The following is a 57,671-nucleotide window of genomic DNA, read 5'->3' as shown; positions in this document are numbered from 1 at the left end:
TCCACCACCCTACGCCGCCCACAGCGGCGGTCAGGACGATAGAGGCGACAAGAATAGAGCGACGCATAACTGTTCCCTTCGGCCCGCGACGGCTGACAATCCGTCAGGCGCCGTGGCGGTAAAGCGGGTATTCGTGCGACTGCACGACTTCCCAAGCCCCATTGGGCTGGCGGCACAGGAAACCGGTGCTGTGCAGGAACATCTGTTCCAGCACCACGACCGAATGATATTCCCGGCAAGGACGGTTCTGGCCGTCATAGCCGTCACGCAGGATTTTCACCGCGCCGCGCTTGCCAGTCAGCGGGTTAGCCCAGCCGACAACCTGATCAATCGGCTTGGTCTGGGCCTCGCGCAGGGCACCTTGCACAGCAGCCAGATCACCGGCATCCATCACGATGTCGGTGGGCTTGGCCGGCGGCGGCGGAGGCTCCGGCGGCGGTGGGGGGGGCGGTGGCGGTTTGCTGACACAACCCGCAACAGCCAAAATCATGATCAAGGGGAGAAAGCGCCGCATCATCACTCGCCACGTCGTTCCAGCATGGATGCGCTTGTTTGCCAACCAGACGCGTCCAACGCAAGGCCGCTTACGGCCCTGGCCTGATTATCTGCTGGAAATGGTGGCGGAAGCGTGACACGCGGCGGAGTAATGCGGAAGAATACCCCTACCCAATCAGGCAGCCGCCCCCGCCAAGGGCATAGAACAGCCAAAAACCCTGGAATAGGATGGGAACCGGATCAGTCGCCGCCACCGCCCAACACGCGGCGCGGCCCGACGCTGATCTTACGCAGCCGCGCCCCGGATTCGGCGTCCACCTCCTCCATATCCACTTCATAGCCCCAGAGATCGGCCAGATGTTGGATAACCGCCTTGGCCTCCCCCTCCTCCAACAGGACCTGGTTGAGGACACGATGCTCCAGCACCAGCCGCCGGTCACCGATCAGATCCACATCCACGATCTGAATATCCGCTTCGGCCCAGGCAATGTCATATTGCCGGGCCAAGGCCTGACGCACGGCACGATAGCCCCGTTCATCATGAATGGCGGCAACCTTCATCTCCGATTCCCGTGCATCATCAGCAACATGGAACAGGCGGAACTTCCGGATCAGGGACGGCGACAGATATTGCAGGATGAAACTTTCATCCCGGTAATGGGTCCAGGCATCACGTAATGCCCCCATGGCGTCGCCCCGCCCGGCCAGATCGGGGAACCATTCCCGATCCTCAACCGTCGGTTCCGTGGCAATCCGCTCGATATCCTGCATCATGGCAAATCCCAGCGCATAGGGATTGATCCCGCCATAGCGGCGATCATCGAAATCCGGCTGGAACACCACATTGGTGTGGCTGTGCATCGCCTCCATCCAGGCGCCATCGGTCAGTTGCCCGCGTTCGTGCAGTGTCTTCAGGATGCGGTAATGGCAATAGGTGGCGCAGCCCTCATTCATCACCTTGGTCTGGCGCTGCGGGTAGAAATATTGCGCGACATGTCGGACGATGCGCAGCAATTCCCGCTGCCAACCAGCAAGCCTTGGTGCCTTTTTTTCCAGGAAATAGAGGATATTCTCCTCCGGCAGTTCCAGGAGCGCACGACGCCGGTCACGGTCGCTCAGGCCGGCCGCCCCGCCGGCTTTCGTCGGCACGGTGCGCCACAGGTCATTGAAGGTCTGCTCATTATATTCCTGGCGTTCCCGTTCGCGCTTTTCCTCGTTGCGCAGGTCCAGGCCGCGCCGGCGCGGATAGCGGTGAACGCCATGGTTCATCAAGGCATGGGCGGCATCCAGCACCCGCTCCACCAGCACCTGCCCATATCGTTCTTCGCATTTGGCGATATAGGATTTGGCAAAAGACAGGTAATCCAATATCCCGTCGGCATCGGTCCACTGCTTGAACAGATAGTTGTTCTTGAAGAAATGGTTATGGCCGAAGGCCGCATGCGCGATAACAAGCGTCTGCATCGTCATGGTGTTTTCTTCCATGATATAGCTGATGCAGGGGTTTGAATTGATCACGATTTCATAGGCCAGCCCCCGTTGACCGGTGCGGTACAGGGCTTCATCCCGGGCGAAATGCTTGCCGAAGGACCAGTGCTTGTAAAAAAGCGGCATGCCAATGCTGGAATAGGCATCCAGCATCTGCTCCGACGTGATCACCTCAATCTGGTTGGTGTAGATATCGAGCCCCATCTCCCCCAACGCCACCTTCTCGATGGCATCATAGACGCGGCGGACCTTGTCATAATCCCAGTCCGCGCCGGTATAGAGGGGAATGCCGCCATCCAGTGCCGTCACGCTCATGCGCTGGCCTCCGTCTGCTGGCCGGCCCCATCGCGGGCGAAAAGCTCGCGGAAGACCGGATATATTTCACGCCGTTGCGTCACTCGTCGCATCGCCAGTTCAGGATGCCCTTCGGCAATGCTCTTGTAGGTGCGCCAAAGGTCTGTTTCGCGCGCGCCGCCCCCATAGGCGAGGCCGGGGGACACACCATCCTGCCCCACCTCGATATAAGCGTAATATTGGCAGATCGGCAGGATCACCTGATCCATCAACTGCGCCGTTTTGCCATTGTCGGACAAGGCATTGTCGCCATCGCTGGCCTGGGCGGCATAGATATTCCATTCCGCTGGCGGGAACCGTTCGGCCACCACGCGCTGCATCTCCTCCAGCGCGGTGGAAACGACGGTGCCGCCTGTCTCACCGCTATAGAAGAACGTCTCCTCATCCACCTCCTGCGCCTTGTGGGTATGGCGGATGAAGACCACCTCCACATGCTTGTACCGGCGGGTCAGGAACAGGTAGAGCAGCATATAGAACCGCTTCGCCAGATCCTTCATATGCTCCGTCATGCTGCCGGACACATCCATCAGGCAGAACATCACGGCCTGGGCCGCCGGCCGGGGCGTGGCGTTGAAGCGGTTGTAACGGACATCCACCGGGTCGATATAGGGAATGCGCTGGGTCCGGCGCAGCAGCAGCGCCAACTCCTCCCGCGCTTCTGCCAGCCGCACATTATCCCGGCCCGACCGTTCCAACCGGTCGATCTCCTCCCGCAGAACCTTAATCTCTTCGCCCGTCGGACGGTTCAGCGCAATGCGGCGGGCCAGCGAGTTGCGCATGGTGCGCACAAGGTTGAGATTGGCCGGAGAGCCTGACACGGAATAGCCGGCGCGGTGCCAGTCCAGACTGTCCGTCACCGCCAGCTTCCGCTTGGCCAGATCGGGGAGTTCCAGATCTTCCAGGAAAAGGTCGATGAATTCCTCCCGGCTCAGCACGAAGCGGAATTCATCCTGACCATCTCCGTCCTCCGCGCCCTCACTACCCTGGCCGCTGCCGCCGCCCTGAGGGGGACGGCGGATACGGTCACCGGACATGAACTCCTTATTTCCAGGGACCACATAGTCCCGATTGCCGCCGCTGGAAGCACGGCGCAGGGTTGGCTCTTTAATGCCGTCGGGGGAGATGCTGATATCACCCCCCATATCGATATCCTTGATCCCCCGCTTGCCCGAGGCATCGCGCACAGCGCGCATCACCTGATCTTTGGCACGGCGCAGGAACCGCTGGCGGTTGGCCAAGCTTTTACCGGAGGGATTGAGACGTCGGTCAACAATGGTGAACAAGGTTGCACCGTCCTTTCGATGGCGGAGAGAACTGGATGCCGATGGGCTTGGGCATTCCCGTTCTCTCTGTCCGTCACCCCGGCGAAGGCCGGGGCCCAGGATCGTAGTTCTGGCGGCTTGGTGTCTGGACCCCGGCCTTCGCCGGGGTGAGAGTAGAGATGGCGTCAGTGGAGGGGATCATTCCTGACAGCCCCCTCACCCGGCCTGCTTCACCCGCATGTACCATTCCACCAGACGGCGAACCTGACGTTCCGTGTAGCCGCGATCCATCATGCGGTTGACGAACTCGCTGTGCTTCTTCTCCGTATCGCTGTCCTTTTTGGAGCCGAAGCTGATCACCGGCAGCAATTCCTCCACCTGGCTGAACATCCGCTTCTCGATCACCTCACGCAGCTTCTCATAGCTGGTCCAGGATGGGTTGCGCCCACCATTGGCCGCCCGCATGCGCAGGGCAAACTTCACCACCTCGTTGCGGAAATCCTTGGGATTGGCGATGCCGGCCGGCTTCTCGATCTTGGTTAGTTCCTGGTTCAGCAGATCGCGATTCATCAACTGGCCCGTATCCGGGTCTTTGAAGTCCTGATCCTCGATCCAGGCATCAGCATAATCGACATAACGGTCGAACAGGTTCTGCCCATAATCGTGATAGCTCTCCAGATAGGCTTTCTGGATTTCATTCCCGATGAATTCAGCATAGCGGGGCGCCAGCTCCGCCTTGATGAATTCCATATATTTCTTCTCGGTATCGTCGGGAAACTGTTCCCGCTTGATTGCCTGTTCCAGGATATACATCAGGTGGACGGGATCGGCCGCCACCTCGGTGCTGTCATAGTTGAAGGTACTGGCCAGCACCTTGAAGGCAAAGCGGGTGGAGATGCCGTTCATCCCCTCATCCACCCCGGCGGCGTCCTTATATTCCTGAAGGGTTTTGGCCTTGGGGTCCGTCTCTTTCAGGCTTTCACCATCGTAGACGCGCATCTTGGAGAACAGATTGGAATTGCCATGGTCGCGCAGGCGCGACAACACGGTAAAGCGGGCCAGCATCTCCAGCGTGGCCGGCGCACAAGGGGCCGCCGCCAGTTCCGACGTCTTGATCAGTTTCTCATAGATGCGCTGTTCTTCCATCACCCGCAGGCAATAGGGCACCTTGATCACGCAGATACGGTCGATGAAGGCCTCATTATTTTTGTTGTTTTTGAAGCTCTGCCACTCCGCCTCGTTGCTGTGGGCCATGATGACGCCCTGGAAAGGCAGAGCACCGATATTTTCGGTACCGATATAATTGCCTTCCTGCGTCGCGGTCAGCAACGGGTGCAGCATCTTGATGGGGGCCTTGAACATCTCGACAAATTCGAGCATGCCCTGGTTGGCACGGTTCAAACCACCGGAATAGCTGTAAGCATCCGGATCATTCTGGCTGTACAGCTCCAGCTTGCGGATATCGACCTTGCCGACCAGGGAGGAAATGTCCTGGTTATTCTCATCCCCCGGCTCGGTCTTGGCGATGCCGATCTGACGCAGGCGCGAGGGGCGCAGCTTCACCACTTTGAAGCGGCGGATATCGCCACCAAATTCGTCCAGTCGCTTCAAGGCCCAGGGGCTCATCAGCCCGGTTAGGCGGCGGCGGGGAATGCCATATTTTTCCTCCAACACCGCGCCCATCGTGGCTGGATCGAACAGGCCCAGCGGGCTTTCAAAGACCGGGCTGATCTCATCCCCGGCCTTCAGGGCGAAGATCGGCTGATCTTCCATCAGGGCCTTCAACCGTTCCGCCAGGGAGGATTTGCCGCCCCCCACAGGCCCCAGCAGGTAAAGGATCTGCTTGCGCTCCTCCAACCCCTGCGCCGCATGACGGAAGAAGCCGACGATCCGCTCGATCGTCTCCTCCATGCCGAAAAACTCGGCAAAGGCCGGGTAAACTTTTATGGTCCGGTTCATGAAGATACGCGCAAGCCTTGAATCCCGGGCGGTATCGATCACTTCCGGCTCGCCAATGGCTTGCAGCAGGCGCTCCGCAGCGCTGGCATATCGGACGGGTTCATCCCGGCATCCTTCCAGGAAATCCATCAACGACATCTCGACGTCGCGCCGGCTCTCGTAGCTGCTGGCATAGCTGGCGAACAGGTCGGTGACCAAGCTCATGAGCGCTCTCCTTCATGGGCGGCCCTGAACCATCCGCCCTGGCTTGACCAGGGGGACAAAGGCAGGGGCGCAGTTCCGGAACATGGAATGGCGGGTCTGGTGGCGACCGCTCTTCTGGTCGGAAGAAAAGGACCATACGCATGAATGATCGATATCGGGGTGGATGCAACCCGCAGTTCCCTTCCCGGCGTCTTGCGCCGGCCGGGAGAAACTGCCCTGGCCATCCTGTCACCGATCACGGCATGCACCTCATCACGATAGGTGATTGGTACGCTGATTCTCAGCCCTGCTTATTAAATTATTCCTAATCAGCCGAGCTTCATCCCTGACTATTGGAATAGTTTTGCCACTGGGTACGGGAAATGATGCCCTGGAATTTCACGAGCGTCATATAAGCGGGCCCCGTTGTGGGCATCCCGACACCGCAACCCATGGCAAGACGCACCAGCCGACAAGGCCGCACCGGAGCGCATCCTGGGTAGCATGATCCGATAATCCCCACCGGTAAAGAACCTCTGCCGAAACGATCCTCCCGGCGCTGCGATTGCCGGGCTCTTTCATGCTTGGGCCAAGGTTTGGCGATAAAAAGGCAGACTCACAAAAAGGGCGCCCGGAACCGGACCCCTGTTCCGTTCGTCCTTCGAGGCGCGAATCGATAGCGTGCGCATATGGTGAAAGGCCGCCATGTCGCCTTCGCAATTGCAACCAAACAACAGAAAGTTTGTTGTATGGAGGCAAACGCGACCAATACGGATCAATGGCTTCCTAATCCGGCCACAATGATCCGTCATGCTGCATCGCATAGGTAGCTAGCCGGATGGGCCGGCGGCGCCGATGCCATGCAGGTCGCCAGGGTGACAAAATGAGCGCCGATTTCCAGAACAGCTTCGACAGCACCTGCCGTGAACTGGGCCTCGACCCGGAGCAGACCAATATTTTCGCCCTGGAATGCCGCCGTCAGGGCGTCGATCCGGCGAAGACCCGCGCGTTTGACCTGGACAAGAACCCAAGCGACATGTGGGCCAGCTTCAGACGCCTGAAGCGTGCTGGCTGATCCAGCATAATGGATCAAAAAGAAAAGGGGCCATGGCAACATGGCCCCTTTTCTTTGGCCACCCTCAAACGTTTGTGATCAAAGCAAAATTGATCGCCTGCTGATCAGTGGATTGACAACCGCCTGCAATGGTGAGGTGCGCGGATCCTGAAAGAATCCCTTTCCCATGCTGCGCCCAGCACCCCACAAACTCTATCCATTCGATAGTAAACAGGTGTATTTTTTGTACCATCTTTTGCATCATACGTGATGTAGTCATCATTTCCAGCGTACTGCTTTATAACGCTGGAAATGACCCGTGCCGGTTTGGGGAGGGGGCGGGATGCGAATGGGAATGGAACGATCACTGGCAATGCGCCAAGCCGCCTGCGCGGTATTGGCGGCATGCCTGATCGGTCTGCTGCTGACAGTACTGGAATTGGGCTGGGCCACATGGCGGGAGCGCGGGAAGGCGGCTGCCTTGGTGGAACAGATGCTGGATCTGGTGGAAGGAAGTGCTGCCACCGCAGCGTGGAATGCCGATGACGGTCTGGCCGCCCAGATCGGCGCGTCTGCCTTGTCGATTGATGCCATTTCGGGGATCGAGATTGGCATGTCGCCGACCGAGCCGCTCTGGGCCCGCTTCCGTACCGATGCAGGGTGGAGCGACAGCAATCCGGGGACCAGCCAGCCGGGCGCGCTCGGCGCCCTTGTTTTTGGTGATCTGGCGTTGGGGGAGCGGCTTTTATACCGCCCCCTGCCCAATGGCCGGGCGGAACCGGCAATCGGCATCCTGCGGATCCATCTGGATATGCGGCGCATTTCTGCCGATTATATTGCCTTCGTCCTGTCCGCCCTGCTTGGCGGCATGGCGCGCAATCTGTTGCTGGGTCTGGCCCTGACCCTGGTTTTCCATCGCTTCCTGACCAAGCCGCTGCTGGCGCTGGAACAGGCAGTTGAACAGATAGCCCCAGACAACCACGACAAAAAAGCCCGCCTGACTGCGCCCGCCGGTCATGAGCATGACGAGCTGGGGCGCCTCAGCGGACGCATCAACGAGATGCTGGACAGGTTGGACTGTTCACAGCAGATGCTGCGGCAACTGGCGACACGGGACAGCCTGACCGACCTGCCCAATCGCGCCTTGCTGAATGAGCGGCTGGACCATGCTCTTGCCCGCGCCGGACGGGTTCAGCGCGGGGTTGCGGTCCTGTTCATGGACCTGGATCGTTTCAAGCATGTCAATGACAGCTTAGGTCATGAATTGGGTGACCGTCTGTTGCAGGCCGTCGCCCAGCGGCTGCGCCACACGCTGCGCCAATCCGACACCGTTGGCCGGCTGGGCGGCGACGAATTCCTGATCATCGTGGAGGATGTCAGCGACCCGAAAGAAGTTATCCAGGTCGCGGACCGGGTGCTGACCGCCCTGGCCCGCCCCCTGGATCTGGATGGCCATCAGCTACAGCCGAGCGCTTCCATCGGGATCAGCCTCTGGCCCGAGGATGGGGCGGATGGGAGACAGATCCTGCGCTGTGCCGATACGGCGATGTATGCCGCCAAGGCCGCGGGCAGCGGTTGCTGGCGCATGTTCTCCGCCGAAATGACGGGACGTGCCATGGCGCGCCTGGCAACCGAGGCGCGACTGCGCGCCGCAGAAATCCGCCATGAGTTCGAGTTGTTCTATCAACCGACCGTGGACCCGGCAGACCTGTCATTGCGGGGTGCGGAAGCATTGCTGCGCTGGCGACGGGAGGATGGCTATGTCTCCCCCGCTGATTTCATTCATGTGGCAGAGGAAACCGGCCTGATCAACCCGATCGGTGAATGGGTGTTGATGGAAGCCTGCCGGCAGGCCGCGCTCTGGCGGCAGGTCCAGGGTGATTTCACCATGGCGGTGAATGTCTCCCCCCGGCAACTGGCGGATGCCGCCTTTCCCGACAAGGTGCAGCGCGCCCTGTCTGAAAGCGGCCTGCCGCCTGCGCTGCTAACCCTGGAAATCACCGAAACCGTGGCCATGAATCAGGCAGCCGGTGATTTCATCATGCTGCGCCGGCTGCGCGATCTGGGCGTCGGGATTGCCATGGACGATTTTGGCACGGGCTACTCCTCCCTCTCCCATCTGCGACGCATTCCGTTGACGGCGTTGAAGATCGATCGCGGGTTCATCAGCACCGTGCCCGGTGATGTCGCAATCGCCGCTACCGTTCTGGATCTGGCCCAGCGGCTGGGATTGGAAACCGTTGCCGAAGGGGTGGAGAACGAGGCACAGCGGCAATGGCTCCAACATCAGGGTTGTCCCTTGATGCAGGGCTATCTCGTCTCCCGTCCCGTGCCGGCGGATATTTTCAGCCGGCATTTCCTTCAAGGGGTGCCGCTGGCCAGCAGCGGCTGAAAAGGGGTGGGAACAGCAGATCAGCCAATCAGTCCCGCCACCGGACGGATACCCAACGCCGTGGTCAGCATCATCTCCGTCGCCCTATCAAGATCAGCCGGTAACAGACTGCGCTCAACCGCATTCCAGCTTCGCAACAGGGAAGCCCGCATGGTGCCCGGCAATGCACCGTCAGCGACCGGTGGCGTGACCCATTGCCCCTCAATCAAGGCAAAGAAGTTGGAGGCCGTTGCCTCGGCGACATGGCCATTGCCATTCAGCAGCAGCGCATCATCGGCCCCCAGCGCCAAAGCCTCGTTCCGGGCAATGATGCCATCCAGATAGCTGGTCACCTTCAACCGCGAAAAAGGCGATTTTTCATTCCGATAGGTACGGCGGGCGATGATCAGGCGGGCCGGCGGCAATTCCCCCGGCAGGGTGCCGACCGTCAATAACAGGGTTGGGCTGAGACTGGCTGGCCGGGGCAAACCGCGTGCCGCCGGCCCGGCGGTCAGGGTCAGGCGGACCGCAGCATCATGCAGGCCATTGGCGCCGACGATACCCATCACCGCATCAGTCAATCCCTGATCATCCAACGGTACCGGCAAGCCCAGAAAATCCGCCCCTTCCCGCAGACGGCGGCAATGCGCTTCCATCCGCAAGGCCACCCCGGCCTTGACGGCAATCGTCTCAAACAGGCCATCCCCCAGGGTAAAGCCACGATCATTCGCCAGGATCGCCGGGCGGTCGGCGGGAAGAAACTCCCCATTCAGCCAGATCATGGTCATGATGCACCCGTCATTGCGCCGCCATCCAGGCCTCCGCCTCCGCCACACCGGGGGGCCAGGACATGGCGGGGTCCAATGCAGTCAGTATGGCCCGAACCTTGGTCAGGCTCTCCTGATATTCATCTTCCGGGTCGCTATCAGCAACAATGCCACCGCCTGCCTGGACCTGCATCCGTTCGCCATCAATCGCGACCGTGCGGATGATGATGGAACTGTCCATCGCCCCATCCCAGCCGATCCAGGCCACAGACCCGCAATAAGGGCCACGGCGCGCCGGCTCCAGCTCATGAATGATCTCCATGGCGCGGATCTTGGGCGCCCCGGTGATCGACCCACCGGGAAAAGCCGCCCGCAGCAGATCAACCGGCCCCAGGCAAGGCCGCAATCGCGATGTGACCACGGATGTCAGATGATGAACGGTGCGGTAGCTTTCCAACGCCCAAAGGCTGGGCACTGCCACGCTGCCGACCTGCGACACGCGCGACAGGTCATTGCGCAGCAGGTCCACAATCATCAGGTTTTCCGCACGATCCTTGGCACTGGCAAGCAGTTCCGCTGCCAGTGCCGCATCGCGGGCCGGGTCACCCAGGTCACGGGGGCGCGTCCCCTTGATCGGCCGGGTTTCCACCTGCCCCTGCGCATCCAGCGACAGGAACCGTTCCGGGGAGCCCGAGGCAACCGCCCGCCCCCGTCCCAGATTGAGAAAGGCGGAAAAAGGGGCCGCCAGACGCGGACGGATTGCCCGGTAGACATCCCAGGCGCCAACCCCGGCAGCCAGGCGCCCCAAGAAACGCTGGGTCATGTTGGCCTGATAGATATCGCCGGCCCGGATATAGTCCAGGATACGGGCAACCGCCGACCGATAGGCATCGGGCGCCAGTTCCGCCTGCCAGCCTGGTGGCGCCAGCAACCGCTCCGGGGGCAATGTCAGGGGCGATGCCGCCCCCGCCACCAGACGGTCCCGCAGGGCCACCGCACGCTGGGCCGCCAAAACCGGTCGCCGCACGGGATCGGTCTCCCGCTCCCCCCCGCTGATCACCCATCCATGCCCCGCCATCAGGTCGAAGACGGCCACCGTATCATAGAGACCCAGCGCCATATCCGGCAGGTCCAGGCCCCGCGGCCGGGGGGCAGGCAGTCTTTCCAGCCACCCGCCCAACTCATACCCCAGCAGGCCGATGGCCCCCCCCTGGAAAGGCGGCAGACCGGCCACACTCTGCCGCCGGAAAGGGGCGAGTGCTTCTGCCAGGACAGTGAAAGGATCACCGAAGCAGGGCTTGCCATCGCGCAACACCCGGCCATCCGCCACCTCCAGCCAGCCGAACGGATCGGCGGCGATGATGCTGTAGCGGGCCCGTCCGGCATCGGCAGCCCCGCCATCCAGCAGCATGGCGCCATCCTCCCCTGCCATAGCAGCAAAGGCCGCTGCCGGGTCCAATGGCGGCAAAGACAGGATCGTCGGGCAGAGGGAATGGTCTATCTTCATAGGCATGCTGCAAGAGGAAAGGCATATAGCCGAAAGGGCGAAGAAAAATAGCGTATTTCACCTCTGGCAAGCAGCCATCGGCAACGGTTACTCTGTCCGCAATCACACTGCTATCGGAAGTGACGTATGCGTGTCCTCGTAAGGGTATTTGCCATCATTGGCATCCTGACCGTTGTTATAGCAACGGCGGTGATCGGCACCTGGGTCTATTTTGCGCGGAAGGGACCAACCCTGCCAGACCAGATCGTGCTTCAACTCGATCTTGAACAGCCCCTGGCGGAAGGACAACCGACCAGCCCGCTCGCCGGGCTGCTGGGAGACAAGCGCGCCACACTGGACGAAACGATCCTGGCGTTGCACCGCGCCAGCAAGGATCCGCGCGTCAAGGGTATCATTGCCAGGACGGGCAGCCCGGCGCTTTCCTTCGCCCAATCGCAGGAATTGCGCGACGCGATCCAGCGGTTAAGGGATTCCGGCCGCTTCGCCATCGTCCATGCCGAGAGCTTCGGCGAGGTCGGCAATGGCATGCAGCCCTATTACCTTGCCAGCGCATTCGAGCAGGTCTGGCTGCAGCCCATGGGCGATTTGGCGATTACCGGCATGCAGGCGGAACTGCCCTTCCTGCGCGGAACGCTGGACAAGCTGGCGATTGAACCCCAGTTCCGCAAGCGCGAGGAATATAAGACCTTCGCGGAGCAATATACCGAGACCACAGCCTCCCCCGCCAACCGGGAATCGACAGAAGCCCTGGTTGGGGATCTTTATGAGCAATGGGTCACCGGTGTAGCCACCAGCCGGGGTCTGGCCGTGGAGGATGTCCGCAAGGCCGTGGACAATGCCCCGCTGCTGGATAAGGCCGCCCTGGACGCCAAGCTGGTCGACCGGCTGGCCTATTGGGACGAGGCGGTGGACTGGGCCTTGATCAAGGCAGCCGGCGGCACCCCGCCCGAAGCCGGACAGCCGATGGAAAAGCCGGTTGGGGAGAATGAACCGACCCTGATCGATCTCCACGCTTATGCTCAAATTCAGGACCAGCCGGTATCCATTACCGAATCGCCGACCTTGATTGCCGTCATCGTCGGTGAAGGGGCGATCATGCGGGGCGAAAGCGCCGCCGATCCGCTGTCCGGGGCGGAGAGCTTTGGCGCCACCACCGTCGCTGGGGCTTTTGACGAGGCAATTGAGAACCCCGACGTCAAAGCCATCCTGTTCCGCGTGAACAGCCCCGGCGGCAGCGCCGTGGCGTCGGAAGTGGTCCGCCGTAAGGTGCTGCAGGCGAAAGCCGCTGGCAAACCGGTGATCGTATCCATGGGCGCCGTTGCCGCTTCGGGTGGCTATTGGGTCTCCATGGGGGCGGACAAGATCGTCGCGCAGCCGGCGACCATCACCGGTTCCATCGGTGTCATCGCCGGCAAGATGGTGACGACGGGCCTGACCGATATGGTCGGTATCCATATCGACACGGTCAGCCGGGGCGCGAATGCCGGCATGTGGTCTTCCACCGCCCCCTTCACACCCGCCCAGGACGCGAAGCTGAACGCCTTCCTGGATGCCACCTATGCCGCCTTCACCGATGGCGTGGCGGAGGGACGCAACCTGCCGATCGAGCAGGTGCGCACCATCGCCAAGGGCCGGGTCTATACGGGCCGGCAGGCAAAGGATCTGGGTCTGGTGGATGCGCTGGGCGGTTACCATGTCGCCATCGCACTGACCCGGGAAGCCCTGGAACTGGAGGCCGATGCGCCCCTGTCCATTGTCAGCTTCCCGCGTCAGCGCACCCAGTTTGAACTGGTGATGGCATTGCTGAATGGCGATGTGCGGGCCGACATCAGCCGCCATATGGCCAGCGCGGCGCTGGCCGATGTGCGCCCTGCTCTGGCACCGCTCGCCCCGTTCCTGCGCGCGGGCGAGGATATGACGGCCATGATGCCGGCCATGCTGGCGCACGGTTTCTGACCGGTAGCCGGTAGAGGGGAATTGAAAAAGCAAAAGGCGCGGGAAGCTCTCCAGCTTCCCGCGCCTTTTCTTATTATCACCGCAGAGAATGGTGATCAAAACAGTGTCGTCACCCAGAAGGAGGCGGCGGCCACCAGGGCTGCCGCCGGCATCGTGATAATCCAGGCCACCAGGATGCCCTGCGCCAAGCTCCACCGCACAGCCGATGCCCGGCGGGAGGCGCCGACGCCAACAATGGCACCCGTGATCGTGTGCGTGGTCGAAACCGGCACGCCCATCCAGGTTGCGGCGAACAAGGTGATCGCGCCACCCGTCTCCGCACAGAAACCGTGAACGGGCTTCAGATCCGTCAGCCGCGATCCCATGGTGCGCACGATGCGCCAGCCACCGAACAGCGTGCCCAGCCCCATGCAGGCCTGACAGCTCAACACCACCCACAGCGGCACATGGAAACTGTCGCCCAGATAGCCTTGGGAGAAGAGCAGGACGGCGATGATGCCCATGGTCTTCTGCGCGTCATTGCCGCCATGGCCCAGGCTGTAGAGCGAGGCGGAAACGATCTGCATCGTCCGAAATACCTTGTCCACACCGAACGGTGTTCGGTTGCGGAACAGCCAGGACACGATGAGGATGATCAGCAGCGCCAGCAGGAAGCCGATAGTGGGCGATACGAAGATCGCAACGGCCGTCTTGGTCAGGCCGCTGGCAACGATGGCCTCCAGCCCGCTTTGCGCGATACCGGCACCGGCAAGCCCACCCACCAGCGCGTGGCTGGAGCTTGAAGGGATGCCCAGCCACCAGGTGATCACGTTCCAGCCGATGGCCCCGATCAGGGCCGCGAAAATCACCTGTCCGTTGATCACATCGGCATCGACAATACCTTTGCCGATGGTGCTGGCCACATGGGTGCCAAAAAACAGGAAGGCGATGAAATTGAAGAAAGCGGCCATCAGCACCGCCGTGCGCGGCGAGAGCACGCGCGTGGAGACAACCGTAGCAATGGAATTGGCCGCATCATGCAGGCCATTGATGAAATCAAACAGCAGCGCCAGACCGATCAGGCCGATCAGCAGCGGCAGGGCAAGCGTTTCCATGGGGAAGTGTCCCAGCCGTTGGATCAGACGTGATCGACGATGATGCTGTCGATGATGTCGGCAACATCCTCACCGGCATCCAGAACGGATTCCATCAGTTCCATGATCTCGCGCACCAGCGCCTGCCGATAGGTGATGGGCGCATCCAACCCACCGCTTTCCTGCCGCAACCGGGCCTTGCCCGCCCGCAGCAGCCGATCGCTTTCGCTTTCCAGGCGGGAAACCTCGTCCGTCATGCGGGTCAGCGCGGTGACGTTGCGCGGAATATCGTGCAGCAGCGGGATCAGATCATTCAGGACCTTGGCGGCCTGAAGGATGCCATCGGTCATGGCATGCATTTCCGCCGTATATTGCATCGGCCCGGCTTCCGCCAGGTGCCGGGCCACGTCCTGGATCAGATCGACGATATCGTCCATCCGCTTGGCCAGATCCTGGATGTCGGAGCGGTCGAACGGCACGATGAAGCTGCGATGCACCGCCATCTGGATGGCCTTGGTCGCCATATCGGCCCGGCCTTCCACCTCGTGGATCACCTGGAAGCGGCCTTCCAGATCATCGCCGGCGCGCACCATTTCCCGCAGCGCCTCGGCGGCATCAACGATGAAGCCCGCCTGCTCGGCGAACAGGTCGAAGAAACGTTCTTCCTTCGGCATCAAAGCCCTGAACAGGCTCAACATGATCGGTTCCATGTGAATGTGCATGGGCCGACGCTTTGCCGCCTGCCCTTTGCCCACCCTCTACCACCACCTGGGGGACACGCTGTAATGTAATTGTCAAGAAACTGACATGTTTGCGAGGACAAAGGGCCACAGGAACGTTAAATATAATCTTTTGCAAATCGTGACGGCGACGCACGATTGCCCCATACTGATATCCATCAGCGGAACCAAAACCCTGTGGGTGCGTTTACCAGAATCCTCAACCTCTTGCGTATGTCAGCCTCATAGAATGTCCAAGACCATCCAATGCGCGGCTCTCCCTTATCGGCTGATCGACGGTCAGCCGCAGGTCATGCTTGTGACCTCGCGGGAGACCCGGCGATGGATCATTCCCAAAGGCTGGGCCAAAAAGAAATTTGAGCCCTGCGACATGGCTGCCCGCGAAGCGTTCGAGGAAGCCGGTGTCCGTGGCAGCATCGACCCCACACCCATCGGGGAATATCGCTACATGAAGCGGATGGCCGATGGCGACAGCATCGCCTGTGAGGTCACCGTCTTCCTGTTACGGGTGGAAGAAGAGCTGACCGAATGGCCGGAGCGCCGGCAGCGGGAGCGGCAATGGATGGCCCCGCTGGAAGCCGCCCGCCTCGTCAGCGATACTGATCTGGTCCCGATCCTGGAACGCCTGGGCAGCACGGTCCACTGACCGGCCGCTGACCGGTTTTGTGGCCTGCCCTATAGCGGCAGGCGCACCACTGCCCGCAAGCCGCCATGGGGGCTATCGCGCAGAAGAACATCCCCGCCATGGCGCCGGGCCGCGTCCCGGGCGATGGTCAGGCCTAGACCGACACCACCGGTCTGCTGGTTGCGTGACGGTTCCAGCCGATGGAACGGCCGGAACACATTGTCCCGCTGGTCGGCCGGAATGCCAGGGCCATCATCATCGACAATGATTTCCAGCGCCCCATCCCGCATCGCCAATGACAGCCAGATCGTGCGGCCATAGCGGCGCGCATTGCCCACCAGATTGGCAAGGCAGCGGCGCAGGATGTTGGGCCGCAACGGCAATACGACCTCCTCATCCGCTGCGGGGCCCAGATCCAGGGTCAGGGTCGCCCCTTCACGGCGGGCATTGATGGCGATCTCTTCCAGCAGGGCAGCCAGGTCAACCGGCACCGGCGCCTCCTCCCCCGCCCCACGGGCGAAGGAGAGATAGCCATCAATCATCACCTGCATTTCGACCACGTCTGCCTTCAGTTCCTCCACCTCCGGCAGGTCGGGCATCATGGCCAGTTGCAGCTTCATGCGCGTCAAAGGGGTGCGCAAATCATGGCTGACACCGGCCAGCATCTCCGTGCGCTGGCTGATCTGCCGGCGGATACGTTCGCGCATCACCAGGAATGCGTGGGCGGCCTGCCGCACCTCCATCGCCCCTTCCGGCTTGAAATCGCTGATATCACGACCCTTGCCGAACGCATCCGCCGCCACAGCCAGCCGCCGGATGGGCCGGATCTGGTTGCGCATGAAAATGGTCGCGATGGAAAACAGGACCAGCGAACTGCCCAGCATCCAGATGATGAAAAGATAGGATGTGAAGCTGTAAAGGCGCCGTTCCGGTGACAAGACGGACAAGACCCCGTCCGGCAACTGCACCCGGATTTCGATCCATTTATGGGCGATGTTGCTGTTGATGCGCCAGGGCCGCCGCACCCTGTCATCCAAAGCGGTGGCCAGCGTATCCTCCAACCCGCTGCGCAGGCGCGGCGTGTCGTCGGGCAACATCTCTCCCGGATTGAAGGTGATCAGGATATCGGTATTGCGCGCCGTCATGGACAGCGTCTCTTCCCGCGCCGCCATATCGGGGTCGCGTTCCAACTGTTCAATGACCAGGGCGATCTCACCGGCCACGCCAGCCGCCAGCCGCTGGGTCATCGTGTCCCAATGGCGGTCATAAAAAACAAAGGTGGCAATGGCCTGGGCCAGCACCACCGGCGTCATCATGATCAGCAGCGACCGCGCGAACAGGGTAGCGGGCAGGAAACGTTTCGCCAGCCGCCAGGGACGCGGCCGGCGGCGCCACAGCTCTGTCAGCCGGTTCAATCCGGCCTCAACACATAACCCTCGCCGCGCACGGTGAGCAGATAGCGCGGCTCGCGCGGGTCATCTTCCAGCTTGCGGCGCAGACGGGTCACCTGAACATCAATGGTCCGGTCGTTCCCGGCATCCACCGCGGCCTTCTCCACCAGGGCCTCGCGGGAGAAAACCGTGCCCGGTTGCGCGGCCAACACCCGGAGCAGGCCCGACTCCATGCTGGTCAGACGCACCGTCTCCTCACCATCGCGCAGTTCTTCCCGCACCGGGTCGAACTGCCAGCGGCCGATGGTGAGCACAGTGCCCTGCCCCGCCGGACGCGGCAGCCGGCGCAGGATGGATTGAACCCGCAGCACCAGTTCCCGCGGTTCAAATGGTTTGGGCAGATAATCGTCAGCGCCTGCTTCCAGCCCGGCGATCCGGTCCTCCGGTTCACCACGCGCCGTCAGCAGCAATACCGGTGTCGTGCCGGTGCGGCGCAGGTCACGGCAAAGGTCCAGGCCGCTTTCGCCCGGCATCATCACATCCAGCACGATCAGGTCAAATTCCAGCCCGGCCAGCTTCGCCCGCGCGTCCGCCGCATCCTGCGCCGTGGCAACCAGGAAGCCGTTCTGCGTCAGATAACGGCGCAGCGCTTCACGCAGGCGCGTATCATCATCCACGACAAGGATATGGGGCTGTTCAGCGATATCGTTCATGGCCGCTGTCATATCATGGGACGGGCCCCGGGTCATTCGCGCCGCGGGTCTTCAGGGCGCTGCACTTACCTTTTCGGGATAGCGGGTTGGAACCGGGCGCGATCCTCCTGGTCGATGATGCCCAGCATCACGGTGCGGAAGCCCTCCACCGCCGCCGCCCCGGCATTGCGATAGGCCTGGGCGATGCGGGCACGCTGGGCATCGGACAGGTGGCGTTCCAGTTCCAGCCCCTTTTCCGTCAGGGTCAGCAACCTTTGGCGCCGGTCCTTGGTCCCGGTGCGCTGGGCGACATAGCCCTGTTCCACCAGATCGCCCAGCACCCGGCTCAGGCTCTGCTTGGTGATTTGCAGGATGCCCAACAGCTCCGTCACCGTGATGGACGGGTAGCGCCCCACGAAATAGACCACGCGATGGTGAGCCCTGCCCAAGCCGATTTTCGCGAGCATCGCGTCCGGTTCGGCGGTAAAGTCACGATATGCGTAGAACAGCAGTTCGATGCCTTGACGGAGATCCTCCTCACGGAGGAAGAGCGGGTTCGGACCTGATTTTACGTCAGCCATGTTGACTTATTTCTGCAATTCTGTAACCTGGGCAGCGTCCCAGTGGGACATAAAGTAACGAGGAAGCCACCACAATGTCGATAATCCCCTTCCATGACCGCGACGGCCTCATCTGGTTTGATGGCAATCTGGTGCCCTGGCGTGAGGCGAATGTCCACGTACTGACGCACGGCCTGCACTATGGCAGTTGTGTATTCGAGGGGGAACGCATTTACAACGGCTCCGTCTTCAAGCTGCGCGAGCATAGCGAGCGGCTGTTGAAGTCGGCAGAGCTGTTGGGCTTTGAAATCCCCTATACGGTGGAAGAGATCGACGCCGCCACCATCGCCACCTGCAAGGCGGCGAACATGGTGAATGGCTATATCCGCCCGGTTGCCTGGCGCGGCAGCGAGATGATGGGCGTGTCCGCCCAGCACAACAAGATCCACCTTGCCATCGCCTGCTGGGAATGGCCCAGCTATTTCAGCCCGGAAGCCCGGATGAAGGGCATCCACCTGCAGCTTTCCAAGTGGCGCCGCCCGGCCCCGGATACGGCCCCCACCGCCTCCAAGGCTGCCGGCCTCTATATGATCTGCACCCTGTCCAAGCATACGGCGGAAAAGGCCGGTTTCCAGGATGCGCTGATGCTGGATTACCGGGGTCTGGTGGCGGAAGCCACGGGCGCCAACTTCTTCATGGTCAAGGATGGCGTCATTCATACGCCGATCCCGGATTGCTTCCTGGATGGCATCACCCGCCGCACCGTGATCGACCTGGCCAAGCGCCGTGGCTATCAGGTGATCGAACGCCGGATCGAATTGCCGGAAGTCGAACATGCCGACGAAATCTTCCTGACCGGCACCGCCGCGGAAGTGACCCCGGTTGGCCGGATCGACGACTGGACCTTCACCCCCGGTGAAGTGTGCCGCAACCTGATGCTGGATTACGATGCGCTGGTGAATGGCCGTCTGGCCGCCGCTGCTGCTGAATAAATCAGGCACGTTCCAGGAAAAGCCCCGCGGTCCTCACCGGATCGCGGGGCTTTTTTTTGACTGAAGCCACTATGCTGCTTGGTTCTGAAACAGGCCGGCAATGGTGGCGACGGCCTGTTCAGCTTCCGTCCGGTCAGGCGCCAGCCCTTCCTCGCCATAGCCATAATAATCGCTGTCGCCGACCTGCTGGAACACCAGCCCGTCACGGCGCGGCACGAAGGATACCTGATTGTAATAAAGCCCGTAGGTGATATCGGCCTGCGGGATGGCGCGGGCAAGCTGGCCACGGACGGGGATCAGGCTGTCATCCCGCATCAGGCTGCGGGCGCCATAACCGGTACAATTCACCAGGGTCTTCTGCGGCAGCGTGGCGAAGTCGGTCGGGCTGTGGAACTCTCGCACCTGCAGCTTGCCGCCATGGGCCAGGAATTCAGAGAGAAGCTGGTGGGTATAGGCATTGATGTTGAACATCATATTGCTGCTGCGCCGCACCGACCGGTTACCGAAATCATGCTGGCCGGGGGCAAATTCCTGCCGCTGCCCCACCAGCAGTTCCGGCACCAGTTCCCGCTGCAGGTGGGCGAAAGGTGGACGGCTGTCCGTCGCCCGTACCGGGCGGGGCAGATCGTTGATGGAATAGGTCTCGTACCATTGCACCGGGTCCGCCGGCAGGCCTAGCCAGTCCTGGAAGGATGCGAAGGAGCGGCGGCACATGGATGCCCACTGCGCCTTGAAGGCCGGGGTAGCATGTTCTTCCATACAGATTCGCGAATCAGGGGACCAGACCCCGGTCGCGTAGGAGGAGCGCACCTCCGGCGGCATTTCCTTGGCATAGATGGTGACCTGCATCCCCGCCCGTTGCAGCAGGGTGGCCGTGGTCAGGCCGATGGCACCGCAGCCGATAACGGCAATATCCCGCTGCCCCGTCGCCATGACCAGATCAACGGCCACGGCCCCGGATCCCCAGGACAGAGACCAGCCGCTGCCGCCATGGCCGTAATGGTGGATGACGTCCTTATCCCCGATACGCTCACGCTCGATCCGGGGGCCTTGCGGTCGGAAAGGACGGGTGCAAACCGTAATGCGCGTAATATCGGCAATGCCCGTCCGCAGGGGGGACAGCGTCAGCCGGGGGCCCATACTGCCCACCGTCGCGGTTGCTCCCCCCTGGCCCGAGGCGCATCCGCCCAGGGCAATCAGGCCCAGGCCTGCCCCGGCACCGGCCAAAAACCCACGGCGCCCCAGAATATCCCTGTCCATCATTCCCCCGCGCGTCCCAGCGAAACCAAGCAGCCACAATGACTTGGCCATCCCGGTTCAGCAAGCACGCCGCAGGGTGAGATTGAAGCGGAACGGGCCGGTCAACGGATGCTCGCCATCCCGCACCGGCCCGATCCCATGATGGAACAAGCGGGCGGGCCCGCCCCACACCAGGATATCGCCATGGTTCAATCCAATGCGCTGCACCGGATCGGCGCGCCGTGGCCCACCGAACAGGAACATGGCCGGCAAACCCAGAGAGATGGAAACAATGGGCTGAGTGAAATCACGCTCGTCGCGATCCTGATGCAGGCCCATCCGGATGCCCGGCGCGTAACGATTGATCAGGCAGCTATCAGGGGTGAACCCGGCAAATCCCGCCTCCGCCGCAGCGCGACTGGCCACGTCATGGAACAAATGGGGCAGCGATGGCCAGGGGGCGCCCGTTTGCGGATCGGTAGGACTGTAACGGTAGCCTTTGCCATCGGTGACCCAGGACCGGTCGCCGCACCCCGTCATGGCGACGGACATTTGTCCGCCACCAGGCGTGCGCATATGACGGAACGGGGCGGCAGCCGCAATCTCACCGATCAGGCGGAACAGGGCCGGTGCCTGTTCCAGGGCCGCACCGGGCAGCAACCATGCGCCCGGTGCCAGGACCCGGGGAGCTTGGGGCGACGGTACATGATCAAACAAATCCGCCATCGCCCCTTCCTTCACCCCAGCGTTCCCCAGCAATGCTGACAGTACCGGGGCTGCGCTGGCAAACACCGATCAGAAGGAATAACGGGCCGTAACGGCCACGATATCCACCTTGTTGTCGAAGCTGCCGGTCAGACGATTACCGGTCGCCGTCGCGATATCAATCGAACTGTCATCGACAAAGATATGGGTATAGCCGACATCCAGCGCCAGCCTGTCAGACGCCTGCCAGCCCACGCCGGCCGACAGCCAGGTGCGGTCGCCATCGGCGATACGCGGGGTCCGGAACTGGGCCTGAGTCGGCGTTTTGTCAAACGCGATACCGGTACGGAGCTGCCAGGCGGGGTCCAACTGGTAGGTCGCGCCGATGGAATAGAACCAGGTGTCTTTCCAATGCTGCTCATCCACCACATCAGCCTGGGCTGGATTTTCAAAACGGACCCGGATTTCCTCAAAGCTGGACCAGTCAGTCCAGGACACGGTGCCGTGCAGGGCGAAAGCGCCAAATTCCTGTGTCAGACCGAGATCGACGCTTTGCGGCGTGCTGACATTAGCACGGACATCACCCAGCGGCTGGAAGGCCTGCGAACCGACGGCATTGAGGACGGCGCGGACATTGGTCGGAACCTCGAAGCGGCCCGACCCCTCAAGCTTATGCTTGATCTCCGACCGCCAGGTCAGCCCCATGCGGGTGCCATCCACGGGCTCATAGAACAGGCCGAGATTGGCGCCCCAGGCCCAATCATCCCCTTTCACAACCGCAAGCCCATCAGCACCCTGCGGGATAAAGCCCGGCACACCCCGCCCGGCCATAACCGCGCCGAAATCCACGGCATTGGTCAGGCGGGCCTCGGCGCGTTGGGCGGAGATGCCACCCCCCACAGACAGGCCCGGCTGCAGCTCAATGGCGCCGGCGAGGTTGATATTGATCGTCTCCAGACGGGAATTCAGCGCGTGATAGCGGCCGATCCAGCCATCTTCATAATCGGTTTCCAGGCCATAGGGGGCCGTGATCGCCAGCCCGACCCGCCAATTCTGACGTTCCGGCACATAGGCCAGGAAAGCGGCCGGCACCGGAATGCTGTCACCGGTCTTATCCAACTGACCCGATAGCGGTCGGCCAATCGCATCCGAACCACTGCCGCTGAATTTGCTGGAAGGGGTAATCAGGCTGACACCCACTTCCGCGCCAGAGCGCTGAAGCTCCGTCATGGCGGCAGGGTTGTTATAGATGATGGAGAGGTCGCGCACATCCGAAGCGGCACCGGCAAACGCAGTGCCAAGGCCGGCGGCGCTGTTCTCCCTGATCTGGAAACCACCAGCCTGTGCGGCGGTGGCGACTGCCGCCAGGCTGGTGCCGGCGCAAAGAACGAAGAGGAGACGACGCATGGTAACTTCTTTCTGGCGTTTCAGTTAAGCAGGCCGTTGACCGGCACTGGGCATGAATTATGGACGGCCGAGGCCGCTCCTTCCCATTTCGTAAAGGGAAGGACGGACTTCAAGCGAAAAACAATTTTGAAAGCAAGATGTTCCGGCTACGAAATGACGCAAGTACAAAAATGACCATTCCTGACCCGGAACAACCGGATCAGGTTGAGACAACCAGCCCCTGAGGAAAATTCAGCGGTTCAGCCGCGCGCCCGCATCAGGCGGGCTTTATCCCGCTGCCAATCGCGGGCCTTCTCAGTCTCGCGCTTGTCGCCCTTCTTTTTACCCTTGGCGATGCCAATTTCGACCTTGGCCTTACCGCGATCATTGAAATAGATCGACATGGGCACCAGGGTCATGCCTTCGCGCTGGATGGCATTCAGCATCCGCACCAACTCGCGCTTACGCACCAGCAGTTTGCGCGGCCGCTTGGTTTCATGCTGGAAGAACTGACCAGCCTGACCATATTCGGGGATGTAGCAATTAACCAGGAACAGCTCACCATTCTGTTCACCGGCATAGGATTCCACAATGGAAGCCCTGCCCGACCGCAACGATTTCACCTCGGTGCCGAGCAGCATGATGCCAGCCTCGACTGTATCCTCAATGAAATAGTCAAAGCGGGCCCGGCGGTTCTGTGCCGCCATCTTTCGTTCGGGCGCTGTGTTCGCCATCGTGGGTGATTATCCACCTGATAAAGAAAACCGTCCCCCTGTTATGGGGGGACGGCGACAGGACTTCAATAAGCGACCAGCACTGCCGGTCAGATCAAGCCGGCCTTGACCATCGCATCCCGCACGATAATCTGGCTCGGCTCGCTGCACGGAACCAGCGGCAGGCGCACGTCCGGCGTGGACTTGCCCAGCAGCGAGGCCGCATATTTTACCGGTGCCGGGCTGGTTTCCACGAACATGGCATGATGCAGAGGCATCAGCAGATCGCGAATCCGCGCCATTTCTGCGATATTTCCGGCCTCCCATGCGTTATGCATCTGGGCACACAAGGCCGGCGCCACATTGGCGGTGACCGAGATGCAGCCAACACCACCCTGGGCCAGGAAGGCCGTGACGGTGGCATCTTCGCCGGAAAGCTGGCAGAAATCCGGCCCGATTTCCACGCGGGTGCGCAACGGACGGGCCAGATCGGCTGTTGCATCCTTCACGCCGACAATGTTCGGCAGCTTGGCAAGGCGGGCCATGGTGGCCACGCTCATATCGATCACGCTGCGGCCAGGGATATTATAGATGATGATCGGAAGATCGACCGCATCATGGATGGCCTTGTAATGCTGATACAGACCCTCCTGGGACGGCTTATTATAGTAGGGCGTAACCACCAGCGCGGCATCCGCCCCGGCTTCCTTCGCGTGCCGGGTCAGGTGGATCGCTTCTTCGGTGGAATTGGAACCCGTGCCGGCGATAACCGGCACGCGGCCCTTTGCGACCTCCACAGCCATGGAGACGACAAGGCGATGCTCGTCATGGCTGAGCGTCGGCGACTCACCCGTCGTACCCACCGGTACAACGCCGTGCGTGCCCTGCTTTATTTGCCAATCGACAAATTCCTTGAAGGCTTTGCGATCCACCTTCCCGTCGCTAAAAGGTGTGATCAATGCGACGATGGACCCCTTGAACATAGCAGGACACCCCGGTCAAACCTGATGAAACGGCGAACCTTAACCAGCAGCCCTGTCCGAAACAAGGGCCGGGCCCGTGCCGTGGCGGCGATGCTGATCTGCCTTGGCATGGGGCTCAACGGAACCCTGCCCGCCCACGCGCTTTCCGCTGACGATATCGCCACGTATCGTCAGGCCCTTCGGGCCGCCGATAGCGGCAAACTGGACGAGGCGATGCGCATCGCCCGGCGCGCCCGTGATAATTTGCCGGAGAAAGTGATCCGCTGGATGATGCTGGCCAGTCCCACCACCACGGCGGATTGGCAGGAAATCAGCAGCTTTATCACCCAAAATCCAGATTGGCCCAACCTTGTCGCCCTGCGCCGTAATGCGGAAGGGGTGATGCCGGCCAGCCTGCCTTATACCCAGGTTCGCTCCTGGTTTGAGACCTATCCGCCGATCACCCTGTCGGGATTTGGTCGCTATATGGATGCGTTGATGGAAACGGGCGCCAGCGACCGGGCCATTGATCTTGTGCGCAAGCGCTATATCCAAGGCGGCTTTGGCACGGTTGAGGAGCGCGATTTCCGGCAGCGCTATGCCGGACTGCTTCAACCGGGCGACCACACCGCCCGTCTGGATCGCGCCCTGTGGGCCGGCAATTACGATGAAGCAGCCCGCGTGATGCCGCTGGTTGATCCTGGCCGCCGTGCCGTAGCAGAAGCGCGGATCGCACTGGCCCAGATGTCGCCTGGGGTTGATGGCGCCCTGCGGCGGGTCCCTGCAAACCTCGCCAATGATCCCGGCATCACCTATGAGCGGACGCGCTGGCGTCGGCGCAAGGATATGGATGCCGGCACGCTGGAACTGCTCGCCAACCCGCCGGATGAAGCGGCCCATGCCAGCGACTGGTGGGTGGAGCGTCATATCATGGCCCGCCGCCTGATCGACCAGGGGCAATTCGCCAAGGCCTATGCCTTGGTGTCGGGGCATCGCGCGGCAGACGGGCTGGCCTTTGCCCAGGCGGAATTTCTGGCCGGCTGGCTGGCATTGCGCAAGCTGAACAAGCCCGAAGAAGCGCAGAAGCATTTCGAGGCCTTGTTCCGCGGGACCAGTTCCCCCATCAGCAAGTCACGCGGCGCCTATTGGGCCGGCCGGGCAACAGAGGCCCTCGGTAATAAGGAGTTGGCGCATACTTGGTACGATGCGGCCATGACCTATTCCGGTACCTTTTATGGCTTGCTGGCCGCCGATAAGCTGGGGCTGCCGCCTGGCAGCGCCATGCCGGTGGAACCACCGCTGCCGAAAGATTTGGCGAAATCTTTTGAGAAGCTGGATCTTGTCCGGGTGGTGCGTGCCCTGGCCCGGATCGAGGGCAGCGAGAGCGACCGCGTCGGTCTGTTCATCCGTAAAATGACGGTTGATGCCAAAACTCCGGAAAACTACCGGATGATCGGCGAGTTGGCGAAGGATCTCGGCAGGCCCGACCTGGGGGTGATCGTTTCCCGCGCGGCATTGCAGGATGGCTATGTTCTGGTGGAAGCAGGCTTTCCCCTGATCGACCATCGCCTGAAACCGCAGCCTGAGGTCGGACTGGTGCATGGCATCATCCGCCAGGAAAGCAATTTCAACCGTACCGCCATCAGCAGCGCCGGCGCCAGGGGGCTGATGCAGGTGATGCCGGCAACGGCGAAGGCCGTGGCGAAACAGCAGGGTCTTGCCCACACGGAAGCGAAATTGACGGCAGAGCCGCGCCATAATGTGCAGATCGGTTCCGCCTACCTTCAGGAACTGATCGATCGGTTCGGCGGATCCTATGTGCTGGCGATCGCGGCTTATAATGCTGGTCCTGGCCGGGTCAGCGGTTGGTTGCAGACCTATGGCGACCCGCGCAGCATTTCCACCGACGATATCATCGACTGGATGGAAACGATGCCGATCTACGAAACACGCAATTATGTGCAGCGTGTTTTGGAGAATCTGCACGTCTATCGTGCAAGGCTGGGCTTGCCCCCTCTGAGGATGAGTACGGACCTTGCTCGGGGTGGTTCTTCCCAGTAGGCCATGCCCTCTCCTTGCGGGAAGAGGTTTGTTCCTCTTCCCAAACGGGCTACCCCTTATAATCGAGCGATTATTTCAATCCGACAAGTCATTCTGCCCCCGTTGAAATTGGCACCGGGGTGGCTGTCTTCCTAGACTCCCTATCCCAAAGATCAAAGGGGCCGGAGGGAGGTACCTTTACGGCTCATTAATAATAACAGGGGCAGAATGCGCTTATCGCCGCCGGGCAGTGGAGTGGCGGAACGGAAAAGGGGTAAATCAATGCATGGCGCCATCGTAAATGATGAAGTTCGGCACGCCGCTTTTGTCCATGCGCGACTGCTTGATGGCTTCATTCAAGCCACTGAACTGGAGATGGCGCAGCAGGACGATGGTTTCCTGAAAGAAAGCCTGCGTGAATTGCTGGAAGTGTTACGTAAGGAACGCAGGGTATATGGGGCGGCCAGCGGTGTGATCTCCATGATGTTTTCTGAAATCGGCAATGCCGCATAAATTAAGTGCGGTTTCCTTTGCTCTGGATTCGAGCTGTTTCAACGCCATAGGGCAAAAGCCCGTCCCCGACCGTGATAGACCCAGACGGGCTTTTAAGTATCTATGTTAACGGCATATTACCGGTTTTTCTGGACTCCTGGAGAAAAAGCCCTCATTATCCAAGCGAGAGATAGAGAATTTCCCTTTAGGGGTGCGACACCCTGCTGGATACAGCCTGTAAGGGTACATAAAAACAAAAACCATATCTTTAAATTGTAAATTTTCCTTTTCTGGTTAAAATTCGCAGATGGTTTTCCTCCAGTGCCCATCATCGACCGCGTTCTGATAAGTAACTATTGCGCCAAGTTGGCGTAGTGATGCTGGACAGTCGCTTTGAAATGGTGGATATTCGCCTACCATGGTATGTGACTGACGCCAGCCATGGGCACACCAGCCATTGGGATATTCCGATATGCCAAACTGGATGATGAACGTGAGGCTTCGGCACCTGATCCATCGAGTTTGTCTTACCGGCTTTGTATTGCCGGTTTGGAAGCATATGGTTGACTTTAATCGGACAGTTGCAAAACCCGATGATAAGCGACCCCAAGATAGCGCGGGATAAGGGGGCTTAAGAGTTCTATGCCGAGACGCAGCAAAAACGCAGCCGTCGCTGCCCTTGAAACAGTGATCGAGAACCATGTTGCCGGCCGTATTCGGTTGCGTCGTGGACTGTTGGGGATGAGCCAGTCTGATCTGGCCAAGGCTTTAGGCATCACTTTCCAGCAGGTTCAAAAATATGAACGGGGAAGCAATCGCGTCTCCGTTGGAAAGCTGTATCGGCTGGCCGATATTCTGGATGTGCCGTTGACCTTCTTCTTCGACGGTCTCGATGTGCCGGATATGCGTCGCCCGCCGGAAAGTTTCGCTGCGACAGCGGAAGGATCGTCCCCCATCCTATCGCGTCGGGAACTGGACCTGCTGCGGGCCTGGAAGACGGCGCCTGAAGATATCGCCGATGCCGTCGGCTCGCTTCTGCGCGCGATCTCGCCCAATGCCGGCTATGACGAGGAGGCTGCCCAGGCCGCACAAGCCGTCGCCCGAGCCAATGCGGCCAGCAGCGTCGTTGCGGAAGAGCCGGCTTTGGTTGCCACCCCGGTGGAGGAGGCCCCGGCCCCCCGCCGGCGCGGACCAGTTCCGGGAAGCAAGCGCAAGGCAGCAACGCCTGTCACCACCGCTGCCACTGCAGGCCGTCGTCGTCGCGGTGCCGTGTGGGACCCTGCCGATATCAAGGAATATAAGGAAGGCGAAGCGGAGTAATCCGCCTTCGCTCTGATAGAAAGAAGGGCTGGTTACTTACGTAGCCGGCCCTTCTTTTTGCCTGACTTGATCTTCAGGTCAGCAGCGATAGCCAGATATTAATTGTGTCGTGCATGGCCCGCGCCGGAACCACCGCCCCCGCCGTGACCGCAAAGGGGGAGGATGGCAGGAAAAAGCCAGGCTGCCAGCCACTGGCGGGAGCATCAATAAACGGGCTGTTCTCGAACCGGATGCCCTGGCCGAAATCCAGCCACACCCATTGCGCCAGCGCCACACACCGCCCTGTCGTTTCGGCTGTCAGTGTAAAATCAACCCGCTCACCGGACGGAACAGGGCCCGCCGTGAAATCGAAAGAAAGTGGCTCCGCAACATTCGACAGACGGTGCGGCTGGGTTTCCCGCGCGTCGAAACGAACCGACCGGGGATAAAGACGGTTGAAGCCGGAAAGATCGAACCCATTGGTCAGGCCGGTGAACAGATGCTTCTCCAGTACCTCCCCCCCGGCCAAGGCGCAAGCGATACCCCCGCGCGCAGGCAGTATCCGCGCATCGGGCCGCAACAGGCGCGCCTTGGCATCGGCCACGGCCGGCACCACCCGTTCCGACAGGAAATCACTGGCGATGATCTCCGACAACAGGACATCCGCCGGGCGTGGCAAAACATCCCCAACGGTCAGATCGGTGGATAGCTTATTGACCACGGTGATGCGGTCGGAAAGGCCATTGGCGGCAATGATCGCCCGCGCCGTTTCGGCAATCCAGGGCACCGCCTCACAGGTGACAACCTGGGCCCCCGCCCGTGCCGCCATCATCGCCAGCAGGCCCGAGCCGGTACCGATCTCCAGCACCAGATCGCCCGGTTTCACATGAGCCTTGATCGCCGCCTCATAGGCATCATTGCGCGGCTGATCATTCACCATGGGTACATGCCAGACGGGCAGCATGGCGGTACGCAGCTTGGTCTGCAGCAACTGCGCTTCCATGAAATCCGGCGCGATGCGCAAGGCCGCGTCCGCCTGCTCCAATGCCTCCGCCAGACGGCCCTGGTCACGCAGCGCGGCTGCGGCATTGAAGCGGGTGGTCGGATCATCGGGTTCAGCGGCCACCGCTTTCAGGAAGCTGGCCGCCGCATCCGCCATCCGTCCCAGGCGCTGCTGGCACATGCCGATATGGAAATGCAGGCCCCGGAAGGAGGGATCGGCTTTGCCCGCCCGCTTGAAGGCGCTAAGGGCATCTTCCCATTTGCCCTGCGCCTTCAGGACAATGCCCAAATTCCAGCAAACCGGCGCCAATCCCGCGCGGCTCTTGTCGATCTTGCGGTAGAGCGCTTCGGCACCTGCCCAATCTCCCTGGTTCTGGCGGGCAACGGCGTCGGCGAAAACAGCATTCACATCCATGGCTTGCCTGTTCCGGCTGGGTTTCTGCCTCTTTCTACCCGGTGGCACTGTGGGCTGACAAGGCAGGCCTGACGATGTATGCCTGCCAGGGATCTGGGTATCAGCAAGGAAAGCGCACCATGTCAGAAGGCAATGAGGAAAAGGCCCGCCGGGATCGCCGCCGCCGCAGTGCGCTGCTGAACCATTTCATCGCCTTTTTCGGGGTGGCGATACTGCTGGTGCCGCTGAATTTCGTGCTGACACCGGGCAATGTCTGGTTCTTCTATCCAATGGTCGCCTGGGGGGCCCCGCTGGCGCTCCACACCGCCTATGCGATGGGGCTTTTCGACAGCCGTGACGGTACCCGCAGATGACATAAAAAAAGCCGGCATCGGATTTGTCCGATGCCGGCCATGACAGGGCACTGCCGATCCCGTCAGTCGACCCAGCGGAACAGCCGGTCCATCCAGCCGCCACCCGGGCAGATCAACCCTTCGGTCGCCTCACAGCCCTGACGGGCGAAAGCAACCATGGAAACGCGGCCCAGAACCCGCTCCACCGGAATATAGCCAACCTGCGTCAGATACCGGCTGTCCTGGGAATTATCGCGGTTATCCCCCATCATGAACAGATGCCCTTCAGGCACGACATAGACAGGCGTGTCATCCGCGCTGCCATCATCGCGCTGTTCAATGATCAGGTGCTTGCGGCCATTGGGCAGGGTTTCTTCATATTCCGTTACCGAAACGACACTGCCGCCATGGTCGCGATAGGAGTAATCGCGCAGCTTTTCCCGCGGCACGATCTGGTCATTGATGTAAAGGCGGCCGCCGCTGACCTGGATACGGTCACCCGGCATGCCAATGACCCGCTTCACATAATCTTCTTCCGTGCGCGGCACGCGGAAAACGACAATATCGCCGCGCTCCGGCATCAGGTCGGGGAAGCGCCCCTCGCCGAACGGCAGCGGCACGAAGGAGGTGGAGAAGCGGCTATAGCCATAGGCGTATTTGGCCGCATAAAACTGATCACCGACCTTCAGTGTCGGCAGCATGCTTTCCGATGGAACATGGAAGCCGGCGAAGATCAGGGTATTGGTCACTAGGTAGAAGATGGCGACGAAGCCGATCAGCCCCGCCCATTCCCGGATCAACGCGCGCAAAGCGAACACTCCCTTGGCTCTCTGGCGGCGGTAACATGCCCTTCGGGCCACGGCCGGTCAATCTCCAGCCGCGCCCGAAATGATGGCACCAATTATCACCGGATCATTGCTCGGTCCCAACGGCTGACGCGGCAGGCTCGCCATCCGCTTCAGCCGGCTCGGCACTATCGGCGCGACGTTCCAGTACGGCGGCAAAGAAGCCGTCCGTATCATGCTGTGCCGGGGTCAGGCGCAGCATCGGGCTGTCGGTCGGTGCTTTCCCCCATGCCGCCGGCCATGCCTGGGCCACCGGCACCAGGGTGAAATCCGGATGCGCCGCCAGGAACGCCTCCACCTGCCGCTCATTTTCTTCCGGCAGCAGGGAGCAGGTAGCATAGATTACGCGGCCGCCGGGGCGGGCCAGACGCGAGGCGCTTTCCAGGATGCTGGCCTGCAACGGCACCAGATCGGAAAGGCCCGGTCCCAGCGGACGCCAGCGGCTATCCGGATTGCGGCGCCAGGTGCCGGTACCGCTGCACGGCGCGTCAATAATAACGCGGTCGAACTTGCCCTTATGGCGCTTCACCCAGGGGTCACGTTCATTCTTCAGGGCGCGGGTTTCAATATTATGCAGGCCGGCGCGGCGGAAACGTTCCTTCGCGCGGGTCAGGCGGCCTTCCAGCACGTCACTGGCAACAACGCGGCCCTTATTCTCCATCATCGCGGCGATGGCCAGCGTCTTGCCGCCGGCACCGGCGCAGAAATCCACCACCTGCATGCCGGGCTTGGCGTCGGCAATCAGGGCGACAAGCTGGGAGCCTTCGTCCTGGATTTCGATCATCCCGTTCTTATAGGCATCCAGGGCCATGATCGGGGCGCGGCCCGGCAGGCGCAGCCCCACCGGGGACAGGGGCGTAAGCGCGGCATTGATGCCGACCTCTGCCAGGGCGGCCATCGCCTGTTCCCGCGTGGCCTTCACCGGATTAACGCGCAGATCCAGCGGCGCTTCCCCCAGCATGGCCGACAATTCCACCAGGAACCGGTCACCAAACGCGGCGCGCATCGGCTCCACCGCCCAATCGGGCACCTCGGCACGCACCTCGTCGGGCTGGGAGGGATGGTCCAGCGTGTGGCTGTCCAAAGTACGCGCCAGCCGGCGCTCCCGATCGCTCAAGGGAGGCGGGCCGAACTTGGAACCATTGAACAGACCGGCCACCGCATCGGCGTCACGGCCCTGCGCCAGAATGCAATCAGCCAGTATCAGGGCGCGCGGGTCCGGCATATGGTTGCCGCGCTCCAGCCACCAGTGCAGCCGCGCCCAGTGACGCAGCACACGATAAACCTGCCCGGCGATATCGGCGCGGTCCTTTGCCCCAATATAACGGCGGTTGCGGAAGAAGGCGCTGGTGATCGCATCCGCCGGGCGGGGCGTATCCATCACATCCGCAAGCAGGTCGATAGCGGTGGCCAAGCGGGCGGCGGGGGTCATGACTGCGATTTCCCGTAGATACAATTGATGCGGCAAAGCGGCGGACTATACGGGCAGCCGGCCAGTTGCGGAAGTGCAGCGCCGCCATGGCTGCCCCCTGCCCTTCTCCACGGGCGGCTGCGAAAACGAGAGAGGGTGAATTGCCCATTTTACAGGATGCAATTCCACATTATGATAAACCATCAAACGGGAGGGATTGAGAAAAAATGAAAATAGGATTCCGTCACTTATGTGCTGCCGTTCTTACAATGACGGCTCTGGCGGGCCCTGCTTCTGCTGAAGGGCACATCTTCATTGCCAGCGACAGCACGGCAGCCGATTATAAGCCGGACTGGTATCCCCAGATGGGCTGGGGCATGCTGCTGAAATGCAATCTGACTGACGGGGTGAAGGTGGAAAACCGGGCCATCGGTGGCCGATCCACCAAGACCTTCATCAGCGAAGGCCGGTTCGATGCCATCGCCCACGATATTACGCCCGGTGACACGCTGCTGATCCAGTTCGGCCATAACGACACCAACGACAAGAAGCCGGAACGCTTCACCCCGGTCCCGGAATATAAGGTCAATTTGCAGCGCTTCGTGGCCATGGCACGGGACAAGGGTGCCGTGCCGGTCCTGATCACCCCCGTGGCGCTGCGCCGCTTTGACGATAATGGCGCCATTGGCGAAAGCCTGACGCCCTATGTGGAAGCGACGCGCGAAATCGCGCACGCAACCGCTACGCCCTTGATCGACCTGAACTATGACAGCCGGGTCTATTTCCAGCAGGTCGGGGCAGAAGCCTCCAAGGCCTATTACATGAATTTCGACAAGGAAGCCGGCTATGCGCGCTGGCCGGACGGCCTGTCGGACAATGTGCATTTCAGCGAATTGGGCGCCCGCGCCGTTGCGGCCCTGGTGGCCAAGCGCCTGAAGGAACTGAACCTGCCCATCTCAACCCATGTGGCACCGGTGCCGGCGGAAAACCCGCCCCGGCTGGGCAATCCGTCCTGTTCCTGACCCGTGTGACGGGGGCGGGCAACCGCCCCCATCATCCGCGTTACATCCAGTCCACCGGCAGGTGATAGTAAAGGGTCACGATCTCCGCACCGGGATTGTCACGCCCCAACTCGCCATTGCTGATATGGGAAACCGCAACTCCCAGACGGGAGCCGCCGCCAAAGCGCCAAGCCAATTCAAGCCCGCTGCGGAATTCAATGGGATATCCCATGTCTTTGCCGCCGGGATCGGCAAACAGCCCGATCCCGAAACTGGGGGTCAGCACCAGGGGACCGGCGGTAAAATCAACTGCAATGCCGCCAGCGCCATAGAGCCCGCCATCACTGGTCACTTCCAGCCCCACCCATGGCCGCCCCGCCAGCCAATCGCCTGCGGAAAATAACAACGAACCGGTACCGAAGCGATATTCAGCCCGAACATCCGCTGCTTTGTCGCGCGGGATGTTCTCAAAAGCATCGAACTGACCGATGCCTAAGGAGAAAAGCGCCGGCACCGTGGCCGCCCGCGCTGACACACCGGGCAGTGCGACCGATAGCAATGCGGCCAGGGCCGCCACCAATCCGGACAAACGCAAGGCGAAAGGCTCCGTTGATTACAAAGCCCTTATCGCCGGTCTTTTGTTGCAATGCAACATCCCCTCTCACGCCCCCGTATGCGAAGGGGCGTGAGAGGGGATCAGTCCATCAGCCGAAGAAGCCGATCCGTTGCGACACGGCGTTGCCCGTCCGGCGGATCAATTCGTAAAGCTGGGCAATGGGCCGGAAAATATGCTGGTTTTCCTGGCTGTAATCCTGGCTTTCATCGCTGACATATGTCGCGACTTCGCCAAACCCTTCATCCACCGGCGTCTCGTTACGGGCCGGGAAGATGCGGCCCAACTGTTCCAGCGCCCATGGCACATCCAGGTGCAGCAACCGGGTCACCAGCCGCTGGTTGGTGATGGAATGCTGGCTGGAGAATTCCGGCACATGGACGGCCAGCTTATAGATCTGGTGCGTCAGGGCCAAGCGCACCGCGTGCAGCAGCCGCAGATGCCGTTCCAGCGCCGGGTTGGGCGGCGGGGCGGCCCCTGCCCGGTTCAGGTTCTGCTGCAAGACACCATAATCGCGATACAGCTTGCGGAAGATATTGATCAGCCGCTGATGGGTCGGCGTCGCTTCCAGCATCGCGGCGATGCGGCGCATATCATCAGCTTCCAGCGGATTTTCCGACCGGGCGGCACGGGCCAGCCAATGCGCCGGGTCCAGCGTATCGACATAGGCCTTCAACGCATCCGGGCAGGAGACGCTGAGCCCGAAAACCACGATCCCCAGCAATTCCCGGAACCGGGGCGAGGTGGCATAGAGACGACGGAAATGTTCCGGCTCCCGGTCAATCGCCTCACCCACCCCGCTCAACACATTGGCCGGCAGGCCAAGCTGCAACAGGATGGCGTTGTGGGGGATGGCGCGGAACTGGCCGGCCATGACCTGGGCCGCTGCATCGGGGGCGCTGTCATGCTGACGCTTGATGGCGCGGCTGCCGCTGGGGAACAGGAGATTGGTGCCAAAGGCAGCCAGCAACTCACCATAATCAGGGTCGTCCACCAGCCCGACCTGGAAGGTCTTCACCGTGGTGAAGAATTCCCGGATATAATCGCCCTCAGCATAGAACACATCATGTTCCAGGTCCGGCTTGGCCGTGCCGATCATATATTCCAGGATGCGGGTAACGACAGCGAGCGCACTGGCCGGCGTGACGAAATAAAGATAGCCGTCACCGCCCTGGAAACTGACCTCCTGCTTCAGTTCAATCCCATGCTTGGCCGCAAAGGCCAGCGTCGCCGGCGGGCTGACATAGGCCAGCCGGTTATGCAGGCTGGCGGGATGGCCGCCGCGGCCAATGCTTTCCCCATGCGTGTCGAAAATGACAAGCTGGACGCCGGCCAGACAATGGCGGTTGAACAGGCGCAGAATGCGCAGCCGCAGACGCTCAATGCTGGCCGCAGCCGGTGTCTGGCCCAGATAGCGGCCGGCATCGGAATAGCCCATCTGGATGCATAGACGGCCACGCTTTTGCACATAGGCGCGGTAATGCGGGTTTTCCAGCAACTGCTCGATGATGCGGCTGCCAACCTCCAGCGCCTTTTCCGTCTCGAACAGCGGGCTGATATCGACCTGCCCGTCCACCCCGAACAGCTTGGCAAAATAAAGCGCGGACAGGACGGTGAAGGCGCTTTCCGACTCTGCGATCAGGAAACGGATCGGCACCCGCGCATCGGAATATTTCAGCATCTGCGCCACGACCATGAACAGGCGCTTGGCGCTGGTGCGTTCGGCAATGATGCTGCCGAAATTGATATTGACCGGCTCCACCTTGTCCAGCAGGTCGGTCAGTGCCGCCAGGTAGGATTGACGGTAGCGCGGATCATCAGCCGCCGTCTCCAGTCCCACAGCCTTGCGGATGGCATTATGGACCTGAGTGCTGTTCAGGCGCACATGGGTATGGGCCATGCCGAGGCCGAAGGCCGACAGTTCCGCACGCAAAACGGCCAGTTCCTCGACCACCCCAATGGCGCCCTCGCCCTCCACGCTGGCCGCCAGACGGATGGCCCGATCCACAAACTCAATCGCCTCCCCGGCATCGACCAGACGCAGGGGCAGACCTTCATGCATCCGGCGGGCGATGCGGCGCAGATGGTCGATATCCTGCGCTTCCGTACCGCCAAAGGCCGCAATCTCATCCGTCACCTGGTTCAACGCCAGGGCCAGACGGCTTTCGATCAAAGCCAGGGTGTGGCGCAGATCCTCCAGCGCCGGCGCCTTGGCCCGCAGACCGCGCAGGGCCATCAGATAATGGTTGAGCTGGCGCTGCTGCACGATCAGCCGCTTGTGCAGCGTATCGGACCAGCGAATATCCGACCGGCCATCCAGATCATAGCCAACCCAGCTTGCCACCGTCATCAGGCGGGGGGTCAGTTCCGTCCAGCGCTCCGGATAATGGCGCCGCCCCACGCGCAGCACGGCGCGGTACAGGGTGCGGATGGCGGTCTGGATATTGGCGATGGCATCCAGCGACAGCTCATGCTCACGCGCCAGGGACATATCCTCCGGCGTATGGTCGCTGGTGGCAACCTTGCGGATCAAAGCGGCGCGGGCATCCTCATCCAGGGCCTTGCCAGCCTTGTCATAGCCCGTGGCCAGACAGGCCAGCGCCTCCATAAGGGCGCCGGGCAGGTTGAAGGTCGGGTGCGCGGTAATGACAATGCCGAACACTTCCTTCTGCACCAGCTTCTGGAAGGCTTCGAACGATAATTTCTCCGCACCATTGCCGGTGATGGCAACATCCAGCAATTCTTCCAGCCGGCTGGCATTGGCTTCCGGCGCCGCCTCCCCCAGATATCTGGACAGGCGCGCCGCGCGGGCGAGAAAGCCTTCGCTGCTGAGATAATGGATAAGCTGCTCCAGCGCGCCGGGCGCCAGTTCCCCCGCGGCAAGGCGGCGGGAAATGTCCAGCGCCAGCAGCATCACGGGATTGGCGAAAGGATCATGCGATGTTTCAGCCGAGAACCGGTCAAGCTGGGCCAGAAGGTCGCCAGCCAGCGCCTTTGCATCCAGACCCTTGGGGGGAGTGTAACGCGCCTGTTTAGTCGGCAGCAGCGGCCCTTTGGCGGTCACGGTCGCCAGGACTTCCAGATCGGACGGGACGGCGGCTTGCGGCATCGACGGGTCCAGGGGCATGTAAAATGTTCCCACAGTGCAAGGGTTAGTAGCGCCGTTCTATTGCGGCGCAGCGTCGCAGGGTGAGGTAACAACGTTACCAATGTCAACGCTCAAAGGGTAATGGCGGACATATTCCGTCTGCAACACCTGTCTCTTTGGTATGATAGAAAAAATGTAATGCCACTTACTTCATCATTTGATCGCGAATGGGGTGCTGCACATGCACAAGGCCCATGATCCGGCGGAAAAGAAAGCGGCCATGAAGAATGATCCCCAGGCCCCCGTCATGGAAGCGCTGTCCGATCCGCGCAACCATGGATTGATGCCGGATGTTGTGGTGGAGCGGATAGACACCCATGCCGCTGCCCTGTTCCTGGCGGGGGATCGGGCCTATAAACTGAAAAAGAATGTTACCTTTCCTTTCCTTGATTATGGCTCCCTGGCCAAGCGGCTGGAAGCTTGCCAGGCGGAAGTCCGGCTGAACCGGCGGACGGCGCCCCATCTCTATCTCGGGGTTGGCGGGGTGATGCGCGGGCCGGATGGCGGGCTGCATCTGATACAGAACGCGCCGGTGGCCGGGGATGGCGGGCCGGCACCAGACGTGATGGACTATGTCGTCACCATGGCGCGCTTCCCCCAGGAGGCGCTGCTGGACCGGATGGCCGCCGCCGGGCATCTGGATGGCGCCGTCATGACCGATCTGGCCGACATTATCGCCAGTTTCCATGAGGCGGCAGAGGTGCGGCGCGATGCCCCCGGCGCCACGGAAATGGCCGCCCTTGTGGCGATGAATGCCGGCCAGATGCGCCAGCACAGTCTTTTTCCGGAAGCGGAAGTGGCGTATCTGGACCTGCTGGCCCGGACCGCGCTGGCGGCACAGGCCGATCTGATCGACCGTCGCCGCGATGCCGGCTATATCCGCCACTGTCACGGCGACCTGCATCTGCGCAATATCGTGATGCTGGAGGGCAAACCGACGCCTTTCGACTGTATCGAATTTGGTGACCGCATCGCCGTGACCGATGTGCTGTACGATCTGGCCTTCCTGCTGATGGATCTGGAACATCGGGGGATGCGCGATCTGGCCAATATCCTGTTCAACCGCTATCTGGATCAGACGGGCGATCTGGCCGGCCTGTCGCTGCTGCCGCTTTTCATGTCGGTGCGCGCCGGCATCCGCGCCCACCTGACTGCCAGCGCCATTGCCGCTCAGACGGACCCGGGCCGGGCAGGCGCGATGCAGCGGGACGCATTGGCCTATCTGGCATTGGCTACCCGCCTCCTCCGCCCGGCACCGGCCCGGCTGGTGGCCATTGGCGGCTTGTCCGGTACCGGCAAAACAACCCTGGCCCGCAATCTGGCACCGGAACTGGGGCCGGCGCCCGGCGCGGTGATCCTGCGCAGCGACGTGCTGCGCAAAAAGCTGCTGGGTGTGGACCCGCAATCCGCCCTGCCGGAGAAATTTTATGCCGAGGAATACAGCACCCGGACCTATGGGGAGATGGCCGGGCGCGCCGGCTTGATCCTGGAAGGCGGGCATGGCGTGATCTGCGATGGGGTCTATGCCCGTCCCGCCCAGCGTCAGGCCGTGGAAATGGTGGCCAGGATGGCCGGCGTCCCGTTTGCCGGGCTGTGGCTGGTGGCAGACCAGAAGGTGCAGATAGAGAGGGTGGGACGCCGACGGGGCGACGCCTCGGACGCCGATGCCGCCATTGTCCGCCGGCAGGCCGCCTATGATATCGGGGATATGCGCTGGGATATTATTTCCGCCGGGGGTGATCCGCAGGAAACGGCCGCGATTGCGCGGCGTCATGTCACCGGCGCGCATCACTGACACCTGTATCCATCAGGTGGGCGGACCTGATCGCGTCCGGACGTGTTAACCTTATTGCAGCCTGTAAAGCCGCCCCGTCTGATCCAGGTCAATGCCGTCAGGCGGTGGCGCCCTATGCTGTCGGACAGGTTCCCGATACCAGAAGCGACAAAGGGGGAAGTCATGGCCTATCGTAAAGTGCTTAGCGTTTTGACCGGAACGGATGGCGATGCCGCCACCCTGGCAACCGCCTTTTCCCTGGTGGGTGCCGGCAAGGGAAATGTCAGCGCCCTTTTCATGCGCCATGATCCCCGTGACGCGATGCCGATGATCGGCGAAGGCATGACCGGCAGCATGATCCAGGATGTCATGCGCTCGCTGGAGGAAGAGAACCGCATCCGCAGTGAACGCGCACGGGCCGCCTTCCAAACCGCCTGCATCCAGGCCGGTGCGGGGGAATGCCGGCAGCCGCCGGGCCTGGACCGGGTTTCCGCCTGCTGGGAGGAAGTGGATGGCGTGACGGAGGATGTGCTGACCGGTGCCGTGCGTGTCACCGATGCCGCCATCTTCCCACCACTGAGCCAGGAATTGCGGACCGCCGTGCTGGCGGGGATGGAAGCGGTCCTGCTGGATGGCGGGCGCCCGGTGATCCTGTCCGCCCGTAAACCGCCGGCCAAAGTGGGGGCGAAGGTTGCCATCGCCTGGAACGGCCGGACCCAGGCCACCCGGGCCGTGGCCTTGGCCATGCCGGTGCTTTTGCAGGCGGACGAGGTGCATATCCTGACCGTGGGGACGCCGAAAACGGATGTCGAACGCGGCAAGTCCTTGCAGGAATATCTGGCCTGGCACGGCATCCCCGCCGCCACTCACCGGATTGAGAAAAGCGGAACCGTCGCCGCCAGCGTGCTGAACCAGTGCCGGGAGATTGGTGTGGACCTGCTCGTCATGGGCGGATACGGCCATTCCCGTCTGCGGGAATTGATCCTGGGTGGGGTAACCCGCGACATGCTGGACCAGGATGAAGTGACGCTGCTGATGGCCAACTGACGGCTGCGTGTGCCGGGCTGGATCAATCCAGCCCGGCGAGCGCCTTTGCCTGACCCCGTGCAGCGGCCAGTATCCTATTTGCCAGGTCCGGGTTGCTTTCTGCCACGGCCCGCGCAAGGGTCACCGCGCCCACCAGCATGGACAGAAGGGCCAGGGCACGCTCATCGCGTGGCCCCGCCCCCTCAGGCACTTTGCCTGCCAGCTGGGATGTATAATCTGCCAGCCCCACCGCGAAGGATAAAGCCATCCCCGTATCCTGACGCGCCACCTCCCCTGCCCACGCTGGCATCGGGCAACCAATATCCCGCCGCTTGACGTGGGTTTCCGACAGGTATTGGTCGATGAAGGCTGCCAGATCGCTTGCCGCATCCAATGCCTGGATTTTGGTTTGAAAACTGTCCGCGCAGGCTTCCGCTGCAAGCGCATCCTTTGACGCGAAATGGCCGTAGAAGCCGCCATGGGTCAAACCGGCCGCGCGGGTAATTTCAGCCACACCAACCCCGTCAACACCCTTTTCCCGGAAAAGGCGCCCGGCAGCTTCCACGATGGCTGCCCGATGTTCGGCCGACTTTTCCTTGCTGACGCGCACTTTCGCTTCTCCCTGCAATTTTAAATTCGGCCTGAGATCGCTCACGGCAACCACAGCGCATAACAGGCCCGACCGATATTCATGACACAAATGATGCGCCGACAAACATGATGGCCATCATCATAAACCCTCTACCCCGCTAGGACCAGCCCGATCCAGCAGGGAGCAGGAAGGAAGCATTCATATGTTGTCCACCCTGGTTGCCCGCCGGTTACAGCGCCGGAACATCCATTATGGCTGGGTCATCATCGCCGCCACGTTCCTGACCAGCCTGACCATGGCGGGGGCGGTGGGGGCGCCAGGCGTACTGATGGTGCCCCTGCAGCAGGAATTCGGCTGGACCGCATCGGAAATTTCCGGTGCGCTAGCCATCCGGCTGATCCTTTATGGCCTTATGGGGCCATTCGCGGCTGCGCTGATCAACCGGTTCGGCGTGCGCCGGATGGTCGTATCCTCCGTGGCACTGGTGGGCGGCGGCATGGTGCTGTCACTGGCCATGACGGAGATCTGGCATCTGGTGCTGCTCTGGGGTGTCGTGGTGGGGCTGGGCACCGGTATGACGGCCATGGTGCTGGGGGCCACGGTTGCCACCCGCTGGTTCACCCACCGGCGGGGGCTGGTGCTTGGCCTGCTGACAGCCAGCATGGCAACAGGACAATTAATCTTCACGCCTCTGCTGGCTCAGCTTTCGGCCGAGTTCGGCTGGCGGACAGCGGCGATATTGATCTGCTGTCTGCTATCGGTCTCAGCGCTGGTTGTGCTGTTGCTGATGCGCGACCGGCCTGCCGATCTGGGGCTTACAGCCTATGGCGAGATGCCGGGAACGGAGCCGCCGCCAGCGGCGCCGGCCAGTTCAATCATCGCCGCATCCCTGGGCGCCCTGGCCATGGCTGCCCGCACCCGGGTGTTCTGGGTTTTGTTCATCAGCTTCTTTGTCTGCGGGGTCAGCACCAATGGCCTGATCCAGACCCATATGGTGTCGCTATGCGTTGATGTCGGCATGCCGGCAGTACAGGCCGCAGGTTTCCTGGCTTTGATTGGCGCCTTTGATTTTATCGGCACCATCGCCTCGGGCTGGTTGTCCGACCGCTACGATAACCGGGTGCTGTTGTTCTGGTATTATGGCTTGCGCGGCCTGTCCCTGCTCTATCTGCCCTTCTCTGATTTCACCCTGTATGGCCTGTCACTCTTCGCTGTTTTCTATGGACTTGATTGGGTTGCCACCGTGCCGCCCACCATCCGGCTAACGGCAGAGAAGTTTGGCCGGGAAAAAGCCAATCTGGTGTTCGGCTGGATATTCGCCGGCCATCAGTTGGGCGCTGCCTGCGCCGCCTATGGCGCAGGCCTGTCCAAAACCATGCTGGCCAGCTATTTCCCGGCTTTTTATGTGGCAGGCCTGCTCTGCATTGCCGTGGCATTGATCATGCCGCTGGCAGGGAGGAAGCAGGAGCCGACATTGGCCACCGCGTAACCTGTTGGTCAAGCCGCAAGCGACCGGGTTCCTACATTGGTTCTGACACCTTATCGGCGGGATTTCTCTGGCGAGAATTGTGTATCCACCCCAGGGCGCTGGGTGTCTGGTGGCAAATCCATCTGCGCCACCAAGCCGGTCAGCATCTCCCAATGCGGCCGCCATGCCGCCCCTGGCACGGCCCATTGCCGCCGCATGGCGCTGGCCGCTTCCTCCAGCCCGATATCGGCCAGCAGGCGTGCGCCCCGCTCGGCATCGGCTGCCTGTTTCACCAGCGGGCGCAGCGTATCCATTACCTCCAGAAGGGCGCGAACGCGTTCCGCCGGCCATACCGCACGGCAGAAATCCAGCGCATAGCGCAGCTTGCGAATCTGCTTATGCAAAGGCACCACATGGTCGGCCGTGACAAGCTGCTGCCGGCTGAGCGGTCGCCCAGCCTTGAGAACCTTACCCAGACGGCGGGCCAGCAGATCACCCGCCACTTCCCCCATCGCCGTGCCGAAGGGACAGCTCTGGGGCTGACTGGTCCATTCACCGCCCTCCAGCCAGACGGCAAAACCAAGCTGCCACCCGGTCCAGGCGGGGGAAAGCAACACATTGCGCGCTTTGGCCAGCGCTTTCTGCCGCGCGGCGGAGACGGGTCCCAAGGCCGATTTGCGGATGGCGGGGTCCAGGTCGGTCACCGCCTGGGCCAGACGCTGCCAGCGGCGCGCTTTTTCCAAGGGGCGGGCAAGCGCTTGCAGCCCTTCGTGCAACCCGTCGCCCTGGGCGGTATCGATCAGGTCGCGGAACAGGCTATAGCCTGTATCCAGCCGCCGCGTTGCAGCGGCCAGTTCCCGCAGGATTTCCGGATCGGCACCGGCATCGGTGGCAAACGCATCCTGATTATCCAGCATATGGGCCAGACCATTGCGCGCAACATGGCGGAAGGCCTCGGTCACCGTAGTGATCGGGGTCAGGGCCAGGGGCCGGGCGGGCACTGCCTTTGCCTGCGCGCCCGTCAGCAGTGACAGGCCGATATCCGCCTTGCTGCGCATGGTCAGGCGCAGGGGGATCCGGTCATGAATGGCGGCAGCGGTACGGAACAATGCTCCCACATCGCCATGGGCCAGTTCCAGTTCCACCTCGCTGATGGTACGGCGGGGGCCTGTGCCACCGCTATCCTGGCGTTGGGGCCAGGCACGCGCCTCCCCGATATCCAGCGCCATTTCAAGCCGGGCCCCCGTCTCAACCCGCAAAGGCAGAAGGGTGCGCTGGATATCCGTGCAAAAAAGCGGCTCCAGCCGGTTGGCAATGCCGGGGGGCACCAGTTCATCCAGCCCCTGCCCCTGCAACAGCCCCAGATCGGGCTGATCGCTGGTAAGCGGCCATTCCCATTCCCGCCGGACCGCGACGCCGGCCCCATCGCTTCCATCGCCGGCACCCAGCGTCTTCACCGTCTGAACCCGGCGCGCCCCTTTGCGCCGCACACGCAGCGCCACACCCCGACGGGCCAGTGAGAAATCCGGCGTATCGAAATATGTTGTCACTTCACGACCGCGCACCTCTTCACCGGCCACATGTTCGCGGATGAAAGACAGGTCGGGGATACGGGCAAGATCGGCCGGCGTTGCCAGCAGCTTCAGTTCCACCTCACGCCCTGTTGACGGGCGCAGGCGACCGGATTTTCCAGCCAGGGAATGGGATTTGGCGGTCAAAGGGCGGTTACTCCGTCAGCGGGAAACCCGTCGAACGCGCGGAAAGCTAAGGGGTAGCAGCGTAGAAGTCGATGATGGGGATCACGCATTTGCCAGCCGTTCGCCGTCAGGCCCCAGATCACGCGGCCGCACAAAATCGGCAAGTATGCAGCTTCCCCAGCGCAGATCACACCAATCCACCCGTTCAGGCAACGAAATTTCCACAAAGGAACAGGTCGGCAGCTTCATGGCCAGCGCATCCAGCAGCCGCCCATCCCCGTCGCGGCACAGGTCGCGGGTCAAAAGCTGGATGTCGGGATTATGCCCGACGATCAAGGCCCGGTCGACCGTGCTGGGCAGGGCCTTTACCCGGTCCAGCAGCAATTCCTCCCCGCACAGATACAGCCCCTCCTCATAGTCCACTTTCGGCGGGGCCGGCCATGCTTGCATGACCCGCAGCAACGTGTCGCGCGCACGCAGGGCAGTGGAACAGAGGATCAGTTCCGGCAAGGGCGGCCCACCCTTGCGCCGGGCCCAATAATTCGCCATCGTCGCCGCTGCCCTCTCGCCACGGGCATTCAGCGGCCGATCATGGTCGGCCAATCGCGGATCGGCCCAATCGGATTTGGCGTGCCGCAGCAGATAGAGTGTCTTCATGACGGAATCGCAACAGGATGGAACCGGGACCAAGACGCCACGCACGCCCAGCCGCCGGGGCGGCAACAGGCGCACAACCGGCGCAACGAAGGCCCCAGCCGATCCCAAAACCGTCACAGAAGCAACATATACTTCCGCCGCCCGCCCGGAACCGAAGGAAGATCAGGACGTGACCGCCGTGAAGGACGCTGCCGCCAGCGTTGAAACCCTGTCCCCCACCCCCGCCCCCGCACAGCCGGTGCAGGCGGAACTTGTCACGCTGGATAATCCCGAACGCTTCATCAACCGGGAGCTTTCCTGGCTGGCCTTCAATCAGCGTGTGCTGGAGGAAGCCTATAATCCCAGCCACCCGCTGCTGGAGCGGCTGCGCTTCCTGTCCATTTCCGCCAGCAACCTGGACGAATTCTACATGGTCCGCGTGGCGGGCCTGAAGGCGCAGGTTGCCGCCAAGGTCACCACCCCGTCGGACGACAACCTGACCCCCGCACAGCAGCTTGCCGCCATCAACCATCGGGTGACTGACGTGATGCGCGACCAGCAGAGCTGCTGGCTGATGCTGCGCGGCCTGTTGCGGGATGCCGGCATCGCCGTCGTAGAACCGGACGAATTGACCCCGTCCGAATATGACTGGCTGGAAAGCCGCTTCATCGACGAGATTTTCCCCGTCCTGACGCCGATTGCGGTGGACCCTGCCCACCCGTTCCCCTTCCTGCCCAGCGGCGGATTCGCGCTAGCCTTGCAGCTTTTTGACCCACAGAAGGGCAATAACCTGGATGCGCTGGTCATGTTGCCACAGCAGCTTGACCGCTTCGTCCGCCTGCCGGGGGTGGAAACGCGTTATGTCCTGCTGGAACAGGTGGTGCTGACCTTCATCGGCCGCCTGTTCCCCCCCTTCATCCTGAAGGGTCATGGCGTCTTCCGCGTCCTGCGCGACAGCGAGATGGAGATCGAGGAAGAGGCTGAAGATCTGGTCCGCACCTTTGAAAGCGCGCTGAAGCGCCGCAAGCGCGGCAGCGTGATCCGTCTGGCCGTGAATGTCGGCATGTCAAAGGAGCTGCGGGCCTTCCTGATCGACGAGTTGCATGTCTCCCCTGACGATGTATTCGTGCTGGATGGGTTGATCGGGCTGGCCGACACCAAGCAGATCATCACCGATGACCGGCCGGACCTGCTGTTCCGGCCCTATAATGCCCGCTTCCCGGAACGTATCCGCGACTTTGGCGGTGATTGCTTCGCCGCCATCCGGCAGAAGGACATTGTTGTCCACCATCCGTTCGAAAGCTTCGACGTGGTGGTGCAGTTCCTGCGCCAGGCCGCCGCCGACCCCAATGTGCTGGCGATCAAGCAAACGCTTTACCGCACCTCCAAGAACAGCCCCATCGTCGCGGCACTGATCGACGCCGCCGAACAGGGCAAGAGCGTGACCGCCCTGGTAGAACTGAAGGCCCGCTTCGACGAAGAGGCCAATATCCGCTGGGCGCGGGACATGGAACGGGCCGGCGTGCAGGTGGTCTATGGTTTCGTGGATCTGAAGACCCACGCCAAGGTGTCACTGGTGGTCCGGCGGGAAAGCCAGGGCCTGCGCACCTATGTGCATTTCGGCACCGGTAATTATCACCCGATCACGGCCAAGGTTTACACTGACCTGTCCTTCTTCACCTGCGACGTGGCGCTGGGCCATGACGCGGCCCACATGTTCAATTACATGACGGGCTACGCCACGCCCGAGTCGCTGGAGAAAATCGCCATCGCCCCCACCACGCTGCGCCAGCGGCTGGTGGAATTGATCGATGCTGAAATCACCCATGCCAAGGCGGGCCGCCCGGCCCAGATCTGGGTGAAGCTGAACAGCCTGGTGGACCCCAAGCTGATCGACAAGCTGTACGAGGCATCCCAGAACGGTGTGCGGATCGATTTGGTGATCCGGGGTATCTGTTGTCTGCGGCCCGGTGTGCCCGGCCTGTCAGAGAATATCCACGTCAAATCCATCGTTGGACGGTTCCTGGAACATGGCCGTGTGATCTGCTTCGGCAATGGCCACGGCTTGCCCTCCCCCCAGGCCAAGATCTATATCTCGTCAGCCGACTGGATGCCCCGCAACCTCGACCGCCGGATCGAAACGCTGGTGCCGATCGAGAACCCGACCGTGCATCAACAGGTGCTGGACCAGATCATGGTCGCCAACCTGAAGGACAATACGCAGAGCTGGGTGCTTCAACCGGACGCAACCTATCAGCGGATGGAGGCTTGCGCCGAAGGGTTCAATGCCCATACCTACTTCATGACCAACCCCAGCCTGTCCGGCCGGGGCAGCGCCATGAGTGCGGCCCGCCTGCCGCCGAAACTGGTGTTGAGCAATTTCCCGTAACCCGGCACTCTAACACTGATGTTTTCACAGAAAGCGGATCGGCTGACCTTGGATCATGCCCATGCGGATGATCGCCTTGCGGTGATCGATGTCGGCTCGAATTCCATGCGCTGCGTGGTCTATGAGAAGCTGAACCGGTCCCCGGTGGCCCTTTTCAATGAAAAGGTGCTGCCGGGGCTGGGCAAAACGGTGGAGAAGACCGGCCGGCTGAACCCGGACGGCGTTGCGCTGGCCCTGGATAATCTGGCCCGCTTCCGGCGTTTGCTGGAAGGGATGCAGGTGCGGCGCATTGATGTGCTGGCCACGGCCGCTGTGCGCGATGCCAGCGACGGGGCCGATTTCGTCACCGCCATCACCCAGCGCACCGGCTTCAAGGTCGATGTCCTGTCGGGGGAGGAAGAGGCGCGGCTGGCCGCATTGGGCGTGCTGTCCGGTGCGCCCAATGCCGATGGTATCGCCGGCGACCTGGGCGGCGGCAGCCTGGAACTGGTGGTGCTGGACAAGGGCCGGATCGGCGCGCAGGTGACGACCCCGCTGGGTCCGCTGCGGTTGCTGGAAGCGACCGACGGCAAGCCCGGTGCGGTGGCAAAACTGGTTGACCAGCATCTCTCCAAACTGGGTTGGCTCTCCCAGGGCAAGGGGCGGAATTTCTACCCCGTGGGCGGGGCCTGGCGCGCCCTGGCCAAGATGCATCTGGAACAGGTCAACCACCCGCTGCACATCATCCACCAATATGCGGTGGATGGTGCCCAGATGGCTGAATTCGCCGCCCTTGTCGCCAAGGGTGGCAAAAGCGGGCTGGAGAAGATGCAGGGCGTGTCCAAGCGCCGTGCCGATACGCTGCCCCTGGCCGCCCTGGTGATGGAACGGGTGTTGAAAGCGGTACAGCCGGGCCGGGTCGTCTTTTCCGCCTATGGGCTGCGGGAAGGACACCTTTACGACCTGCTTTCCACCGACGAACAGCAGGAAGACCCGCTTCTGACGGCCTGTGCCCAGGTGGCGGAACGGATCGGCCGCTTCGGCCATGCCGAAATCCTGTCCAGTTGGACCGCCTCGCTGTTCGCAGGTGAGGATGCCAGCGCCCGCCGGCTGCGGCAGGCCGCCTGCCTGCTGTCCGATCTGGGCTGGGCCGAACATCCCGATTACCGCGCCGAACTGGCCTTTCTGCGCATCCTGCGCATGCCGTTCGCTGCCGTGGACCATGCGGAGCGCGCCTTCCTGGCCACCAGCATCCATGCCCGCTATGTCGGCACGATGGAAGGCGCCGTTCTGGCACCGGCACGGAGCCTGCTGAAGGACAGTGCCCTGGCCCGCGCCTATATACTGGGCTTGGCCTTGCGCCTGGCCCACACCTTGACCGGCGGTGCCGCCACCCTGTTGCAGCGGACCAGCCTGCGCATGGGGGACAGCACACTCACCCTGCTGCTGCCGGAAGATGCCGAGATGCTGAACGGCGAAACCGTGCAGCGCCGGCTGGACGCACTGGCCAAGGCGCTGAACCGGAAGGGCGAGGTTCTGGTACAAGGCCCTGCCCTGGCACCTTAACTCTCGCCTCACATCCTTACGCATGAAGGCCGGCCCTCCCCGCAGAGCTGGCCTTCATGCTATCATGGTGGACCAACCCGCATTCAGGGCATCCGCCATGGACCTGACATCCTTGATCATATTCGCCGGCATCTATGCCGCCGCCGTCTTTTCCCCCGGGCCTGGTGTGGCTGCCGTGGTGGCCCGTGCCCTGGCGACCAATACAAAACGCACCCTCCCCTTCATCCTGGGCATTGTTCTGGGTGACCTGACCTGGTTCGGGCTGGTGGCCGGCGGGCTGACCGTTCTGGCACAGAGTTTCCAGATCGTCTTCACCATCATCAAATATGCCGGTGCCGCCTATCTGCTGTACATGGCCTGGAAGATCTGGCGGGCGCCGGCCACCGTGCCGACAGGCCTGGACGATGGCAGCGTCGGTCTGGGGGCGGATGGGGGACGTCAGGTCCTCGCGGGTCTGGCCCTGACATTGGGCAACCCCAAGACGATGATCTTCTTCCTGGCCATCCTGCCGCAGATCATCGCCCTGAAGGAGATGACGCCCCTGGTGGTGGTGGAACTATGTGGGCTGATGGCCATCATCCTCGCCACGATCATGGTTTTTTACGCGGCCCTGGCCGACCGCGCCCGCCGTTTCATTGCCAAACCCTCCCATATGCGCGCCGTCAACCGGGCTACAGGCGGGCTGATGGCCGGCGTGGCCGTAGCAGTCGCCGCGCGCTGACTATCATGGCGATCATCGGCATAGGGGCGCCCAAGCCCCTTGCCCCCGTTCTGCTGGCCCCTTATAATTCCCTTTACGTAAACGGCATATATAAGGTGACGGAATGACCCTCGATCAGGTCGAAGCGCAGATGCGGGCACGTGCCATCAATTTTACCGGCCTGGGCGCCCTGGTGAAATTTGATTTCGGTGCCGGTCAGGCCCTGTTCATCAATGGCCGCACGACGCCCCCCGCCATTTCGCAAGAGGGTGATACGCCGGACACGACCCTGACCATTTCCCTGGAAAATCTGGTCAAGTTGGCAGAGGGCAAGCTGGCCCCCACCCTGGCCTTCATGACCGGCAAGCTGAAGGTCAGCGGCAATATGGGCGTGGCGATGAAGCTGGCAAACATGCTGGAAGATTGATCCGTTCTTCACCGGGCTGCCCGCATCAGCGCAGGCAGCCCGGTGATGGAACGTCACACCACAGCCGCCTTCAGCACCGTTGCCAGGCTGGTGGTCGGCCGGCCGATCAGGCGGCCCAGCGTGCCACTATCATCAAAAAGTCCACCCTTGGCCGCACCCGCATCGGAGCTGGACAACAGGTCCGCAACCGGGGCCGGCAACCCGACCTGAACCAACAGGGCGCGATAATCCGCTTCCGTCATATCATGGTAGCGAACGGGCTTGCCCGACGCCGCAGACAGGGCAGCCGCCCATTCCGTCATGGTGAAGGCAGTGTCGCCCGCCAGTTCATAAATCTGGCCTGCATGGGCCACCCCTTCCGTCAGGACCAGCGCCGCCGCCTCGGCATAATCAGCGCGGGCGGCAGCAGAGATACGCCCTTCCCCCGCCGCACCGGCAACCACGCCATGGTCCAGGGCCGACGGGATGAAGCCGTTATAATTTTCCAGATACCAGCCATTGCGCAGCAGAACGAAGGGCAAGCCGCTGGCCCGGATATAATCCTCCGTCGCCACATGCTCCGCCTTCAAGGGCAAAGGTGATGTCTCACCGCCCAGCAGGCTGGTATAGGCCAGCAGACCCACCCCTGCTTTTGATGCAGCATCGACAACATTGCGATGCTGCGCCGCGCGTGCCCCCACCTCGGATGAGGAAATCAACAGCAGCCGGTCCACGCCAGCAAACGCTGCGGCCAACATTTCCGGCTTGGAATAATCAACCGCGCGCACCTCAACGCCCAGCGCCGCCAGATCGGCCGCCCTGGCTGGGTCGCGCACGCCGGCGATGATGGTATCTGCGGCCAGCCGCTTCAACAGGGACTGGATCACCAGCCGGCCAAGCTGACCCGTGGCGCCGGTGACAAGGATTTTCGTGTTGCTCATGATTAAACTGCCTCATAGTCTCAGATCGAAGATAGGTCTATAATAGAGACCTAATATGAGACCGGTAAGGAGGCACTTTTCCATGTCCAGGTTACAAAAAGGGAACCTGCATCCCGTACCGGCACCAGCCGCCCCCACCCCGATCCAGCGGTGGGACAGTATGGGGTTCAGCTTTTCCAACTGCCCTGTCCGCGACGTTCTGGACCATATCGGCGATAAATGGACGACCCTGGTATTGCTGACGCTGCAGACCGGTGCCCGCCGCTTCAACGAATTACAGCGCGCCGTGCCCGATATTTCCAAGCGCATGCTGACCCAGTCATTGCGCAGCCTGGAAAGGGACGGGCTGATCACCCGCCATGTCTTCCCCACCAAGCCACCGGCGGTGGAATATCGGCTGTCGCAGATGGGGGAAAGCATCCTGATGCCCCTGGGCGCCCTGGTTACGTGGGCGGAACGGCACCACGAACAGATCCGTGTGGCCCGTCAGCAGTTTGAACAGGCCACAGATACGCTCGGATAAAGGCCAGCCAGTATAAAACCGGCCGGCCTTTATCCGCACCTTGTTAGTCGATGAAGCGGAACATCGTATCGCGCGAGCGACGAACCTTTTTCAGATTGACCAGCCAGTCACCTGCCGCATCGCGATAACCCAGGGGCATGATCACGGCAGAGCGCAGGCCCAGCGCCCGCAAGCCCAGGATTTCATCCAGCTTGTCCGGGTCGAACCCTTCCATCGGCGTGCAATCCACTTCCTCAAACGCGGCGGCGGCCATGGCTGTGCCCAGCGCGATATAGGCCTGACGGGCCGCATGCTGGAAATTCACCTCCGGATCGCGCTGCGGATAGGTATTCAGCAGCATCCGGCGGTAATTTTCCCAACCCTCGTTGTGAACGCCGCGTTCTTCATTCACCCGATCAAACATCTCGTTGATGCGTTCGGCGGTGTAGGTATCCCAAGCCGCAAAGACCAGAAGATGCGAACCATCGACCACCTGCGCCTGATTCCAGGCGATGGCCTTGATCTTCTCCCGAATTTCCTTGTTGGTGATCACCAATACTTCAAACTGCTGCAAACCGCTGGAGGTCGGGGTCAGTCTGATCGCTTCCAGGATTCGTTCCAGCTTGTCCGCCGGCACCTGCTTGGCAGGGTCCATTTTCTTTGCGGCATAACGCCATTCAAGCTTATCGAGCAGCAAGGCAAACCTCTTTTCTAAATAACGGCGCGGGCATGGCCGACAGCCTTTCACCGATGATGAAGGGCCATCAGCGGTACCTGTCAGCCATGACCGCCATCACATAGCCAGGGGGGAAGCCACAGAAATTTTACATTATTCACTGATCGGGGAAATCGGTGCTGAGCGTCACATCCCGCCACGCTTCCATTTCGGCTTCCATCTCCGTCAGCTTCACTTTCATCCGCTGCCAGGCATCGCTGCCCAGCAGCAGGTGAACCGGCGGGTTCTCTGCATCAGCCAGGGAGAGCAAAGCCTGAGCTGCCCGATCTGGGTCGCCCTTCTGCTGTCCCGCCATCGCCCCCAGCCGGCCCAGACTGGCACCGACACTGGCCGCATAAGCATCATCCCCACCCTCCGTACGCCGGATGGAATGATCGCTGAGGAAATCGGTACGGAAGGCCCCCGGCGCCACGGCCGTCACCTTGATGCCCAGCGGCGCCACCTCCCGCGACAGCCCGGCGGATAAACCCTCCATCGCATATTTCGCCGAACTGTAAAGAACTGAAGCTGGGTTGGGCGCCCGCCCGGCGATGGATGTGATGTTGATGATATGCCCACCCCCTTGGGCGCGCAGCCGGGGCAAGGCGGCCCGGATCAGCCGGAATGGCCCGAACAGATCAACCTCAAACAAGCGCGCCATCGCCGGATCGCTGACCTGTTCCAACGGCCCGAGAAGGCCATAGCCGGCATTGTTGACGATAATGTCGATCCGTCCGGCCCAGTCGAACGCTTGTTGGACTGCCGGGATGATGGTGGTCGCCTCCGTCATATCCAATTTCAAGATCAGCAACTGTTCCGGCGCAGCATGCAGATCAGGGGCTTGGTCACGTATCGTGCCAATCACCCGGTCCCCGCGCGACAGGGCTGCCTGCGCCAGCGACCGGCCAAGCCCACGTGAAATACCGGTGATGAACCATGTTTTCATAACGATCTCCTCTCTGGATGCGAGCGGAGATTGGCTTTTTCAGTGAAAATACATAATAATGTAATTTCTTGGATATCTGTTTAGGAAAACTTAAAAATAAGATGAACCCTCTTCCTGCCGGCCCGGAATATCACCAGCTCCGCGCCTTCATCGCCGTGGCGGAGACCCTTAATTTCAGTCGGGCAGCAGCCATTCTGGGCGTCTCTGCCTCCGCACTCAGCCAATTGGTGCGCGGGCTGGAGGAGCGGATTGGTGTGCGCCTGTTGCAGCGAACCACCCGCAGCGTGGCCTTGACGGAGGCCGGCCAGACTCTGTTGCAGCGGGTCCAGCCGGCAATGATGACGCTGGGAACCGCGATCGACCAGATACGGCGTTATGGTGACCGGCCGGCCGGTACGGTGCGCATCCATGCGTTTCGCTCTGCTGCCCGGCGGTTCATTGATCCGATCCTGCCCCGCTTCACACAGGATTATCCGGATGTGACCCTGGATGTGACCATGGATGACGCGGTCGCGGATATCGTGGCCGGCGGGTTCGACGCCGCTATCCGGATCGGCGAAGTGATCGAACAGGATATGGTGGCGGTGCGCCTGGGGCCGGACCTATGCCAGATCGCCGTCGCCTCGCCCGCCTATCTGGCACGATTCGGCCGACCGGAGCATCCGCGCGACCTGCTGGCCCACCGTTGCATCCGCTGGCGGTGGCCGGGTCAGACCACACCCTACGCCTGGGAGTTTTTCGAAAATGGCCGCTGGTTTTCCGTCGCCGTCAACGGCCCGCTGATCGTCAATGACAAAGCCATGGGTATCCGGGCCGCATTGGATGGGGTCGGCATTGATTTCGTCGTGATGGATCGCGTGGCCGACCATATTGCCAGCGGCACGCTGGTGCCATTGCTGGAAGCCTGGACGGCCCCCTTCCCCGGCCATTTCCTCTGCTACCCACGCCAGCGCCAGATGGCACCTGCCCTCCGCTGCGTCATCGACGCGATCAAGGCCGCCGCCACGTACCGGGAAACCGATCCTGACAGTGATAGCCCAGCGCAATAAAATATCTATGATCTCATGCTAGGGTACGCGCCCTCCCCAGGCATGAAGCCTGGATGAACGGACGCGGGACTTTGACCGGGTATGGGGCATCACGCGATCATGGCACCGCTAGAACCGGCGGATTGGACGGCAGAGCGGCTCATGCGAAAGGCCCTGCCCGTCCGTGCAAGCGCAAGCTGCGGCGATGTCGCCGAACTGTTCCAATGCGATCCGGGGCTGGCTGCCCTGGCCGTGGTGGGGGAGGATGGACGCACTGCCATCGGGCTGGCCGACCGCAATACGTTCCTGCTGCATTTCGCCCAGCGCTATGGGCGGGAGCTTTACACCAAGCGCCCCGTGCTGCATCTGGCCGACCGGTCGCCGCTGCTGGTGCCGCTGGATACGCCGATCTCCGCCCTGGGTGAGCAAATCTCCACCCACCGCCCGGATGCCCTGCATCGCGGTTTCGTTCTGTTATCGCCAAATGGCCATTATGCCGGGATCGGCCTTGGCATCGACGTGATGCGCCTGACGGCAGAACAGATGACCCTGACACTGGAAAGGCTGCAGAACACCCAGCGCGAATTGATCCAGCGGGAGAAAATGGCAGCCCTGGGCGGGCTGGTGGCTGGCGTAGCGCATGAGATCAACACGCCGCTCGGCGTGGCTGTCACCGCCGTCAGCGCCTTCGCGCAAGAAACAGCCCGTTTCCACCAGGCCTATCGGGATGGCACCCTGCGTCGTCCGGACCTGGAGGATTATGTCAGCTCAGCCGGGGAAGCAGCGGACTTCATCCAGGGCAATCTCAGCCGTGCCGCCGATCTGGTGCAGAGCTTCAAGAAGGTTGCCGTCGATCAGACCAATGATCTGCCGCGCCAGTTCGATCTTGGTGATTACATCACAGAAGTGCTGCGAAGCCTGCAGCCCCGTCTGCGTCGCAGCGTCCACACCGTCATACCCGAACTGCCGCGCGGGATCGTGGTGGACAGCGCGCCCGGCGCCATCGCCCAGATCATCACCAATCTTGTGATGAATGCCCTGATCCATGCTTTCGGCGACGCCCCCGGCATCATCACCATAAGCCTGTCCCAGGGGGCATCGCCCGATCTGCTGATGCTGGCCATCGGCGATGACGGACGCGGCATTTCAGCCAGCGATCTTCCCTATATCTTCGATCCCTTCTTCACCACGCGACGTGACCAGGGGGGGACTGGTCTCGGCCTGCATGTGGTCTATAATCTTGTGACGCAGCGCCTCGGAGGCCGGATCGACGTGGCCAGCACGCCGGGCCAGGGCACGCGGTTTATCATCACCTTCCCTCTCCGCCTCCCGCGCGCTTGATCCCTGCCTCGCAGTAAAAAAGGCTCCCCTTTCATTGACAATGAAGAACAAAACGTGAATATCCTTGCGGACCATAAAAGCTGAAATCCGATGAAAAAGACGCTCAAGGAACGCCTCGCCATCCTGTCGGATGCTGCCAAATATGATGCTTCCTGCGCGTCCAGCGGGACGGAGCGGCGGGATTCCGGGCGTAGCGGCGGGTTGGGATCAACAGAAGGGTCAGGCATTTGCCATGCCTATGCGCCTGACGGGCGCTGTATCTCCCTGCTGAAAATCCTGCTGACCAATTTCTGCATCTATGATTGCGCCTACTGCATCAACCGCTCTTCCAGCAATGTGGAACGGGCGCGGTTTTCGGTGGAAGAGGTGGTCTGGCTGACGCTGGAATTCTATCGCCGGAATTACATTGAGGGGTTGTTCCTCTCCTCCGGGATCATCCGGTCTTCCGACCATACGATGGAGGAACTGGTCCGGGTCGCCCGGCTTTTGCGTACCGAGCATGGCTTCCGTGGCTATATCCACCTGAAAACCATCCCCGACGCCTCGCCGGCCTTGATCGAAGAGGCGGGTCTTTATGCCGATCGGTTGTCGATCAATATCGAACTCCCAACCGATGCCGGCATCGATAATTTCGCCCCCCAGAAACACCCGGCCCGCATCCGGGGCGCCATGGGTGATCTGCGGCTGAAGATTGATGCAGCGGCGGAGCCCAGCTTCCGGGGACGGCGCAAACGCTTTGTGCCCGGGGGACAAAGCACCCAGATGATCGTGGGGGTGGATGGCGCCAATGATGCCACCATCCTCGCCTCTTCCGCCCGGCTCTATGGTAATTACCGTCTGCGCCGGGTCTATTATTCCGCCTTCAGCCCCATCCCGGATTCGTCCAAGGCGCTGCCTTTGATCAAGCCCCCGCTGGTACGTGAACACCGGCTGTATCAGGCCGACTGGCTCTACCGTTTCTATGGGTTCGCGGTGGAGGAGATCACCCGCACCCGCCCTGATGGCAACCTGGATCTGGAGATTGATCCCAAGCTGGCCTGGGCCCTGGCCAACCGGGAACGGTTTCCCGTGGATATCAACCGGGCTGACAGGGAAATGCTGTTGCGCGTGCCGGGGCTGGGGCCGCGCAGCGTCAACGCCATCCTCTCTGCCCGCGCGCACAAGGCACTGCGGCTGGAGGATTTGGGCCGGCTGGGCGTGTCGCTGCGCAAGGTCCGGCCCTTTATCGCCGCGTTGGGCTGGACGCCATTGCGGCTGGTGGACCGGTCCGACCTGCGCGACCTGTTTGCGCCCAAGCCTGAACAATTGAGCCTTTTCTGATGCTGACCATCCTGCTGGACGGGCATGGGGAACTGGCGGAATGGCGGGATGCCGCCCGCGCCCTGCTGCTGGCAGCCATCCCGCCGGAGAAGGTGGAATGGCAGGGGGGCGACGCAGCGGCGGGCGACCTGTTCAACGGACAGATGACATCACCCAGCCCCCTGCCCCCGCCGCACCCCCAGGCCGCGGCCCCCACCGTGCCGCGCGCCTTTCTGGATCTGGCCGATACTGTGATCTGCCACAGCGATCCTGGCCGTTTCGCCCTGCTCTACCGTCTGCTCTGGCGGCTGCAAGGTGAACGGGCCCTGCTGGAAATGAAGGCCGATGCCGATGTGGCCCAGGCCGACCGGCTGGAAAAATCGGTGCGGCGTGATGCGCACAAGATGAAGGCCTTCGTGCGGTTCAAGGAACTGCCGGACAGTGCGGGCCAGCCGCGCCGCCGGTTCCTGGCGTGGTTTGAGCCCGACCATTTCATCGTCGGCCGCACAGCCGGTTTCTTCCAGCGCCGTTTCACCGATATGGATTGGGTGATCGCCACACCGAAGGGCACTTCATCCTGGGATGGGCAGCAATTACGCGTCGATCTCACACCCGCCAGCAAACCGGACCTGACCGACGCAGCGGACGATCTCTGGCGCACCTATTTCGCCCATATCTTCAACCCGGCCCGGCTGAAGGTGAAGGCGATGCAGTCTGAAATGCCTAAGAAATACTGGAAGAACCTGCCTGAAGCCGACCTGATCCCGGACCTGATCGCCGGCGCTGAAGCGCGCGTGCGGGAGATGGCCGAACGGGCCGCCACCGAGCCGCCCGCCTTCCACCATCGGCTTCACGGGCGTCGCAAGGATGGGCCGTGAGTAACTGGCTCAGGATTTAGCCGCCGAAGGCAGGGCCAGCAGCGCTTCTGCCTGGGCAACCGGCATGGGCTTGCCATAGAGATAGCCCTGCAGGTAGCCGCAGCCCAGCCGTGCCAGTTCATCCGCCTGTTCCATCGTCTCCACCCCCTCGGCCACCACCTCCAGCGATAATTGCTGTGCCAGGACCAGCATGGTGCGCAGGATGGTGCGGCTTTCATACCGGTCCATCATGGATTGGACAAAGGCCCGATCCACCTTCAGCAGATCAAAAGGCAAGGTCTGCAGGTAAGAGAGATTGGAATAGCCGGTGCCGAAATCATCCATGCACAAGCGGACACCCAGTTCCCGCAGGCCTGCCAGGATATCGGCGGCATGGGCGGGATCACCGATGATGGTGCTTTCCGTCACTTCCAGTTTCAACAGCGAGGGGTCAACGCCCACATCGGTGATGACCTGACGCACATGCTCCAGAAAGCCCGGCTCGGAAAGCTGGGCGGCAGAAATATTGACGCTGACCCAGACGGGGCGCCCGGCGGCGCGGGACCAGGCGGCGGTACGCAATGCGGCTTCCCGCATTGCCCAGGTGCCGATGGGCACGATCAGCCCGGTTTCCTCCGCCGCCGGGATGAAAGCAGCAGGCACGACGATGCCGCGCGCCGGATGGTTCCATCGCACCAGGGCTTCAAATGCCACCACCCGGCGCGTCTGCGCCTCCA

General features: G+C 61.9%; 51 protein-coding genes (2 of these 51 only partly in view). 22 read left to right on the top strand and 29 right to left on the bottom strand.

Annotated elements, in window-relative coordinates; translation table 11 throughout:
- The 5 genes from G473_RS0118280 to G473_RS0118255 all read right to left on the bottom strand — a co-directional run.
- Window positions 1–67 carry the 5' end (the start) of a serine hydrolase domain-containing protein gene (locus G473_RS0118280; protein WP_084438293.1) on the bottom strand. Its footprint begins 1,268 nt before the window's first position, so the window shows 67 of its 1,335 coding nt (coding positions 1–67); its start codon is at window positions 65–67; its stop codon lies off the left edge, out of view.
- A 36-nt stretch (window positions 68–103) separates the two neighbouring features.
- Entirely contained in the window at window positions 104–490 is a 387-nt protein-coding gene (locus tag G473_RS29515) for an RT0821/Lpp0805 family surface protein (protein ID WP_245580154.1), read from the bottom strand.
- Between the two features lie 245 nt (window positions 491–735).
- Complete coding sequence (locus G473_RS27705; protein WP_035707678.1) at window positions 736–2,298, bottom strand: SpoVR family protein; 1,563 nt, start codon at window positions 2,296–2,298, stop codon at window positions 736–738.
- Entirely contained in the window at window positions 2,295–3,620 is a 1,326-nt protein-coding gene (locus tag G473_RS0118260) for a YeaH/YhbH family protein (RefSeq protein WP_029014286.1), read from the bottom strand. Before G473_RS0118260 ends, G473_RS27705 begins: the two co-directional genes overlap by 4 nt.
- Window positions 3,621–3,815: 195 nt before the next feature.
- Window positions 3,816–5,762 carry a PrkA family serine protein kinase gene (locus G473_RS0118255; RefSeq protein WP_029014285.1) on the bottom strand — a complete coding sequence of 649 codons (1,947 nt, stop codon included), beginning with the start codon at window positions 5,760–5,762 and terminating at the stop codon, window positions 3,816–3,818.
- 862 nt (window positions 5,763–6,624) lie between these two features.
- Between G473_RS0118255 and G473_RS0118250 the strand changes: the two genes are divergently transcribed.
- Complete coding sequence (locus G473_RS0118250; protein ID WP_029014284.1) at window positions 6,625–6,816, top strand: hypothetical protein; 192 nt, start codon at window positions 6,625–6,627, stop codon at window positions 6,814–6,816.
- 334 nt (window positions 6,817–7,150) lie between these two features.
- Complete coding sequence (locus G473_RS27700) at window positions 7,151–9,187, top strand: putative bifunctional diguanylate cyclase/phosphodiesterase (protein WP_161631008.1); 2,037 nt, start codon at window positions 7,151–7,153, stop codon at window positions 9,185–9,187.
- Between the two features lie 20 nt (window positions 9,188–9,207).
- On the opposite strand, the gene G473_RS27695 is transcribed toward G473_RS27700, so the two are convergent.
- Together G473_RS27695 and pabB are read right to left on the bottom strand one after the other, a co-directional pair.
- Window positions 9,208–9,954, bottom strand: coding sequence for an aminotransferase class IV (locus G473_RS27695; protein WP_035708197.1), 747 nt, complete (start codon window positions 9,952–9,954; stop codon window positions 9,208–9,210).
- A gap of 10 nt (window positions 9,955–9,964) precedes the next feature.
- Window positions 9,965–11,440: an aminodeoxychorismate synthase component I gene (gene pabB / locus G473_RS27690; protein ID WP_084438289.1), complete on the bottom strand. Its 1,476-nt coding sequence runs from the start codon at window positions 11,438–11,440 to the stop codon at window positions 9,965–9,967.
- A gap of 126 nt (window positions 11,441–11,566) precedes the next feature.
- Between pabB and sppA the strand changes: the two genes are divergently transcribed.
- Complete coding sequence (sppA, locus tag G473_RS0118225; RefSeq protein ID WP_029014282.1) at window positions 11,567–13,396, top strand: signal peptide peptidase SppA; 1,830 nt, start codon at window positions 11,567–11,569, stop codon at window positions 13,394–13,396.
- 95 nt (window positions 13,397–13,491) lie between these two features.
- On the opposite strand, the gene G473_RS0118220 is transcribed toward sppA, so the two are convergent.
- Both G473_RS0118220 and G473_RS0118215 read right to left on the bottom strand, forming a co-directional pair.
- On the bottom strand, window positions 13,492–14,490 hold the full coding sequence (locus G473_RS0118220; protein ID WP_029014281.1) for an inorganic phosphate transporter: 999 nt from the start codon (window positions 14,488–14,490) through the stop codon (window positions 13,492–13,494).
- Between the two features lie 23 nt (window positions 14,491–14,513).
- On the bottom strand, window positions 14,514–15,167 hold the full coding sequence (locus tag G473_RS0118215) for a DUF47 domain-containing protein (protein WP_084438361.1): 654 nt from the start codon (window positions 15,165–15,167) through the stop codon (window positions 14,514–14,516).
- Between the two features lie 109 nt (window positions 15,168–15,276).
- Here G473_RS0118215 and G473_RS0118210 point away from each other — a divergent pair, with 109 nt between their 5' ends.
- Complete coding sequence (locus G473_RS0118210) at window positions 15,277–15,855, top strand: NUDIX hydrolase (RefSeq protein WP_342665670.1); 579 nt, start codon at window positions 15,277–15,279, stop codon at window positions 15,853–15,855.
- 29 nt (window positions 15,856–15,884) lie between these two features.
- Here the strand turns inward: G473_RS0118210 and G473_RS0118205 are convergent, their stop codons facing one another.
- From G473_RS0118205 to G473_RS0118195, 3 genes are all read right to left on the bottom strand, one after another.
- Complete coding sequence (locus tag G473_RS0118205) at window positions 15,885–17,249, bottom strand: ATP-binding protein (RefSeq protein ID WP_051330419.1); 1,365 nt, start codon at window positions 17,247–17,249, stop codon at window positions 15,885–15,887.
- Window positions 17,246–17,938, bottom strand: a complete 693-nt coding sequence (locus G473_RS0118200; protein WP_029014277.1) for a response regulator — start codon at window positions 17,936–17,938, stop codon at window positions 17,246–17,248. The genes G473_RS0118205 and G473_RS0118200 overlap by 4 nt, the downstream gene beginning before the upstream one ends.
- 65 nt (window positions 17,939–18,003) lie before the next feature.
- Complete coding sequence (locus tag G473_RS0118195; protein ID WP_029014276.1) at window positions 18,004–18,498, bottom strand: MarR family winged helix-turn-helix transcriptional regulator; 495 nt, start codon at window positions 18,496–18,498, stop codon at window positions 18,004–18,006.
- Between the two features lie 74 nt (window positions 18,499–18,572).
- Between G473_RS0118195 and G473_RS0118190 the strand changes: the two genes are divergently transcribed.
- A complete protein-coding gene (locus G473_RS0118190) occupies window positions 18,573–19,469 on the top strand; it encodes a branched-chain amino acid aminotransferase (protein WP_029014275.1) in 897 nt (298 codons plus the stop codon).
- A gap of 69 nt (window positions 19,470–19,538) precedes the next feature.
- On the opposite strand, the gene G473_RS0118185 is transcribed toward G473_RS0118190, so the two are convergent.
- From G473_RS0118185 to dapA, 5 genes are all read right to left on the bottom strand, one after another.
- On the bottom strand, window positions 19,539–20,732 hold the full coding sequence (locus G473_RS0118185; protein ID WP_029014274.1) for an FAD-dependent oxidoreductase: 1,194 nt from the start codon (window positions 20,730–20,732) through the stop codon (window positions 19,539–19,541).
- A 54-nt stretch (window positions 20,733–20,786) separates the two neighbouring features.
- Window positions 20,787–21,434, bottom strand: a complete 648-nt coding sequence (gene alkB, locus G473_RS0118180; RefSeq protein ID WP_035707670.1) for a DNA oxidative demethylase AlkB — start codon at window positions 21,432–21,434, stop codon at window positions 20,787–20,789.
- Between the two features lie 69 nt (window positions 21,435–21,503).
- Entirely contained in the window at window positions 21,504–22,820 is a 1,317-nt protein-coding gene (locus G473_RS27685) for an OmpP1/FadL family transporter (RefSeq protein ID WP_051330418.1), read from the bottom strand.
- A gap of 239 nt (window positions 22,821–23,059) precedes the next feature.
- Complete coding sequence (gene smpB, locus G473_RS0118170) at window positions 23,060–23,533, bottom strand: SsrA-binding protein SmpB (RefSeq protein WP_029014272.1); 474 nt, start codon at window positions 23,531–23,533, stop codon at window positions 23,060–23,062.
- 89 nt (window positions 23,534–23,622) lie between these two features.
- Window positions 23,623–24,495, bottom strand: coding sequence for a 4-hydroxy-tetrahydrodipicolinate synthase (gene dapA, locus G473_RS0118165; RefSeq protein ID WP_029014271.1), 873 nt, complete (start codon window positions 24,493–24,495; stop codon window positions 23,623–23,625).
- 24 nt (window positions 24,496–24,519) lie between these two features.
- Between dapA and G473_RS0118160 the strand changes: the two genes are divergently transcribed.
- The 3 genes from G473_RS0118160 to G473_RS29510 all read left to right on the top strand — a co-directional run bounded on the left by G473_RS0118160 (window position 24,520) and on the right by G473_RS29510 (window position 28,326).
- Entirely contained in the window at window positions 24,520–26,535 is a 2,016-nt protein-coding gene (locus tag G473_RS0118160) for a lytic transglycosylase domain-containing protein (RefSeq protein ID WP_029014270.1), read from the top strand.
- A gap of 261 nt (window positions 26,536–26,796) precedes the next feature.
- Window positions 26,797–27,027 carry a hypothetical protein gene (locus G473_RS0118155; protein ID WP_029014269.1) on the top strand — a complete coding sequence of 77 codons (231 nt, stop codon included), beginning with the start codon at window positions 26,797–26,799 and terminating at the stop codon, window positions 27,025–27,027.
- Between the two features lie 621 nt (window positions 27,028–27,648).
- Window positions 27,649–28,326 (top strand): helix-turn-helix domain-containing protein, encoded by a 678-nt coding sequence (locus tag G473_RS29510; RefSeq protein ID WP_051330417.1) that lies wholly within the window; start codon window positions 27,649–27,651, stop codon window positions 28,324–28,326.
- A gap of 73 nt (window positions 28,327–28,399) precedes the next feature.
- Here G473_RS29510 and G473_RS27675 read toward each other — a convergent pair whose 3' ends face one another.
- The gene (locus G473_RS27675; RefSeq protein WP_051330416.1) at window positions 28,400–29,722 is read right to left on the bottom strand and encodes a tetratricopeptide repeat protein; all 1,323 of its coding nucleotides are present in this window, start codon (window positions 29,720–29,722) and stop codon (window positions 28,400–28,402) included.
- 119 nt (window positions 29,723–29,841) lie between these two features.
- On the opposite strand from G473_RS27675, the gene G473_RS27670 reads away from it, so the two are divergent.
- The gene (locus G473_RS27670) at window positions 29,842–30,075 is read left to right on the top strand and encodes a 2TM domain-containing protein (RefSeq protein WP_035707667.1); all 234 of its coding nucleotides are present in this window, start codon (window positions 29,842–29,844) and stop codon (window positions 30,073–30,075) included.
- Between the two features lie 62 nt (window positions 30,076–30,137).
- Here the strand turns inward: G473_RS27670 and lepB are convergent, their stop codons facing one another.
- Window positions 30,138–30,863, bottom strand: a complete 726-nt coding sequence (gene lepB / locus G473_RS27665) for a signal peptidase I (RefSeq protein WP_051330415.1) — start codon at window positions 30,861–30,863, stop codon at window positions 30,138–30,140.
- A 103-nt stretch (window positions 30,864–30,966) separates the two neighbouring features.
- Window positions 30,967–32,331 carry an RsmB/NOP family class I SAM-dependent RNA methyltransferase gene (locus G473_RS27660; RefSeq protein ID WP_035707665.1) on the bottom strand — a complete coding sequence of 455 codons (1,365 nt, stop codon included), beginning with the start codon at window positions 32,329–32,331 and terminating at the stop codon, window positions 30,967–30,969.
- A gap of 206 nt (window positions 32,332–32,537) precedes the next feature.
- Between G473_RS27660 and G473_RS27655 the strand changes: the two genes are divergently transcribed.
- The gene (locus G473_RS27655) at window positions 32,538–33,332 is read left to right on the top strand and encodes a rhamnogalacturonan acetylesterase (protein WP_035707664.1); all 795 of its coding nucleotides are present in this window, start codon (window positions 32,538–32,540) and stop codon (window positions 33,330–33,332) included.
- Between the two features lie 40 nt (window positions 33,333–33,372).
- On the opposite strand, the gene G473_RS0118120 is transcribed toward G473_RS27655, so the two are convergent.
- Window positions 33,373–33,906, bottom strand: a complete 534-nt coding sequence (locus G473_RS0118120) for an acyloxyacyl hydrolase (RefSeq protein ID WP_029014268.1) — start codon at window positions 33,904–33,906, stop codon at window positions 33,373–33,375.
- 109 nt (window positions 33,907–34,015) lie between these two features.
- The gene (locus tag G473_RS27650) at window positions 34,016–37,051 is read right to left on the bottom strand and encodes a phosphoenolpyruvate carboxylase (RefSeq protein WP_051330413.1); all 3,036 of its coding nucleotides are present in this window, start codon (window positions 37,049–37,051) and stop codon (window positions 34,016–34,018) included.
- Window positions 37,052–37,292: 241 nt separating this feature from the next.
- Here G473_RS27650 and G473_RS0118110 point away from each other — a divergent pair, with 241 nt between their 5' ends.
- Both G473_RS0118110 and G473_RS0118105 read left to right on the top strand, forming a co-directional pair.
- Window positions 37,293–38,867 carry a bifunctional aminoglycoside phosphotransferase/ATP-binding protein gene (locus G473_RS0118110; protein WP_029014267.1) on the top strand — a complete coding sequence of 525 codons (1,575 nt, stop codon included), beginning with the start codon at window positions 37,293–37,295 and terminating at the stop codon, window positions 38,865–38,867.
- 162 nt (window positions 38,868–39,029) lie between these two features.
- A complete protein-coding gene (locus G473_RS0118105; protein ID WP_029014266.1) occupies window positions 39,030–39,893 on the top strand; it encodes a universal stress protein in 864 nt (287 codons plus the stop codon).
- 22 nt (window positions 39,894–39,915) lie between these two features.
- On the opposite strand, the gene G473_RS0118100 is transcribed toward G473_RS0118105, so the two are convergent.
- Window positions 39,916–40,482, bottom strand: coding sequence for a TetR/AcrR family transcriptional regulator (locus G473_RS0118100; RefSeq protein WP_029014265.1), 567 nt, complete (start codon window positions 40,480–40,482; stop codon window positions 39,916–39,918).
- Between the two features lie 184 nt (window positions 40,483–40,666).
- On the opposite strand from G473_RS0118100, the gene G473_RS0118095 reads away from it, so the two are divergent.
- Entirely contained in the window at window positions 40,667–41,953 is a 1,287-nt protein-coding gene (locus G473_RS0118095) for an MFS transporter (RefSeq protein ID WP_029014264.1), read from the top strand.
- Window positions 41,954–42,003: 50 nt separating this feature from the next.
- On the opposite strand, the gene G473_RS0118090 is transcribed toward G473_RS0118095, so the two are convergent.
- Window positions 42,004–43,650: a CYTH and CHAD domain-containing protein gene (locus tag G473_RS0118090; protein ID WP_084438283.1), complete on the bottom strand. Its 1,647-nt coding sequence runs from the start codon at window positions 43,648–43,650 to the stop codon at window positions 42,004–42,006.
- An 81-nt stretch (window positions 43,651–43,731) separates the two neighbouring features.
- Entirely contained in the window at window positions 43,732–44,286 is a 555-nt protein-coding gene (locus G473_RS0118085) for a SixA phosphatase family protein (protein WP_029014262.1), read from the bottom strand.
- Here G473_RS0118085 and G473_RS27645 point away from each other — a divergent pair.
- The 4 genes from G473_RS27645 to G473_RS0118065 all read left to right on the top strand — a co-directional run bounded on the left by G473_RS27645 (window position 44,285) and on the right by G473_RS0118065 (window position 49,326).
- Window positions 44,285–46,654 carry an RNA degradosome polyphosphate kinase gene (locus G473_RS27645; protein ID WP_245580114.1) on the top strand — a complete coding sequence of 790 codons (2,370 nt, stop codon included), beginning with the start codon at window positions 44,285–44,287 and terminating at the stop codon, window positions 46,652–46,654. The genes G473_RS0118085 and G473_RS27645 overlap by 2 nt on opposite strands.
- 48 nt (window positions 46,655–46,702) lie before the next feature.
- Window positions 46,703–48,199 (top strand): Ppx/GppA family phosphatase, encoded by a 1,497-nt coding sequence (locus G473_RS0118075; protein ID WP_245580110.1) that lies wholly within the window; start codon window positions 46,703–46,705, stop codon window positions 48,197–48,199.
- Between the two features lie 97 nt (window positions 48,200–48,296).
- Entirely contained in the window at window positions 48,297–48,920 is a 624-nt protein-coding gene (locus G473_RS0118070) for a LysE family translocator (RefSeq protein ID WP_029014260.1), read from the top strand.
- A 103-nt stretch (window positions 48,921–49,023) separates the two neighbouring features.
- Complete coding sequence (locus tag G473_RS0118065; protein WP_029014259.1) at window positions 49,024–49,326, top strand: SCP2 sterol-binding domain-containing protein; 303 nt, start codon at window positions 49,024–49,026, stop codon at window positions 49,324–49,326.
- Window positions 49,327–49,379: 53 nt separating this feature from the next.
- Here G473_RS0118065 and G473_RS0118060 read toward each other — a convergent pair whose 3' ends face one another.
- Window positions 49,380–50,246, bottom strand: coding sequence for an SDR family oxidoreductase (locus G473_RS0118060; RefSeq protein WP_035707660.1), 867 nt, complete (start codon window positions 50,244–50,246; stop codon window positions 49,380–49,382).
- Between the two features lie 82 nt (window positions 50,247–50,328).
- Here G473_RS0118060 and G473_RS0118055 point away from each other — a divergent pair, with 82 nt between their 5' ends.
- Window positions 50,329–50,769 carry a winged helix-turn-helix transcriptional regulator gene (locus G473_RS0118055; protein ID WP_051330411.1) on the top strand — a complete coding sequence of 147 codons (441 nt, stop codon included), beginning with the start codon at window positions 50,329–50,331 and terminating at the stop codon, window positions 50,767–50,769.
- A 43-nt stretch (window positions 50,770–50,812) separates the two neighbouring features.
- Here the strand turns inward: G473_RS0118055 and G473_RS0118050 are convergent, their stop codons facing one another.
- The gene (locus G473_RS0118050) at window positions 50,813–51,445 is read right to left on the bottom strand and encodes an NAD(P)H-dependent oxidoreductase (RefSeq protein ID WP_029014256.1); all 633 of its coding nucleotides are present in this window, start codon (window positions 51,443–51,445) and stop codon (window positions 50,813–50,815) included.
- Between the two features lie 136 nt (window positions 51,446–51,581).
- Window positions 51,582–52,409: an SDR family NAD(P)-dependent oxidoreductase gene (locus tag G473_RS0118045; protein WP_029014255.1), complete on the bottom strand. Its 828-nt coding sequence runs from the start codon at window positions 52,407–52,409 to the stop codon at window positions 51,582–51,584.
- 101 nt (window positions 52,410–52,510) lie between these two features.
- Between G473_RS0118045 and G473_RS27640 the strand changes: the two genes are divergently transcribed.
- The 4 genes from G473_RS27640 to G473_RS27630 all read left to right on the top strand — a co-directional run bounded on the left by G473_RS27640 (window position 52,511) and on the right by G473_RS27630 (window position 56,955).
- Window positions 52,511–53,458, top strand: coding sequence for a LysR family transcriptional regulator (locus G473_RS27640; RefSeq protein ID WP_051330410.1), 948 nt, complete (start codon window positions 52,511–52,513; stop codon window positions 53,456–53,458).
- A 99-nt stretch (window positions 53,459–53,557) separates the two neighbouring features.
- Complete coding sequence (locus G473_RS27635; RefSeq protein WP_161631007.1) at window positions 53,558–54,778, top strand: sensor histidine kinase; 1,221 nt, start codon at window positions 53,558–53,560, stop codon at window positions 54,776–54,778.
- A gap of 90 nt (window positions 54,779–54,868) precedes the next feature.
- Window positions 54,869–56,098 (top strand): putative DNA modification/repair radical SAM protein, encoded by a 1,230-nt coding sequence (locus G473_RS0118030; protein WP_029014254.1) that lies wholly within the window; start codon window positions 54,869–54,871, stop codon window positions 56,096–56,098.
- Window positions 56,098–56,955 carry a TIGR03915 family putative DNA repair protein gene (locus G473_RS27630; protein WP_051330408.1) on the top strand — a complete coding sequence of 286 codons (858 nt, stop codon included), beginning with the start codon at window positions 56,098–56,100 and terminating at the stop codon, window positions 56,953–56,955. Before G473_RS0118030 ends, G473_RS27630 begins: the two co-directional genes overlap by 1 nt.
- A 9-nt stretch (window positions 56,956–56,964) precedes the next feature.
- On the opposite strand, the gene G473_RS0118020 is transcribed toward G473_RS27630, so the two are convergent.
- A protein-coding gene (locus tag G473_RS0118020; RefSeq protein WP_029014253.1) for a putative bifunctional diguanylate cyclase/phosphodiesterase crosses the window boundary here: on the bottom strand, window positions 56,965–57,671 show its 3' portion. Its footprint extends 1,564 nt past the window's final position; 707 of the gene's 2,271 nt are visible here — the last part of the coding sequence; its start codon lies off the right edge, out of view — the gene reads right to left on this strand; its stop codon occupies window positions 56,965–56,967.

This window comes from Niveispirillum irakense DSM 11586, assembly GCF_000429645.1.
GTDB classification, from domain to species: domain Bacteria; phylum Pseudomonadota; class Alphaproteobacteria; order Azospirillales; family Azospirillaceae; genus Niveispirillum; species Niveispirillum irakense.
This window is presented reverse-complemented; position numbering and strand designations above follow the sequence as displayed.

What these genes read in the sequence shown, in the direction of transcription:
- G473_RS29515 (WP_245580154.1), bottom strand. Translation starts at nt 490, where the DNA reads ATGATTTTGGCTGTTGCGGGTTGTGTCAGCAAACCGCCACCGCCCCCC.
- G473_RS27705 (WP_035707678.1), bottom strand. Translation starts at nt 2,298, where the DNA reads ATGAGCGTGACGGCACTGGATGGCGGCATTCCCCTCTATACCGGCGCG.
- G473_RS0118255 (WP_029014285.1), bottom strand. Translation starts at nt 5,762, where the DNA reads ATGAGCTTGGTCACCGACCTGTTCGCCAGCTATGCCAGCAGCTACGAG.
- G473_RS0118250 (WP_029014284.1), top strand. Translation starts at nt 6,625, where the DNA reads ATGAGCGCCGATTTCCAGAACAGCTTCGACAGCACCTGCCGTGAACTG.
- G473_RS27700 (WP_161631008.1), top strand. Translation starts at nt 7,151, where the DNA reads ATGGAACGATCACTGGCAATGCGCCAAGCCGCCTGCGCGGTATTGGCG.
- G473_RS27695 (WP_035708197.1), bottom strand. Translation starts at nt 9,954, where the DNA reads ATGACCATGATCTGGCTGAATGGGGAGTTTCTTCCCGCCGACCGCCCG.
- pabB (WP_084438289.1), bottom strand. Translation starts at nt 11,440, where the DNA reads ATGAAGATAGACCATTCCCTCTGCCCGACGATCCTGTCTTTGCCGCCA.
- sppA (WP_029014282.1), top strand. Translation starts at nt 11,567, where the DNA reads ATGCGTGTCCTCGTAAGGGTATTTGCCATCATTGGCATCCTGACCGTT.
- G473_RS0118220 (WP_029014281.1), bottom strand. Translation starts at nt 14,490, where the DNA reads ATGGAAACGCTTGCCCTGCCGCTGCTGATCGGCCTGATCGGTCTGGCG.
- G473_RS0118215 (WP_084438361.1), bottom strand. Translation starts at nt 15,167, where the DNA reads ATGTTGAGCCTGTTCAGGGCTTTGATGCCGAAGGAAGAACGTTTCTTC.
- G473_RS0118210 (WP_342665670.1), top strand. Translation starts at nt 15,277, where the DNA reads ATGTTTGCGAGGACAAAGGGCCACAGGAACGTTAAATATAATCTTTTG.
- G473_RS0118200 (WP_029014277.1), bottom strand. Translation starts at nt 17,938, where the DNA reads ATGAACGATATCGCTGAACAGCCCCATATCCTTGTCGTGGATGATGAT.
- G473_RS0118195 (WP_029014276.1), bottom strand. Translation starts at nt 18,498, where the DNA reads ATGGCTGACGTAAAATCAGGTCCGAACCCGCTCTTCCTCCGTGAGGAG.
- G473_RS0118190 (WP_029014275.1), top strand. Translation starts at nt 18,573, where the DNA reads ATGTCGATAATCCCCTTCCATGACCGCGACGGCCTCATCTGGTTTGAT.
- G473_RS0118185 (WP_029014274.1), bottom strand. Translation starts at nt 20,732, where the DNA reads ATGATGGACAGGGATATTCTGGGGCGCCGTGGGTTTTTGGCCGGTGCC.
- alkB (WP_035707670.1), bottom strand. Translation starts at nt 21,434, where the DNA reads ATGGCGGATTTGTTTGATCATGTACCGTCGCCCCAAGCTCCCCGGGTC.
- G473_RS27685 (WP_051330418.1), bottom strand. Translation starts at nt 22,820, where the DNA reads ATGCGTCGTCTCCTCTTCGTTCTTTGCGCCGGCACCAGCCTGGCGGCA.
- smpB (WP_029014272.1), bottom strand. Translation starts at nt 23,533, where the DNA reads ATGGCGAACACAGCGCCCGAACGAAAGATGGCGGCACAGAACCGCCGG.
- dapA (WP_029014271.1), bottom strand. Translation starts at nt 24,495, where the DNA reads ATGTTCAAGGGGTCCATCGTCGCATTGATCACACCTTTTAGCGACGGG.
- G473_RS0118160 (WP_029014270.1), top strand. Translation starts at nt 24,520, where the DNA reads ATGAAACGGCGAACCTTAACCAGCAGCCCTGTCCGAAACAAGGGCCGG.
- G473_RS0118155 (WP_029014269.1), top strand. Translation starts at nt 26,797, where the DNA reads ATGCATGGCGCCATCGTAAATGATGAAGTTCGGCACGCCGCTTTTGTC.
- G473_RS29510 (WP_051330417.1), top strand. Translation starts at nt 27,649, where the DNA reads ATGCCGAGACGCAGCAAAAACGCAGCCGTCGCTGCCCTTGAAACAGTG.
- G473_RS27675 (WP_051330416.1), bottom strand. Translation starts at nt 29,722, where the DNA reads ATGGATGTGAATGCTGTTTTCGCCGACGCCGTTGCCCGCCAGAACCAG.
- G473_RS27670 (WP_035707667.1), top strand. Translation starts at nt 29,842, where the DNA reads ATGTCAGAAGGCAATGAGGAAAAGGCCCGCCGGGATCGCCGCCGCCGC.
- G473_RS27660 (WP_035707665.1), bottom strand. Translation starts at nt 32,331, where the DNA reads ATGACCCCCGCCGCCCGCTTGGCCACCGCTATCGACCTGCTTGCGGAT.
- G473_RS27655 (WP_035707664.1), top strand. Translation starts at nt 32,538, where the DNA reads ATGAAAATAGGATTCCGTCACTTATGTGCTGCCGTTCTTACAATGACG.
- G473_RS27650 (WP_051330413.1), bottom strand. Translation starts at nt 37,051, where the DNA reads ATGCCCCTGGACCCGTCGATGCCGCAAGCCGCCGTCCCGTCCGATCTG.
- G473_RS0118110 (WP_029014267.1), top strand. Translation starts at nt 37,293, where the DNA reads ATGAAGAATGATCCCCAGGCCCCCGTCATGGAAGCGCTGTCCGATCCG.
- G473_RS0118105 (WP_029014266.1), top strand. Translation starts at nt 39,030, where the DNA reads ATGGCCTATCGTAAAGTGCTTAGCGTTTTGACCGGAACGGATGGCGAT.
- G473_RS0118095 (WP_029014264.1), top strand. Translation starts at nt 40,667, where the DNA reads ATGTTGTCCACCCTGGTTGCCCGCCGGTTACAGCGCCGGAACATCCAT.
- G473_RS27645 (WP_245580114.1), top strand. Translation starts at nt 44,285, where the DNA reads ATGACGGAATCGCAACAGGATGGAACCGGGACCAAGACGCCACGCACG.
- G473_RS0118085 (WP_029014262.1), bottom strand. Translation starts at nt 44,286, where the DNA reads ATGAAGACACTCTATCTGCTGCGGCACGCCAAATCCGATTGGGCCGAT.
- G473_RS0118070 (WP_029014260.1), top strand. Translation starts at nt 48,297, where the DNA reads ATGGACCTGACATCCTTGATCATATTCGCCGGCATCTATGCCGCCGCC.
- G473_RS0118065 (WP_029014259.1), top strand. Translation starts at nt 49,024, where the DNA reads ATGACCCTCGATCAGGTCGAAGCGCAGATGCGGGCACGTGCCATCAAT.
- G473_RS0118060 (WP_035707660.1), bottom strand. Translation starts at nt 50,246, where the DNA reads ATGAGCAACACGAAAATCCTTGTCACCGGCGCCACGGGTCAGCTTGGC.
- G473_RS0118055 (WP_051330411.1), top strand. Translation starts at nt 50,329, where the DNA reads ATGTCCAGGTTACAAAAAGGGAACCTGCATCCCGTACCGGCACCAGCC.
- G473_RS0118045 (WP_029014255.1), bottom strand. Translation starts at nt 52,409, where the DNA reads ATGAAAACATGGTTCATCACCGGTATTTCACGTGGGCTTGGCCGGTCG.
- G473_RS27640 (WP_051330410.1), top strand. Translation starts at nt 52,511, where the DNA reads ATGAACCCTCTTCCTGCCGGCCCGGAATATCACCAGCTCCGCGCCTTC.
- G473_RS27635 (WP_161631007.1), top strand. Translation starts at nt 53,558, where the DNA reads ATGGCACCGCTAGAACCGGCGGATTGGACGGCAGAGCGGCTCATGCGA.
- G473_RS0118030 (WP_029014254.1), top strand. Translation starts at nt 54,869, where the DNA reads ATGAAAAAGACGCTCAAGGAACGCCTCGCCATCCTGTCGGATGCTGCC.
- G473_RS27630 (WP_051330408.1), top strand. Translation starts at nt 56,098, where the DNA reads ATGCTGACCATCCTGCTGGACGGGCATGGGGAACTGGCGGAATGGCGG.